Source organism: Streptomyces sp. NPDC007808 (assembly GCF_042868655.1).
Taxonomy (GTDB): Bacteria; Actinomycetota; Actinomycetes; order Streptomycetales; family Streptomycetaceae; genus Streptomyces.
The window spans coordinates 510,658-565,799 of sequence record NZ_JBIAEQ010000008.1; the positions used below are offsets into that span (position 1 = coordinate 510,658).

The 55,142-nt window shown below is 72.0% G+C and carries 56 protein-coding genes (1 of these 56 running past the window's edge); 28 read left to right on the forward strand and 28 right to left on the reverse strand.

Annotation, left to right across the window (positions count from 1 at the left end; all coding sequences use genetic code 11):
* Window positions 1-357: 357 nt before the first annotated feature.
* Window positions 358-1,398, forward strand: a complete 1,041-nt coding sequence (locus ACFYNL_RS30615; RefSeq protein WP_388808856.1) for an alpha/beta hydrolase family protein — start codon at window positions 358-360, stop codon at window positions 1,396-1,398.
* Between the two features lie 119 nt (window positions 1,399-1,517).
* Window positions 1,518-2,267, forward strand: a complete 750-nt coding sequence (locus ACFYNL_RS30620) for a DUF4142 domain-containing protein (protein ID WP_388808858.1) — start codon at window positions 1,518-1,520, stop codon at window positions 2,265-2,267.
* Between the two features lie 59 nt (window positions 2,268-2,326).
* Here the strand turns inward: ACFYNL_RS30620 and ACFYNL_RS30625 are convergent, their stop codons facing one another.
* Window positions 2,327-2,908 carry a hypothetical protein gene (locus tag ACFYNL_RS30625; protein WP_388808861.1) on the reverse strand — a complete coding sequence of 194 codons (582 nt, stop codon included), beginning with the start codon at window positions 2,906-2,908 and terminating at the stop codon, window positions 2,327-2,329.
* Window positions 2,909-3,341: 433 nt separating this feature from the next.
* Between ACFYNL_RS30625 and ACFYNL_RS30630 the strand changes: the two genes are divergently transcribed.
* Window positions 3,342-4,544, forward strand: a complete 1,203-nt coding sequence (locus ACFYNL_RS30630; protein WP_388808864.1) for an MFS transporter — start codon at window positions 3,342-3,344, stop codon at window positions 4,542-4,544.
* A gap of 177 nt (window positions 4,545-4,721) precedes the next feature.
* Window positions 4,722-5,276 (forward strand): TetR/AcrR family transcriptional regulator, encoded by a 555-nt coding sequence (locus ACFYNL_RS30635; protein ID WP_388808865.1) that lies wholly within the window; start codon window positions 4,722-4,724, stop codon window positions 5,274-5,276.
* A gap of 57 nt (window positions 5,277-5,333) precedes the next feature.
* On the opposite strand, the gene ACFYNL_RS30640 is transcribed toward ACFYNL_RS30635, so the two are convergent.
* A complete protein-coding gene (locus ACFYNL_RS30640) occupies window positions 5,334-5,585 on the reverse strand; it encodes a response regulator transcription factor (RefSeq protein ID WP_388808867.1) in 252 nt (83 codons plus the stop codon).
* A 234-nt stretch (window positions 5,586-5,819) separates the two neighbouring features.
* Here ACFYNL_RS30640 and ACFYNL_RS30645 point away from each other — a divergent pair, with 234 nt between their 5' ends.
* Genes ACFYNL_RS30645 through ACFYNL_RS30660 form a run of 4 tightly spaced genes read left to right on the forward strand, consistent with a single transcriptional unit; the run spans window position 5,820 to window position 9,818 of the window.
* A complete protein-coding gene (locus ACFYNL_RS30645) occupies window positions 5,820-6,524 on the forward strand; it encodes a YitT family protein (RefSeq protein WP_388808869.1) in 705 nt (234 codons plus the stop codon).
* Window positions 6,521-7,210 carry an O-methyltransferase gene (locus ACFYNL_RS30650; protein WP_388808870.1) on the forward strand — a complete coding sequence of 230 codons (690 nt, stop codon included), beginning with the start codon at window positions 6,521-6,523 and terminating at the stop codon, window positions 7,208-7,210. The genes ACFYNL_RS30645 and ACFYNL_RS30650 overlap by 4 nt, the downstream gene beginning before the upstream one ends.
* Window positions 7,207-8,769 (forward strand): MFS transporter, encoded by a 1,563-nt coding sequence (locus tag ACFYNL_RS30655; RefSeq protein ID WP_388808872.1) that lies wholly within the window; start codon window positions 7,207-7,209, stop codon window positions 8,767-8,769. The genes ACFYNL_RS30650 and ACFYNL_RS30655 overlap by 4 nt, the downstream gene beginning before the upstream one ends.
* Window positions 8,766-9,818, forward strand: a complete 1,053-nt coding sequence (locus ACFYNL_RS30660) for a LysR family transcriptional regulator (protein ID WP_388808874.1) — start codon at window positions 8,766-8,768, stop codon at window positions 9,816-9,818. Before ACFYNL_RS30655 ends, ACFYNL_RS30660 begins: the two co-directional genes overlap by 4 nt.
* Here the strand turns inward: ACFYNL_RS30660 and ACFYNL_RS30665 are convergent.
* From ACFYNL_RS30665 to ACFYNL_RS30695, 7 genes are all read right to left on the reverse strand, one after another.
* Complete coding sequence (locus tag ACFYNL_RS30665) at window positions 9,759-10,367, reverse strand: TetR family transcriptional regulator (RefSeq protein ID WP_388808876.1); 609 nt, start codon at window positions 10,365-10,367, stop codon at window positions 9,759-9,761. The genes ACFYNL_RS30660 and ACFYNL_RS30665 overlap by 60 nt on opposite strands.
* Window positions 10,364-11,650, reverse strand: coding sequence for a prephenate dehydratase domain-containing protein (locus ACFYNL_RS30670; RefSeq protein ID WP_388808878.1), 1,287 nt, complete (start codon window positions 11,648-11,650; stop codon window positions 10,364-10,366). Before ACFYNL_RS30670 ends, ACFYNL_RS30665 begins: the two co-directional genes overlap by 4 nt.
* A gap of 94 nt (window positions 11,651-11,744) precedes the next feature.
* Complete coding sequence (locus ACFYNL_RS30675; protein WP_388808881.1) at window positions 11,745-12,506, reverse strand: AfsA-related hotdog domain-containing protein; 762 nt, start codon at window positions 12,504-12,506, stop codon at window positions 11,745-11,747.
* 75 nt (window positions 12,507-12,581) lie between these two features.
* Window positions 12,582-13,193, reverse strand: a complete 612-nt coding sequence (locus tag ACFYNL_RS30680) for a transferase hexapeptide repeat family protein (protein ID WP_388808884.1) — start codon at window positions 13,191-13,193, stop codon at window positions 12,582-12,584.
* 51 nt (window positions 13,194-13,244) lie between these two features.
* A complete protein-coding gene (locus ACFYNL_RS30685) occupies window positions 13,245-14,447 on the reverse strand; it encodes an FAD-dependent monooxygenase (protein WP_388808886.1) in 1,203 nt (400 codons plus the stop codon).
* 33 nt (window positions 14,448-14,480) lie between these two features.
* Complete coding sequence (locus ACFYNL_RS30690) at window positions 14,481-14,996, reverse strand: flavin reductase family protein (protein ID WP_388808888.1); 516 nt, start codon at window positions 14,994-14,996, stop codon at window positions 14,481-14,483.
* Window positions 14,993-16,564, reverse strand: a complete 1,572-nt coding sequence (locus ACFYNL_RS30695) for a 4-hydroxyphenylacetate 3-hydroxylase N-terminal domain-containing protein (protein ID WP_388808890.1) — start codon at window positions 16,562-16,564, stop codon at window positions 14,993-14,995. Before ACFYNL_RS30695 ends, ACFYNL_RS30690 begins: the two co-directional genes overlap by 4 nt.
* 305 nt (window positions 16,565-16,869) lie before the next feature.
* Here ACFYNL_RS30695 and ACFYNL_RS30700 point away from each other — a divergent pair, with 305 nt between their 5' ends.
* The 4 genes from ACFYNL_RS30700 to ACFYNL_RS30715 all read left to right on the forward strand — a co-directional run bounded on the left by ACFYNL_RS30700 (window position 16,870) and on the right by ACFYNL_RS30715 (window position 20,446).
* On the forward strand, window positions 16,870-18,345 hold the full coding sequence (locus ACFYNL_RS30700; protein ID WP_388808892.1) for a class II 3-deoxy-7-phosphoheptulonate synthase: 1,476 nt from the start codon (window positions 16,870-16,872) through the stop codon (window positions 18,343-18,345).
* Between the two features lie 50 nt (window positions 18,346-18,395).
* Window positions 18,396-18,875 carry a MaoC family dehydratase gene (locus tag ACFYNL_RS30705; RefSeq protein ID WP_388808894.1) on the forward strand — a complete coding sequence of 160 codons (480 nt, stop codon included), beginning with the start codon at window positions 18,396-18,398 and terminating at the stop codon, window positions 18,873-18,875.
* 187 nt (window positions 18,876-19,062) lie between these two features.
* The gene (locus ACFYNL_RS30710) at window positions 19,063-19,701 is read left to right on the forward strand and encodes a TetR/AcrR family transcriptional regulator (RefSeq protein ID WP_388808897.1); all 639 of its coding nucleotides are present in this window, start codon (window positions 19,063-19,065) and stop codon (window positions 19,699-19,701) included.
* A gap of 13 nt (window positions 19,702-19,714) precedes the next feature.
* Entirely contained in the window at window positions 19,715-20,446 is a 732-nt protein-coding gene (locus ACFYNL_RS30715; protein WP_388808899.1) for a siderophore-interacting protein, read from the forward strand.
* Window positions 20,447-20,504: 58 nt separating this feature from the next.
* Here ACFYNL_RS30715 and ACFYNL_RS30720 read toward each other — a convergent pair whose 3' ends face one another.
* The 5 genes from ACFYNL_RS30720 to ACFYNL_RS30740 all read right to left on the reverse strand — a co-directional run bounded on the left by ACFYNL_RS30720 (window position 20,505) and on the right by ACFYNL_RS30740 (window position 24,760).
* A complete protein-coding gene (locus tag ACFYNL_RS30720) occupies window positions 20,505-21,251 on the reverse strand; it encodes a PP2C family protein-serine/threonine phosphatase (protein WP_388808902.1) in 747 nt (248 codons plus the stop codon).
* A 124-nt stretch (window positions 21,252-21,375) separates the two neighbouring features.
* Window positions 21,376-21,783 carry a peptide-methionine (R)-S-oxide reductase MsrB gene (gene msrB, locus ACFYNL_RS30725; RefSeq protein ID WP_388808905.1) on the reverse strand — a complete coding sequence of 136 codons (408 nt, stop codon included), beginning with the start codon at window positions 21,781-21,783 and terminating at the stop codon, window positions 21,376-21,378.
* A gap of 13 nt (window positions 21,784-21,796) precedes the next feature.
* Complete coding sequence (murC, locus tag ACFYNL_RS30730) at window positions 21,797-23,188, reverse strand: UDP-N-acetylmuramate--L-alanine ligase (protein ID WP_388808908.1); 1,392 nt, start codon at window positions 23,186-23,188, stop codon at window positions 21,797-21,799.
* 89 nt (window positions 23,189-23,277) lie between these two features.
* Window positions 23,278-23,751 (reverse strand): indole-3-glycerol phosphate synthase, encoded by a 474-nt coding sequence (locus ACFYNL_RS30735; RefSeq protein WP_388808911.1) that lies wholly within the window; start codon window positions 23,749-23,751, stop codon window positions 23,278-23,280.
* Window positions 23,752-23,896: 145 nt separating this feature from the next.
* Window positions 23,897-24,760, reverse strand: a complete 864-nt coding sequence (locus ACFYNL_RS30740) for a pyrimidine reductase family protein (protein WP_388808913.1) — start codon at window positions 24,758-24,760, stop codon at window positions 23,897-23,899.
* Window positions 24,761-24,797: 37 nt separating this feature from the next.
* On the opposite strand from ACFYNL_RS30740, the gene zapE reads away from it, so the two are divergent.
* The 8 genes from zapE to ACFYNL_RS30780 all read left to right on the forward strand — a co-directional run bounded on the left by zapE (window position 24,798) and on the right by ACFYNL_RS30780 (window position 33,948).
* Window positions 24,798-25,907: a cell division protein ZapE gene (zapE, locus tag ACFYNL_RS30745; RefSeq protein WP_388808916.1), complete on the forward strand. Its 1,110-nt coding sequence runs from the start codon at window positions 24,798-24,800 to the stop codon at window positions 25,905-25,907.
* A gap of 674 nt (window positions 25,908-26,581) precedes the next feature.
* A complete protein-coding gene (locus ACFYNL_RS30750) occupies window positions 26,582-27,160 on the forward strand; it encodes a carbonic anhydrase (protein ID WP_388808919.1) in 579 nt (192 codons plus the stop codon).
* 8 nt (window positions 27,161-27,168) lie between these two features.
* A complete protein-coding gene (locus tag ACFYNL_RS30755) occupies window positions 27,169-28,653 on the forward strand; it encodes a SulP family inorganic anion transporter (RefSeq protein ID WP_388808921.1) in 1,485 nt (494 codons plus the stop codon).
* A 119-nt stretch (window positions 28,654-28,772) separates the two neighbouring features.
* Entirely contained in the window at window positions 28,773-29,693 is a 921-nt protein-coding gene (locus ACFYNL_RS30760) for a slipin family protein (RefSeq protein WP_388808924.1), read from the forward strand.
* Window positions 29,694-29,783: 90 nt separating this feature from the next.
* Entirely contained in the window at window positions 29,784-31,217 is a 1,434-nt protein-coding gene (locus ACFYNL_RS30765) for a PhoX family protein (RefSeq protein WP_388808927.1), read from the forward strand.
* A gap of 64 nt (window positions 31,218-31,281) precedes the next feature.
* The gene (locus ACFYNL_RS30770; protein ID WP_388808928.1) at window positions 31,282-32,796 is read left to right on the forward strand and encodes a serine/threonine-protein kinase; all 1,515 of its coding nucleotides are present in this window, start codon (window positions 31,282-31,284) and stop codon (window positions 32,794-32,796) included.
* 84 nt (window positions 32,797-32,880) lie between these two features.
* Entirely contained in the window at window positions 32,881-33,753 is an 873-nt protein-coding gene (locus ACFYNL_RS30775; protein WP_388808930.1) for a polysaccharide deacetylase family protein, read from the forward strand.
* A gap of 18 nt (window positions 33,754-33,771) precedes the next feature.
* A complete protein-coding gene (locus tag ACFYNL_RS30780) occupies window positions 33,772-33,948 on the forward strand; it encodes a hypothetical protein (RefSeq protein WP_388808932.1) in 177 nt (58 codons plus the stop codon).
* On the opposite strand, the gene ACFYNL_RS30785 is transcribed toward ACFYNL_RS30780, so the two are convergent.
* The gene (locus ACFYNL_RS30785) at window positions 33,940-34,611 is read right to left on the reverse strand and encodes an ABC transporter (protein ID WP_388808935.1); all 672 of its coding nucleotides are present in this window, start codon (window positions 34,609-34,611) and stop codon (window positions 33,940-33,942) included. The two genes, ACFYNL_RS30780 and ACFYNL_RS30785, sit on opposite strands and share 9 nt — an antisense overlap.
* On the reverse strand, window positions 34,608-35,486 hold the full coding sequence (locus ACFYNL_RS30790; RefSeq protein WP_388808938.1) for an ATP-binding cassette domain-containing protein: 879 nt from the start codon (window positions 35,484-35,486) through the stop codon (window positions 34,608-34,610). Before ACFYNL_RS30790 ends, ACFYNL_RS30785 begins: the two co-directional genes overlap by 4 nt.
* Window positions 35,487-35,593: 107 nt before the next feature.
* Here ACFYNL_RS30790 and ACFYNL_RS30795 point away from each other — a divergent pair, with 107 nt between their 5' ends.
* Together ACFYNL_RS30795 and ACFYNL_RS30800 are read left to right on the forward strand one after the other, a co-directional pair.
* Complete coding sequence (locus tag ACFYNL_RS30795; RefSeq protein ID WP_388808941.1) at window positions 35,594-36,313, forward strand: peptidyl-tRNA hydrolase; 720 nt, start codon at window positions 35,594-35,596, stop codon at window positions 36,311-36,313.
* 227 nt (window positions 36,314-36,540) lie between these two features.
* Window positions 36,541-37,941, forward strand: coding sequence for a DUF692 domain-containing protein (locus ACFYNL_RS30800; protein ID WP_388808944.1), 1,401 nt, complete (start codon window positions 36,541-36,543; stop codon window positions 37,939-37,941).
* A 19-nt stretch (window positions 37,942-37,960) separates the two neighbouring features.
* Here ACFYNL_RS30800 and ACFYNL_RS30805 read toward each other — a convergent pair whose 3' ends face one another.
* Both ACFYNL_RS30805 and ACFYNL_RS30810 read right to left on the reverse strand, forming a co-directional pair.
* Window positions 37,961-38,371: a LysR family substrate-binding domain-containing protein gene (locus ACFYNL_RS30805; protein WP_388808947.1), complete on the reverse strand. Its 411-nt coding sequence runs from the start codon at window positions 38,369-38,371 to the stop codon at window positions 37,961-37,963.
* Between the two features lie 11 nt (window positions 38,372-38,382).
* The gene (locus ACFYNL_RS30810; RefSeq protein ID WP_388809109.1) at window positions 38,383-38,835 is read right to left on the reverse strand and encodes a LysR substrate-binding domain-containing protein; all 453 of its coding nucleotides are present in this window, start codon (window positions 38,833-38,835) and stop codon (window positions 38,383-38,385) included.
* 27 nt (window positions 38,836-38,862) lie between these two features.
* On the opposite strand from ACFYNL_RS30810, the gene ACFYNL_RS30815 reads away from it, so the two are divergent.
* The 4 genes from ACFYNL_RS30815 to ACFYNL_RS30830 all read left to right on the forward strand — a co-directional run bounded on the left by ACFYNL_RS30815 (window position 38,863) and on the right by ACFYNL_RS30830 (window position 42,895).
* On the forward strand, window positions 38,863-39,264 hold the full coding sequence (locus tag ACFYNL_RS30815) for a RidA family protein (RefSeq protein ID WP_388808950.1): 402 nt from the start codon (window positions 38,863-38,865) through the stop codon (window positions 39,262-39,264).
* Window positions 39,265-39,391: 127 nt separating this feature from the next.
* The gene (locus tag ACFYNL_RS30820) at window positions 39,392-40,201 is read left to right on the forward strand and encodes a DUF4142 domain-containing protein (protein WP_388808953.1); all 810 of its coding nucleotides are present in this window, start codon (window positions 39,392-39,394) and stop codon (window positions 40,199-40,201) included.
* A gap of 103 nt (window positions 40,202-40,304) precedes the next feature.
* Window positions 40,305-41,120 carry a TIGR04222 domain-containing membrane protein gene (locus tag ACFYNL_RS30825; RefSeq protein WP_388808956.1) on the forward strand — a complete coding sequence of 272 codons (816 nt, stop codon included), beginning with the start codon at window positions 40,305-40,307 and terminating at the stop codon, window positions 41,118-41,120.
* 104 nt (window positions 41,121-41,224) lie between these two features.
* The gene (locus tag ACFYNL_RS30830; protein ID WP_388808959.1) at window positions 41,225-42,895 is read left to right on the forward strand and encodes an alpha/beta hydrolase; all 1,671 of its coding nucleotides are present in this window, start codon (window positions 41,225-41,227) and stop codon (window positions 42,893-42,895) included.
* 24 nt (window positions 42,896-42,919) lie between these two features.
* Here ACFYNL_RS30830 and hemQ read toward each other — a convergent pair whose 3' ends face one another.
* Complete coding sequence (gene hemQ, locus ACFYNL_RS30835) at window positions 42,920-43,651, reverse strand: hydrogen peroxide-dependent heme synthase (RefSeq protein WP_388808961.1); 732 nt, start codon at window positions 43,649-43,651, stop codon at window positions 42,920-42,922.
* 5 nt (window positions 43,652-43,656) lie between these two features.
* A complete protein-coding gene (gene hemG, locus ACFYNL_RS30840; protein ID WP_388808964.1) occupies window positions 43,657-45,117 on the reverse strand; it encodes a protoporphyrinogen oxidase in 1,461 nt (486 codons plus the stop codon).
* A gap of 161 nt (window positions 45,118-45,278) precedes the next feature.
* Between hemG and ACFYNL_RS30845 the strand changes: the two genes are divergently transcribed.
* Together ACFYNL_RS30845 and ACFYNL_RS30850 are read left to right on the forward strand one after the other, a co-directional pair.
* A complete protein-coding gene (locus ACFYNL_RS30845; RefSeq protein WP_388808967.1) occupies window positions 45,279-46,283 on the forward strand; it encodes a DUF4349 domain-containing protein in 1,005 nt (334 codons plus the stop codon).
* 27 nt (window positions 46,284-46,310) lie between these two features.
* Window positions 46,311-47,711, forward strand: a complete 1,401-nt coding sequence (locus ACFYNL_RS30850; RefSeq protein WP_388808970.1) for an FAD-dependent oxidoreductase — start codon at window positions 46,311-46,313, stop codon at window positions 47,709-47,711.
* Here ACFYNL_RS30850 and ACFYNL_RS30855 read toward each other — a convergent pair.
* The 8 genes in view from ACFYNL_RS30855 to rfbB are tightly spaced (at most 50 nt apart) and all read right to left on the reverse strand, a layout consistent with a single transcriptional unit that may run on beyond the window.
* A complete protein-coding gene (locus tag ACFYNL_RS30855; RefSeq protein ID WP_388808973.1) occupies window positions 47,692-48,954 on the reverse strand; it encodes an MFS transporter in 1,263 nt (420 codons plus the stop codon). The genes ACFYNL_RS30850 and ACFYNL_RS30855 overlap by 20 nt on opposite strands.
* 50 nt (window positions 48,955-49,004) lie before the next feature.
* Complete coding sequence (locus ACFYNL_RS30860; RefSeq protein WP_388808976.1) at window positions 49,005-49,181, reverse strand: hypothetical protein; 177 nt, start codon at window positions 49,179-49,181, stop codon at window positions 49,005-49,007.
* Window positions 49,172-49,699 (reverse strand): nuclear transport factor 2 family protein, encoded by a 528-nt coding sequence (locus ACFYNL_RS30865; RefSeq protein ID WP_388808979.1) that lies wholly within the window; start codon window positions 49,697-49,699, stop codon window positions 49,172-49,174. Before ACFYNL_RS30865 ends, ACFYNL_RS30860 begins: the two co-directional genes overlap by 10 nt.
* Before the next feature lie 15 nt (window positions 49,700-49,714).
* A complete protein-coding gene (locus tag ACFYNL_RS30870) occupies window positions 49,715-50,674 on the reverse strand; it encodes an alpha/beta hydrolase (RefSeq protein WP_388808982.1) in 960 nt (319 codons plus the stop codon).
* A gap of 14 nt (window positions 50,675-50,688) precedes the next feature.
* Complete coding sequence (locus tag ACFYNL_RS30875) at window positions 50,689-51,666, reverse strand: Gfo/Idh/MocA family protein (RefSeq protein WP_388808985.1); 978 nt, start codon at window positions 51,664-51,666, stop codon at window positions 50,689-50,691.
* Entirely contained in the window at window positions 51,666-53,078 is a 1,413-nt protein-coding gene (locus ACFYNL_RS30880) for an NDP-hexose 2,3-dehydratase family protein (RefSeq protein ID WP_388808987.1), read from the reverse strand. The genes ACFYNL_RS30875 and ACFYNL_RS30880 overlap by 1 nt, the downstream gene beginning before the upstream one ends.
* Complete coding sequence (gene rfbH, locus ACFYNL_RS30885; protein ID WP_388808990.1) at window positions 53,075-54,391, reverse strand: lipopolysaccharide biosynthesis protein RfbH; 1,317 nt, start codon at window positions 54,389-54,391, stop codon at window positions 53,075-53,077. Before rfbH ends, ACFYNL_RS30880 begins: the two co-directional genes overlap by 4 nt.
* On the reverse strand, window positions 54,384-55,142 hold the 3' portion of the coding sequence (gene rfbB, locus ACFYNL_RS30890) for a dTDP-glucose 4,6-dehydratase (RefSeq protein WP_388808993.1). The gene runs 240 nt beyond the window's last position; 759 of the gene's 999 nt are visible here — the last part of the coding sequence; the start codon falls outside the window, past its right edge — the gene reads right to left on this strand; its stop codon occupies window positions 54,384-54,386. Before rfbB ends, rfbH begins: the two co-directional genes overlap by 8 nt.

Below are 55,142 nucleotides of genomic sequence, written 5' to 3' on the forward strand. Positions count from 1 at the left end.
TGGGCGTTTCGGCAACGCGGCGAGGCGCGGTGCCAGACCGCGCGACCCGGACGGGCATGGCGAAAGGACCCCTCAGGCCGTGTCCGCACAGTCCCGCCTGCCCCGCGACGCCTGGCACGCACTCTCGCCGCACGGCCCCCTCCGGGCGGACGACGGGACGTTGCGGACACGACCCAGCAGGTTCGGTTCCTGACGTTTGGATCATGCCCGCGTCGCCGGCCCCGGCACGCGTATCTGCCGCGTTGTGTTGTGGCACCTGATCCGAACGGCAATGGCCTGGGCGGGCCCCTCCGCGGCGGGTCGCGACCTCCGCCCGGCCACCCGACGGACCGCGTCCGACGGCGGGATACTGACGGCATGCGCTCACTGCGCGGCATGTCCTGCCTCGCCGCCGGGTTCGTGCTGGTGGTGGCCGTCGGCTGCACCGGGAGCGACGGCGGCCGGGACGCCGCGCGCACCGGCACCCCGGCGGCCTCGGCCCGGACCGCGACCGAACCCCCTGCCTCGACGCCCCCCTCCCCCTCTCCCGCCGATCCGGTCTCGATCCCGGCCCTGATCCAGCGCGAGCACCGCGGCAGCGACCTCCGCCTCGGCGCCGTACGGCTGCGCACGGCGGCCTACACCCAGTACGCCGTCACCTACGAGTCCAACGGCCTGACCATCTCGGGGATCATGAACGTCCCCCGAGGCGACGGCCCGTTCCCGGCACTGGTCCTGGCACACGGCTACATCAACCCGGACGTCTACACCACCGGCCAGGGCATGCCCCGGGAACAGGACCTGCTCGCCCGCAACGGCTACGTGGTCCTGCACACCGACTACCGCAACCACGCGGGATCCGACGACGATCCGGACAACGACGTCAACCTGCGCCTCGGCTACACCGAGGACGTCATCGCAGCCGCGCACGCGCTGCGCTCCGCCGCCCGCCCGCACGTGGACGACGAGCGGATCGGCCTGATGGGACGGTCCATGGGCGGCGGGGTCGTCTACAACACGCTGGTCGTCGCGCCCGGACTGTTCGACGCCGCCGTCGTCTTCGCGCCGGTCAGCTCGCGCCCCGAGGAGAACATCGACCAGTTCCAGCGGCCCGAGGACGATCCGATCGTCGCCGAGATCGAGGCCGCGCACGGCACGCCCGAGCAGAATCCGGAGTTCTGGCGGCAGGTCTCACCGGTCACCTACGTCGACCGGGTCACCGAGCCGCTGCAGATCCACCACGGCACCGCCGACACGAGTTGCCCCCTGGCCTGGTCGAAGCGGACCGCCGCCGCGTTCGAGGCGGCCGGCAAGGACGTGGAGCTGCGGACGTACCCGGGCGAGGGGCACACCTTCGGACCGCGGTGGCCGGACTCCATGGAGGTCACCATGGCCTTCTTCGAACGCCACCTGCACTGAGCCCGCGAGCGTGACGTACGCCACACGGCAGGTCGTCAACTTTTTGCGTGCCGCGGTGATTGTTTCCGGTGTCCCGTACGTACCTCCTGGGGACCAAGTCGTTCACGTCAGGAGGCACGATGCCCGTCTCGCGCCGCATGGTAGGCACCGTCTTCGTGGGAGGCGCCCTCGTCCTCACCCTCTCCGCTCTCGCCTACCCCGCCATGCTCGGCGTGGAGAACACGTCCACCTCGCAGGACCGTGTCATCGCCAACACCCAGTACGGGCCGCTGACCGAGGCCGACCGGGACTTCGTCGTCAAGGTCCGCGCGGCCGGCCTGTGGGAGCACCCGCTCGGCCTGATGGCGATGGAGCGAGGCACGACGCCGGAGATGAAGGAAGCGGGCCAGCACCTGGTCGTCGGACACGCCCGGCTCGACCTCGCGTGCCGCAAGATCGCGACCGAATTGAACATCACGCTGCCGAACCAGGCCAGTCCGCAGCAGGAGCAGTTCGTGGCGACCGTGGACTCCAAGACCGGGAAGGAGTTCGACGCCACCGGTGTCGCCATCATGCGGGTGACCCACGGGCAGATCTTCCCGGCCATCGCCAAGATCCGGGCCAACACGCAGAACACCATGGTCCGCCAGCTGGCCGACCTGGCCAACGACACGGTGCTGGACCACATCACGGTCTTGGAGAAGACCGGCCTGGTGAACTTCGACGCGAACAACTTCCAGCAGACCACTCCGCCGAAGCTGCCGAAGGAGCAGCTCACACCGCCCGCGCCGCAGCCCGGCGCGCCGGTGCTCACGCTCGCCGTTCCGAAGGGCCTGGAGGACCTGAACACCGCGTCCCCGACGGCGCTGCCGAGCGCGGACGTCAAGTGACGCGCGCCGTGGGCCGCGGCTGAGGCGCGGCGCCCTGCCGGCCGGAAGAGGACGCCGGGTCAGCCGGTCTTCCACCCCCAGGGCGTGTCCATCCGCTCCCATTCAGCGGCCCACTGCTCCAGCCGCCGACGCTCCAGACCCAGGCGCACGACCCAAGTGCACCCCAGCACGACGCCCCCGGCGCCGGCCGCGGCCAGGACGCCTCCGGCGATCGAGTGGAGCAGCATCTCGTTCTCGGACAGCGGCTCGTTGACGACGGCGCCGTGGCGGTCCGTCCACACGTCGACCCTGCTGCCCGCCCGGGTGTGGGGCGGCACCCGGGCCTCGTCGGTGCGGGTGGCGCCCTCGGTATCGGTCCAGCGCACGGTCGCCCAGACGAGGTGGTCGGTGGTGACCCGCGAGGCACCCGGATCCTCCGCGTCCTTCACCAGAACGGCCGACACCTCGCGACTCTCGGCCCGTTGCCGCTCCGCGGAGGCCACCACCGCGTCCGCCGCGAGCATGCCTCCCCACACGGCCCCGACCAGCGCGAACAGCCATCCGCACAGCACGACCCAGCCTTCGATGACATCGCTGCGCCGCCTCAGCGGGCTGCTCCGCCACCGCCACAGCCGCACCCTCGTGCACTCCGAGGCAGCCATGCCGACACCCCCTTGAGCACCGACAGCACCACTTCCAGTGTGCGCCAACCTGCCAAGGGCCGCGCAGGATCCGTTCACACTCGATGACCCGCCGCCGCGCCCGGAGGAGGTCGGCGCCGCTCAGGCGGTTCCTCGACGCCCGTTCCGAGCGTCAGCCGCGCGGTGCGAACGGTCGCGTCGCCCGCCCGCCGCTCCCCTTTCGGCTCGCGGACACCGCGGCGTCACGCCGGGCGGGCACGGTGCCGTAGTCCTCCCTTGCCTCGCCTGGCCATGCCCCGCTGCCTCGCCTAGCCACGCCCCATTGAATAGACGCGACGACTAGTCTAGTCTCAGGGTCTAGACGCAACGGTAAGTCTTGTCTCGATACCGCGTCCTACGTCTTCACGACCGCTCATGAGAGGCCACAGCAGTGGGGAACCCGACCGTCCGGGCCATGGACCGGACCAGCACACCAGCGGGGGCGAAAGGCGGTGGGCTCGCCGTGTTCAGCGTGGCCTTCGCCTTATGGATCACCATGGCGGGCACCACGGCGCCCACCCCCCTCTACCCCCTCTACGGCGCGGAGTTCGGCTTCACACCCTTCACCGTGACCGTGGTGTTCGCCGTGTACGCGCTCGGCGTCGTCCTCGGCCTGCTGGTCTTCGGCCGGCTCTCGGACCAGGTGGGCCGCCGCCCCGTCTTGATCGCGGCCACACTGCTGTCCGTGTGCGCCGCGGCCGTGTTCCTCATCGCCGAGAACGTCGGCGCCATGCTGGTCGCCCGAGTCATCTCCGGTTTCTCCGCGGCCCTGGTGACGGGTGCCGCCACCGCCTCACTGGCCGAACGGCTCGGGCCGGACGCCCGGGTGAAGCCCGCCACGATCGCGCTGTTCGCCAACATGGGGGGCCTGGCGTGCGGCACCCTGCTGGCCGGAATCCTGGCCGACCTCGCCCCCTCCCCGCTGCGCACGCCCTGGGTCGTCATGCTCGCCCTGGCCGCCATCGGCATGCTCGGGGTCATGGTGAACGGGGAGAGCTCCGCACACCGGTCCGGCTTCTCGCTTCAGTTCCAGCCGCTGCACGTGCCGAGCGAGATCCGGTCGGACTTCCTGCGCTCCGCGATGGCGGCCGGTTCGGGCTTCGCAGTGCTCGGCGTACTGACCGCCGTGACCGGCCTGTTCCTGGGCACGGTGCTGCACGAGACCAGCCACGCGCTGACCGGCCTCGTGGTCTTCGTCGCCTTCGCCTGCACCGCCTTCGGCCAGCTCCTGGTCCGCACCCTCAAACCGGCCACCGCGCTGCCGGCGTCCTGCCTGGGGCTGATCGTCGCCGCCGCCCTGATCGCCACGTCGATGGCCACCGGCACCCTGGCGCCGCTGCTCGTCGGCGCCGCCGTCAACGGGCTGGCGACGGGCATCGCCGTCGGCCACGGCATCGGCAGCATCACCACCCGCAGCGCCCCCCAGCACCGCGGCGCGTCGGTGTCGACCTTCTTCGCCATCCTGTACTCGATGCTCGCGGTACCCGCGATCGGCGTGGGCGTCCTGATCCGCGAGACCAGCCTGCGCCCCGCCGGGGAGACGTTCAGCGCGGTGGTCGCCGCGCTCTCCCTCGGCGTCCTGCTCAGCCTGGTGCGAACCGGCAGGAAGACCGCCTGAGTCCGGCCCGCCGCACACCGGTGGGCCCCCGGACCTGTGTGCCAGAATCTCCCCACACGCACGACTCGAAAGGTTGACGGGACCATCAGCGCCACGCGGAAGCCACGACCGGCCTGTGAACAGACCGCGGTCATCAGCCGAACCGGCCCACGCCGCAGCGAGAGCGTCCGGCTCGCGGTGCTGCACGCCGCGGACGACCTCCTCGTCGAGCGGGGGTTCACCGGCCTGACCATCGAGGGCATCGCCCAGCGTGCCGGCGTGGCCAAGCAGACGATCTACCGCTGGTGGAAGTCGAAGGTCGACATCCTCCTGGACACCCTCATCGACGACGCCCGCGAAGCCCTCGAATGGCGGACGGACGACGCCGCGAGCACCGAGGAGAACCTCGCGTCCCACCTGCGGCGCGTGGCCGACTTCTTCGACGAGCCGGCGGGTCAGGTGCTGCAGGCGCTGCTCGGCCAGGCCCAACTCGACAGTGAGACGGCCGCCTCGCTGCGGGAGGGCTTCCTGAAGGAGCAACGCGAACGCGACGTGGCCGGCCTGCGCGAACTCCTGGGGCGCGACGACATCACCGTGGACGACCGGACCCTCGACCACCTGGTGGACGTTCTGCTCGGCCCGCTGTACTACCGGGTGCTCGTGTTCGGCGCACCCAGCGACAAGGAACTTCTGGACTCCACGACCCGGCTCGTCGTGGCCCTCGCCCGCGAGTCGTCGTCGACCTCCTCCTGACAGACCGTTGTGCGAGTGGCCCCCGGCGTTCTGCCGGGGGCCACTCGCACACAACGCTCAGTGCAGGCTGATACAACCGTTCCTGATTCCCTCGATGACGGCCTCGGTACGCGAGGCGGCGCCTAGCTTGATGAAGATCGAGTGCAGATGGACCTTGACGGTGCGCTCGGAAATTCCCAGCACCCTCCCCACCATCCGGTTGGAGTATCCCTCCTTGATGCCGTCAAGGACCTGACACTCGCGCGGCGTGAGCACCGAAGCGGACCTCGGCACTAACCCATCGATCCCCGGACGGGATACGCGAGACATGTGTTCCCCCTGTCATGCAATGGTCATCTATCACCAAGGCAACGATTGCGCGTCGCGAAACAATTATATGGCCGGGATTCAATCACGCCATTAAACGTGGCTTACCTCACACATGAAGTTGCGGCTTGAAATTCTTAGCCTCGAAGTGATTTCCACCAGTGAAAGTGTAGGTTGCACGCAACGCACTGGATTAATAACCGCGCGGTCAATAGAGTGAAGCTCGGAGGTGAGCCGATGCTCATTCACCGCGAACGGCGAAACAATCACTCGATTTATCTCGCGGGGTGCCTCGTCTTCTCCGGGGGCGCCTATCTCTTCATCCACTCGCAGCTGGGCACCGATCCCCTCGACGTGTTCGCGCTCGGCCTGCTGGAACACTTACCCGTCACCGTGGGCCTCTCCCAGGCCACGGTCGCCGCGCTCTGCCTGGCCGTCGTGGCGGCCTGGACCGGGACGAGACCCCTGCTCTCCCCCCTGTTCACCTTCTTCTTCTGCGGCAGCGTCATCGACCTGCTCCGCTGGTCGGACCCGGCCCACGGGCTGCCGATCCCCGCTGCCGCGACCCTCGCCTGCGCGGTGCTCCTCTGCGCGTACGGCTCGGCCCTCATCATCATGAGCGGCTTCGGAATCCGGGCGATCGATCTGCTCGCCCTCACCATGACCAGCAGATGGCGTTGGCCGTTCTGGGCCGCCAAAGGACTCATCGAGACCTCTCTCATGACCCTCGGATTCCTTATGGGAGGCCCCCTGGGAATCGGCACCATCTGCTTCCTGGTGGGCGTCGATCTACTTATCCAGCCCTTTATGAAGATTCATTCGAAGACGCTCGGGAATCCGGCCGGCGGACTTCTCCAGAATTCTGCTCGGCCCGCTCGTCGATCAGCCGGAGCCATTGCTCCGCACACCATCGGGGCCCATTCAAGGAAGTGTGAAGATTGACCTCATCTCTTTTCTCCCCGCAGATTCAGGACGTACTGAACCGCATCGCTTCCGAACAACAGCGGGTGGACGAGACCGAGCAGCCGAAACTGCTCGAACAGATAAGGCGGCGCGAAGCCGCATGGACCCCCGAGGAACTCGTCGCCGCGTGCGCCGGCGGCTACTACGCCGCGCCTGCGGCCATCGGCCGGATGCTGTACGCCTGTGTCCGCGCCGTACGCCCGCGCACCGTCTTCGAGTTCGGCACCGCGTACGGATTCACCGCCATCCATATCGCGGCCGCCCTGCGGGACAACGGATCGGGAAAGCTCTACACGGTGGACCTGCACTCCGGAAAGTGCCTGGCGGCCCGGGACAATCTCAAGGCCGCCGGACTCGGCGAATACGCCGAAGTCATCACCGGTGAGGCGGTGGCCGTGGCGTCCTCGTTCTCCCGTCCGATCGACTTCCTGTATCTGGACGGCTGGGTGGATTTCTATCTCGACGTCGTCCGCGCCGCCGAACCCCACCTCCGCGAAGGTGCCCTGGTACACGCGGACGACACCGGGAAGTTCGCGGCCGGCGCCCGCCCCTATCTCGACCACGTCCGCGATCCCGCCAACGGCTTCGTCTCCCTCGGTGTCAGCGACGGGCAGGGCTTCGAACTCTCGGCGTACACGGGCCCGTCCGTGCAGGTCGTCTCATGACCGCCGCCCCGTCGGCCGGCCCCGCGCGGTCCACGGCCGCGCGGGGCGGTGCCCGTCCCGGTTCACGCACGGCCTCCGCCACCCTCGGGATGTGCGTCATGCTGGTGTTCGGCCTGGGGGCGAGTGTGAACCTGGCCGTCGGCCGGCTGGCCACCAGCGCGCTCCAGCCGACCCCGACCCAGGTCCTGTGGATCGTCGACAGCTATCTCATCGTCTTCGGCTGTCTGCTGATCCCGAGCGGCGCTCTGGGAGACCGCTTCGGTCGCAAGGGGGCCCTGCTGGCCGGTCTGGCCCTGATGGCCGTGGGATCCCTCGCGTCCGCCGTCTCCCCCACCGTCGCCCTGCTGCTCGCGGCACGAGCGGTGACCGGTGCCGGTGCCGCGCTGATCCTGCCCAACAGCCTCCCGCTGCTGATCGGTTGCCACCCACCGGAAAGGCGCGGCCATGCCGTCGCGCTGTGGACCGCGTGGGGCGGAGGCGGCGGCGTGGCGGGCAACGTCGTCGGCGGTGCCGTGCTCCAGTACTTCGACTGGCAGGCCCTGTTCGCCGTCGCCGCCCCGGTGGCCGCGTTCGGTCTGGTCGTGGCCGCGCGGTCCCTGCCCCGGGTCGAACGCCATCACCACACCGTGGACACCGGAGGGGTCCTCCTCCTCGTCGTCACGGTCTTCTGCGTGCTGTTCGGCATCATCGAGGGCGCCGAACTCGGCTGGGCCTCGCCGCCCGTGCTCCTGGCCTTCGCCGCGGGAGCGGTGCTCCTGATGGTCTTCTGCCGCTACGAAGTCCGCCGCCCCGCACCGCTGCTGGACCCCAGGTCGTTCCGCCGTCCCGGCATGCGTGCCGGCGCCCTGGGCATCGTCGTGTCGTTCCTCGCGATGTACTCGGTGTTCTGTCTCAACGGCCAGTACCTGATGGACGTGAAGGACTACCCGACCGTGCTGGCGGGTCTGGGAACGGCACCGCTGGCCGTGGTGATCTTCCTCGTCTCACCGCGTGCCGCCCGGCTCGCCGACCGGTACGGCTCCCGGCCCGTGGTCGCCTGCGGACTGCTGCTCGTGGTCGCCGGACTGGGGCTGTTCTCCCTGTGCGGACCGGACACTCCCTACGTGCTGTACGCCGGGTGCGTGGTCGTGGTCGGCATCGGCTCGGGGCTGTCGAACCCGCCTCTGTCCCACGCCGTCCTGACCTCCGTGCCGGCGCATCAGGCCGGGGTCGGCTCGGGTGTCAACAGCTTCAGCCGGGAGATCGGCGGTGCGCTCGGGTTCGCCGTCTTCGGCACGCTGCTCAACCTCCGGTTCGCCGACGCACTCCCCGCCGGACTGCGGCACCTCAAGGACGACTCGGCCGGCGGCCAGGCCCTGGGCACCGCGCTGCGCGCAGCCGGGCACCTCGGCTCCGGCGACGGTGCGCGGCTCGCCGCTGAGGTGCGCGAGGCGTTCAGCACCGGCATGGCCGAGTCGCTGCGGGTGATCGGCGTCCTGCTGCTGCTGGCGGCACTGCTGGTCATCACGTGGCTGCGACCGTACGACGCCCACCGGAACACCTCTCGGGAGAAGCATTGACCGCCACCGGTGCCGAAGACCCCGGTAACGACCGGGACTGGACCGACGCACTGTCGGGCCCCTGTTCGCCGGCCGTGGACATGCGTCTGCTGCCGGCCCTGGACGCCCTGCTCCAGGAGGGCAGCGTGACCGGAGCGGCCGAGCGACTGGCGCTGTCCCCGCCCGCCATGAGCCGTGCCCTGTCCAAGATCCGCCGGGCCCTCGGGGACCCCGTCCTCGTCCGTGCCGGACGCGGTCTGGTGCCCACCCCGAGGGCGCTGGAACTCCAGCCGAAGGTCCGCGCCCTGATGCGGGAGGCCGAGATGCTGCTCGCGCCGAGCAGACAGGAGGACCTCACCCGGGTCGACAGGACGCTGACCGTCGTCGCCGACGAGGCGTACGCGGCGGTCCTGGCGCCGGTGCTGCTGAACCGGGCGAGCACGGAGGTGCCGCTCGCCCGGTTCACCTTCACCGTGGAGAGCTCGCATGGCAGCGCGCCGCTGCGGGAGGGCGCGGTCGACCTGGAGGTGGGCATCATCGACGAGCCCAGTCCCGAGCTGTGCATCGAGCCGCTCTTCGACGACCGGTTCGTGGGAGTGGCGCGGGCCGGTCATCCCCTCCTCGACGGCACGGTGACGGCGCAGGCGTTCGCGTCGGTGCGGCACGTCAGCGTCTCCCGCAAGGGCCGTATGACAGGTCCGATCGACGTCGCCCTGCGCGCCCGGGGGCTGAGCCGGGACGTCGTCGCCGCCGTGCCGAGCTACGGCGAGGCGCTGTTGATGATCCCCGCCGGCGACTTCGTGACGGCGATGCCCCGTTCACTGGCCGGCAGCGCCCGCGGGGCCCTGGGCATCGAGGTGTTCGACCTCCCGGTCGAGACCGAACCCATCAGCATCTGTCAGGCATGGCATCCGCGCCACGACACCGAGCCGGTGCACCTGTGGCTCAGGGACGCCGTACGCACGGCGCTCGACCGGCCCATACCCCGGGGTCCCGCCTGCCGGGACGTCTCAGGAGGCCCGGGCGAGCGTGACCCGGACCGGTCCGTCGAGCAGGAGGCCGATGACTGAGGGCGGTGGCGGCGCCCCCGGCCCGTCCGCCGGGCCACCGAGCCCGATGACGGCACCGAGGAGCAGCCGGGCCGCGAGCCCCGGTTCGATGTCGGCGCGTACGTCGCCCTGTGCGGCGGCCAGGTGCAGCAGTTCCGTCAGCCGTCGGACCACGGCCTGACGGCAGAGCGCGTCGGGGCCGTCCTGGCCCGTCCCACCGCGCGTTCCCCAGAAGAGGGCGTGTCGCGCCGGGTCGCCCGCCGCCGCTTCGGCCAGCCGGTGCAGCAGCGCGGCGAGGGTCTCCACCGGCCGGCCGTGCGAGGGGGTGCTCGCGGAGAGCAGCTCCGGCACGGTCCGTCTCACCGGTGCGGTCACCGCGTGCAGCAGCTCCTCCTTGCTCCTCACATGGCGGTACAGCGCGGCCTTGGTGACGCCGAGGCGGTCGGCGAGGTCGCTCATGCTGGTCGCGTCGTAGCCACGCTCGTGGAACAGCGCCGTCGCGGCCGCGAGGACGAACTCACGACCGCGACGACGGGGAGCGGGCGGCGCCGCCCTGCGGGGTGCGCTCACCGTGCCGACCGCCCCCGGCACAACTGGAGCAGCGCCTCGGCCAGTCCGGCGCCGCCTTCACCCAGTTCCTCGGCGTACCGGCCCCGTATGGTGTGCTCGCGCCCCGAGTCCGTCGGCGCGCCGCCCCCGCCCGTGCGCAGGCGCTGGATCTCCCGGGACGTGCGCAGCCGCTCCTTGAGCGTGCCGATGATGAAGCCGTCCAGCTCGTCGATCTGCTCCCGCAGGCCTTCGATGACCTCGGGTGCGGGTTCCGCGGAGCCGCCGGCCCCGGTGGTGGGTTCGGCAGTTGCCTCGGTGTTCATCGTCCTGCTCCCTTCGCAGAAGTCGTACGGATGACACAAGTCGTGGGCGTGGAAGAGGTCTTGGGGGTCACAAAGGTCGGTGGGCTGACAGAGGTCGGTGGGGTGACAGAGGTCGGTGGGGTGACAAAGGTCCTGGGGGCGGCCCGGCCGGTGGGCCGCGGTGTACGACCCCAGGGATCTCAGCCCTGGGACGCGCAGCCGCAGCAGGCCGACGGCACGTGCCGTGGACTGCTGGTCCGGCCGGCCCGGGCAGTCGGCCAGCAGCAGCCCGCTCCTCGGGCCGTCGGGTACCAGGTGCAGGGACACGGCCCGCAGAAACGGGTGCCGCCGCAGCTCCGCCAGCAGCCCGCCGACGTCCTCCGGCCGTCCGTGGAGCCGCCCGATCAGCGAGGTGCGGTCGGCGGGCGCGCCGGCGGGCAGGCCGGGGCCGCCGGCGCGGGCGCACAGCAGGAACCGGGTGGTGGCACCGGCGGTGTCCTGTATCCCGGAGGCGGCGACCCGCAGGCCGTACAGGGGTGCGGTGAACTCACCGGCCACCGCCGCGTCGCACTCCCCGTCGCGGACCCGGCGCGCCGCCTCGGCGTTGGACGCCGCGGGCATCCGGTGCGCCCGGGGGACGCGACGGCCGAGCCAGCCGCCGACCTGCCGCAGCGCGTGCGGGTGCCCGCTCACGGTACGAACGCGCGGGAGTTCGGTGCCGGGACGCACCAGCACGGCGAACTCGATACCGAGGACGACCTCGCGCAGCACGGTCAGCGCGGGCGACTGAGCCATGGCCCGCAAGGTGTCCGGGACCATCCCCGCGACGGTGTTGTGCACGGGGAGCATGGCGGCGTCGACGTCCCCCCGCACCGCCAGCGTCAGGGCTTGCGCGGCCGTGCCGACCGGCGTCGTCCGGGCGCCCGCGGCCTCGGGAAGCGAGCGCAGCGCCCGCTCGGTGAAGGTGCCTCGCGGTCCCAGATAGGCGAACCGCCGCTCCACAAGCGGGAGTCGGGCGGGGCCGGGGAGCGGGCCCGGGTGCTGGAGTGGGCCCGTCGCGGGCCGTGCCCGTGGGTCCTGCACCGGCGGTGTCACGTCAGACGGCCGCGAGAGCCGCGTCCACCGTGCTCGCCACGGCGCTCTTGGCCCGCCGCAGCTCCTTCTCCTCCAGCAGGCCCGGTGCGAAGGCGGCTGCGTCGATGGTCACGGCGGCGGCGACCCGCCCGGCTTGCTCCACCTGAACCGTCGTACGGACCGTGAGCCTGCTGGGCTCGGACAGGTCGGACTCGTCCACGGTCAGGCGCAGGGTGGCGCCGACGGGGAAGAGGAAGTTGGAGAACGACGTGTTCATGGAGTTGAGCACGATGTAGTAGCGCTGCTGCGGCCAGCGCGAGGTGAAGTAGTGCTCGATCACCGCGAGGAACATCTGGCGTGCGGCCTCGATGGCCACCATGCCCTGCACATGGACGCGGTCCTGCACGTCGGCGAGGAGTTCGTTGTGGTCGTGCAGCCGCAGTTCGGCCTCGTAGGTGCTGTCGTCGACCCGGGTGAGGCCGGCGACGAGCACGTTGTCCTCGCGGGCCTTGTGCAGCTCCTGGCGGCGGGCCGGCCGCCCGGCAGAGTGCACCAGGACGATCCGGTCGTCCAGCTGCCGGCGGGTGATCGCGTCCCTGAGGTAGGACAGCTCGAACTCGCCTATCCCCTGGCCGGTGACCACGTGCACCGGCCCCTCCACGGTGTCCAGGTCACCGGAGTCGAGCGCATGGGTGAGGGCCGAGAGGGTGTCGGCCCCGACGGCGTCGGCGAAGTCGCGGAACCGGTCGCCGACGACGAGGCGGGAGGTGGCTGTGCTGGTCATGGACTGCCTCCAGACTGGGTGGGAACCGCGGCCGCCGGCCGCGGGAGTGGGTGCGGGTGAGGTCGGGGACGCGCCTCAGCGGGTCCGGTACTCGTGCAGGGTCACGTGCTCGGGTTCGCCGGAGCGGGCAAGGGGCGTGTCGGTGGCCGGCTCGGTGGCGGGCTCGGCCGGATGCAGGCCGGTGAGGCAGCGCTGGGCCAGCTTCTGGTACTGGAGCGTCCCGTTGCCCTTCCAGGCGATCTCGTCGGCCGTCAGTTCCCGGACCACCGTGGCAGGGCTGCCGGCCACGAGGTGCCGTTCCGGTACCTGGAAGCGGGACTTGACGAAGCTGCCGGCGCCGACGAACGCCTGCCGGCCCACGACCACCCCGTCCATCAGGACGGACTTCATGCCGATGAGGCTGTCGCGCCCCACCCGGCAGCCGTGCAGCACGCTGCCGTGGCCGACGTGGCCGTCCTCCTCGACGACCGTGTCGGCGCCGGGGAAGCAGTGCAGGACGCAGCCGTCCTGCACATTGGAGCCCGCGCGCAGCTCGATACGGCCGAAGTCGCCGCGCAGGCTGGCCAGCGGGCCGACGTAGCACCCGGGTCCGACGTCGACCGAGCCGATCAGTACGGCGTCGGGGTGGACGTATGCCGTGGGGTGCACGACGGGGACGTTGCCTTCGAAGGAGTAGGTCCTTGCCATGGTCTGCTCTCACCGTTCGTCGAGTCGGGCGGGTCGGCGCGGCCGCCGGGATCAGACGGGCGCGGTCTGCTCCCGCAGCGCGCCGAGGGCGTCGTGTCCGTGGATCCAGGCGAGGTCGTCGGGCAGCCGGGTCAGTCGCTCGTCGCGGGCCCGCGCCTCGGGGCCGTCCGGCAGCTGGAAGCAGGCGGCGTTCTTGCGGGAGCCCGCCTGGAGCAGACGGGTGCGCGGGCGGCGCGCCCGCTCGTAGGACCGCAGTGCCTGCGCGACCCCGTCGGCTCCGGCGCTGCCGAGCAGGTGCGCCAGCACCACCGCGTCCTCCAGCGACTGGTTCGCGCCCTGCCCGTGGTGCGGCAGCATCGCGTGTGCCGCGTCGCCGAGCAGGGTGACCCGGTCCGTGCTCCACACGCGCCGCGGTTCGCGGTCGTACAGCGCCCAGCGGCCGGGCCGTTCGCAGGCGGCGAGGATCTCGGTGACGAACGGGTGCCAGCCCTCGAAGGCGGCGAGCAGTTCGGCGCTCTCGCCCTCGGTGGACCAGGACTCGACCGTCCACTGGGCGTCGGGGACGACGGCGAGGAAGTTCAGCGCCGCGCCGTCGGCCACCGGGTAGGCGATGAAGTGCCGGCCGGGGCCGAGCCACAGCCACAGCACCCGTTCGGCGAGTTCGGGGATGTGCCCGAGCCGGTCCATGGGGACGAGGGCGCGGTAGCCGCTGGTGCCGGAGAACACGGCCTCGTCCGGCCCGAACACGCTGTGGCGTACGGCGGAGTGGATGCCGTCCGCCCCGATGACCGCGTCGGCCTCGGTCTCGGCGCCGTCGGCGAAGCGGATGACGGCGCCGGCGCCGGTCTGCGTCACCTCGGTGCAGCGCGCGCCGAGCCGGACCGCGCCGGGCCCCAGCTCGGCGAGCAGCGCCTGCTGCACGGCCGCCCGCTCCACGGTCCAGAAGGGCGCCCCGAACCTGTCCGCGTACCCGCCGGCCAGCGCGTGCGTCACCGTGGACCGCCCGGTGCGCCAGTGCCGGAAGTCGGCACGCACCGGCTCGACGGCCGCCCCGGCCAGTCGGTCCGCGACACCGAGGTGGCGCAGGGCGCGATGACCGTTGGCGCCGATGGCGATCCCGGCGCCCTGGTGGTCCAGTTCACGGGCCTGTTCGTGGACGACGGCCTCGATGCCCTGCTTCCGCAGTCCGATGGCGACGGCCAGTCCGCCGATGCCACCGCCGACGACGGCCACGTACGGGCGCTTGGGCGCCATGGCGCCTCCTCCTGTTCGGTGTGCGGGGCGCGATCAGTGCGCCGGTGTGATTCCGGTGAAGGTGCCCCGGTGGAAGACCAGGGGTTCGTGGTCTCGGGCCACGGCGCCCAGCACCCGCCCCACGACGAGCACGTGGTCGCCGAGGGGCTGGGTCAGGTGCAGGGCGCATTCGAGCGTTCCGGGCCCGTCCGACAGGACCAGGCAGCCGGTGTGCGGTCCGACGGTCCAGTCGGCGGCGTCCTCCACGGCGGGGCGCCGGGCGGCGGGTGCGGTGAGGACGCCGACCAGGGCACGCGCCCGGTCGCCGAGGAACGACACGGCCCACTGGCCCGACGTGCGCACCCGGGCCAGGAAGGTGGAGTCGTCCCGCAGGTACATGGACACCAGCGGCGGGTCGAGGGAGACGGAGGTGAACGAGTTCACCGCGATGGCGTCGTGCCGCACTCCGGACGGGGTGTCGAACCGGGTCGACACCGCGCACACGCCGGTCACGAACTGTCCGAGCACGCTTCGCAGCTGGGTCTGCTCCGACAGGGCGCGGCTGCTCACCGCGCGGCCTCGGTGGGTGTCCCGCCGCCGATGACGGTCGTGTCCTTGGGGTTGATCAGGTCGGGGACCGTCCAGCCGTTCTCGTCGTACTCCGACAGGCAGCGGTCGACGAGTTGCTTGTAGTCCTCGAACTTCCCCGACGCCTGCTGGGCGTGCAGCGCCTCGAAGCGGATCTGCTCGTGGTTGCCGGCGTAGTTCATCTCGTACAGCTCCCAGCGGGCGCCGAACTCGGTGCCGACCGCGTCCCAGGCGAGCTTCATCAGCTTGACCCGGTCGACCGCCTCCACGCCGAGGCCCCGGACGTACTTGTCGAGATGGGGCCGGACCTCGGGGTCGGACCAGTCGAGCGCGTGGGAGTTGTTGTAGATCAGGGCGCTGCCGAGGTCGCGCAGGAAGATCTCGCGGACCTTGGGGAAGATCGAGGAGGACAGGACCCGGAAGGCCAGCGCGGTCTCGCCGTTGGGGGTGACCGTGCCGTCGGGCCACCTGGTCGGGTTCTCGGCCATGGAGTCCACGAGGGCCCAGAACATGTTGCGGTAGGCGAGCACCTCACCGAGCCGGCTCTGCACCCCGCGGAACTCGGACGTGCCCGTCGTCTCCAGGCACTTGGCCAGCAGGCCGGTCAGGAAGTCCATCTTCACGGAGAAGCGGACACAGGCGTGGAACATGGCCCGGTAGAAGAATCCGGAGCCGTAGAAGAAGTTGTTGGCCTTGTCGACGTCGTAGCAGAAGACGTTTTCCCAGGGAATCAGCACCTGGTCGAAGACGAGAATTCCGTCGTTCTCGTCCAGGCGGCTGCTCAGCGGTTGGTCGAAGGGGCTGCTGACGGTGGCCGCCGCGAATTCGTACGAGGGCCGGGAGATGACCTTCAGGCCGGGGCTGTTCGTCGGCACGATGAAGTAGGCGGAGAATTCCTTCGCGCCCTTCGGTATCACGCCGTAGCTGCCGATGAAGATGTGCTGGGTCAGCGCGGCGCCGGTGCCGACGACCTTGGCCCCGGACACGACGAGGCCGGCGTCGGTCTCCCGGTCGACGGTCAGCATCACGTCCTTGAGCTCGGTGAGGCCCCGGTTGCGGTCGATCGGCGGGTTGACGATGCCGTGGCCGATGAACAGCACGTTCTCCTGGGCCTTGCGGTACCAGGTGGCGGCGTTGTCCTCGAACGGCGCGTAGTGCTCCCGGTTCGATCCCAGCGTGGACAGGAAAGCGGCCTTGAAGTCGGGTGTGCGGCCCATCCAGCCGTACGTCATGCGGGCCCACTCCGTCATGGCCCGCGCGGCGGCGCGCAGGTCGCCGGTGGTGTGAGGGGCCTTGAAGTAGGGGTGGGTGAAGCCGCCGTTGCCGGTGTCGGTGGGGACGACCAGCGCGCTGTTGCGCTCGGGGTCGTGCAGCGCGTCGTACAGCCGGGCCACCATCCGGGCGTTGTTGCGGAAGGCCGGGTGGCCGGTGACGTCCTGCACCCGCTCGCCGTTGATCCGCACCTCGCGGCCGTCGCGGAGGCTCTCCAGGTATTCGTCCCCGGTCTGTGGGCGGGACACGGATCCGGACGGGTTGACGGTGTGGCTCATACGGGATCACCTTTCGAGCGGACGTTTGCGCCTGCCGAAATGCTCCAGGAGTGCGACTTCCGCCGACAGTCGGCCACTGGGGCTAGTACTCGGGTAGTAGATCCGCCCTTCTAGCCCCAATGACGCACTGCACACGCCGGCTCGGCGCATGACAGGCTGCGCCCACCATCTGCCCCCACCTGCCGTCGTCGGCGGAAGGCGTTGAGGTTGTCGCCGTGAATTCTGTGGAAGTCAGAGAGAATCCCGTCGCACATCCCTGTGCGGCTCCCGCAGCGCATCCCGCGGTGGATGCGCCGGCGAATCCCGTGCCGTATGCGCCGGCGAATCCCGTTCCGTATGCGGACGCCGGGAACGCAGGCCCCGACCCCGCTCCGGAAGCGTGGCGCGCCCTCCCCGCGGCGCAGCAGCCGGACTGGCCCGACCCCGCCGCGCTGCGTGCCACCGTCGATGCCCTGTCCTGCGCACCGCCCCTGGTGTTCGCGCGCGAGTGCGACGTCCTGCTCGACCGGCTCGGCGAGGTGGCCCTCGGCAGGGCCTTCCTGCTCCAGGGCGGCGACTGCGCGGAGACCCTGGACTCGGTGAGCGCCGAGTCCGTGCGGGGCAAGCTGGAGGTCCTGCTCCAGATGGCAGCCGTCCTGACGTACGCGGCCGGTGTGCCCGTGGTCAAGGTCGGCCGTATCGCCGGCCAGTACGCCAAGCCCCGTTCGCGTGCCACCGAGACCCGGGACGGCGTGACCCTGCCCTCGTACCGGGGCGACGCCGTCAACGGGCTGGAGTTCACCGCCGAGGCCCGCACCCCCGATCCGGCGCGGTTGCGGCGCGTGTACGAGGCGTCGGCCACGACGCTGAACCTGCTGCGGGCCCTGACCGCGGGAGGGCACGCGGATCTCGCCCGGGTGCACGAGTGGAACCGTGACTTCGTGGCCCTGTCCGGCGCGGGACGCCGGTACGAGCGGCTGGCGGACGAGATCGACGCCGCGCTCGCCTTCATCCGGGCCTGCGGGATGAGCGCCTCGACGCTGCGCACCACGGAGGTGTTCGCCAGCCACGAGGCCCTGCTGCTCGACTACGAGTCCGCCCTGGTGCGCACCGACCCCGACACCGGACGGCGTTACGCCCTGTCCGGGCACATGCTCTGGATCGGCGAGCGCACCCGCCAACTCGACGGCGCGCACATCGCGTTCGCCGCCGGTGTCCACAACCCCCTCGGCGTCAAGCTCGGTCCGCACGCCCAGGTCGACGATGTGCTGCGCCTGCTGGACCGGCTCGATCCGCGGCGCACGCCCGGCCGGCTGACGTTGGTGGCCCGCATGGGGCGGAGCCTGGTGCGCGACCGGCTGCCCGCCCTGGTCGAGGCCGTACGCGCGGAGGGCGCCCGGGTGGTCTGGGCCTGCGATCCCATGCACGGCAACACCTGCACCGCGCCGAGCGGACACAAGACGCGGCGCTTCGACGACGTCCTCGACGAGGTCACCGGATTCTTCGAGGTGCACCGGGCACTGGGCACGCATCCCGGCGGTGTCCATGTGGAGCTGACGGGCGAGGATGTCACCGAGTGCCTGGGCGGCAGCAGGGAGGTCCTCTCCGACGACCTGCACCTGCGGTACGAGACGGCCTGCGATCCCCGGCTGAACCGGGCGCAGTCGATGGACCTCGCCTTCCGGATCGCCGAGTGGTACGGCGCCGAGAAGAGCCGTCTGCGCGGCCCCGGACCCCGGCCCGTCCCCGCCCGCCCGGCGGACGCGTCCCGACCCGCGGACTACGCGGCGACCGCCGGGTGAGCACCACCACCCCTGCCCCTGCCCCGGGTTCATCTACGGAGGACAGTCACGTGCGGCATTTCGAGCACTTCCCCCCAGGCACCGCCTACGAGCTGGGCGCCACCCTGCTGACCGGCGACGACATCATCGAGTACGCGCGCGCCTGGGACCCCATGCCCTTCCATCTGGACCCGGAGGCGGCCCGCCGCTCCGCGTTCGGGGGGCTGGTGGCCAGCGGCTGGCACACCGGTGCCGTGGTGATGGGGCAGTTCGTGCGCGCACTGCTCGCGGACTCCGCCTGCCAGGGCTCGTACGGCATGGACGAGGTCCGCTTCCTCGCTCCGGTACGCCCCGGCGACGAACTGCGCGGGCGGGCCACGGTGGAGGAGGCCGCGCCGCATCCTCGGCGTCCTGGCACGGGGACGGTCCGCTTCCTCGTCGAGGCGGTCAACCAGGAGGGCACGGCGGTGTACCGGATGCGTACACGGCTGCTGTTCGCCTGTGCCCGGCCGGTCGACGCCGCGCACCGGGCGGCGTCCGAGCCGAGCTGAGCCGGCGCCGCGGACGGACTCCCGTTCCTCCTCGGGCCTCCCCCTGCCCGAGGAGGAACGGGTGGAGCGGGTGGAGCGGGTGGAGCGGGTGGAGCGGGTGGCACGTCCGCCCCCTCGACCCCCTTTGACTACACGCACCGTTGCGTCTAGTCTGACGCGGGCGATCGAGGATCGAGGAGGGCCCGCCATGGACGCGCCACGACGTATCAGGAACGGCCCGAGGCGCAGTGAGGCGGCCCGTGTCGCCGTCCTGCGAGCCGCGGACGGCCTGCTGGCCGAGACCGGGTTCCAGGCCGTGACGGTCGGTTCGATCGCCGAGCGGGCCGGGGTCTCCAAGCAGACGATCTACCGCTGGTGGAGATCGAAGATCGACATCCTTCTCGACGTTCTGGAGGAGGACCTGCGCGACATGGCCTCCTGGCCGCCCCGGGCGGGATGCGCGCAGGAGGCTCTGACCGGGCACGTGACGCATCTGGACCGGGTCTTCACCCGGTCCGACACGGGCCGGGTCCTGTTCGCGCTCATCGGTCATGCCCTCCAGGACGCCACGACCGCGGCCCCGCTGCGGGAACAGGTGCTCAAGCGGCGGCGCGACCACTCCCGGGCACGCCTGCTGGACGCCCTGGCCTGCGGCTCCCCCGGCGCCCTGCCGCGGGACGAGGCCGACCGGCTTCTCGATCTGCTGGCCGGCCCCGTCTTCCACCGCGCCTTCATGACGGGGCGGCCGATCGACCCGCGGATCGCCGCGCGCCTGGTCTCCACCCTCCTGACCTGCCGACAGGACGCCCCCGCCGACGGGGCTCCGACCGCCGGCCCCACCCCCTGAAAGGTCGTCCCCCATGTTCCGCGCACGCCGAACCCGTTACACCGCCACGGTGGAGGCGGTCACCCGCATCGCCCCACGGATGGCGCGCATCACCCTGGGAGGGCCGGGGATGTCGGCCTTCCGCTGCGACGAACCGACGCAGTGGGTGAAGCTGTTCGTCACCGACCCGCTCGACGGTCGCGCGGCCGGCCGCGCCTACACCGTCCGCCACCAGTCCGCGTCCCGGCCGTGCATCGACATCGACGTCGTCCTGCACGGAAAGGGCCCGGCCGCGCGCTGGGCCGAGACCGCTCGTCCGGGACAGGAGGTCTCCTTCGGCGGCCCCAAGGGGTCCTTCCAACCGGTCCCCGGCGCCGACTTCTACCTCCTCGCGGGCGACGAGAGCGCCCAGCCCGCCGTGCTCACCATCGCCGAGCACCTGCCGCCCGCGACGCGCGGCGCCGTCTATCTGGAGGTCGCCGGCCCCGAGGCCGAGATCCCGGTGCCCCGGCAGGCCGGCCTGGACGTCATATGGGTCCACCGGGAGGCCGGCCGGCCCAAGGGCCAGGCACTGCGGGACGCCGTGCTCGCGGCGGACGTTCCCCGGCACGGGGTCGCGGCCTGGGCGGCCGGCGAGTCCGGCGCCGTGCGGGACATCCGCCGCCACCTCACGGAGAACCTCGGTCTGGACCGTCGGCACGCCTACGCGAAGGGCTACTGGAAACTCGACGAAGCGGACCACCGCGATCCCCTGGCGTCGGACTGACGCACCGGGAGCCCCGCCCCTACCGGCGAGGACGCCCGGCGGCCCCCTGCCCGCGCCCCTACTCCTGCGCGACCCGTACCACCGCCACCGTGATGTTGTCGGGCCCGCCCGCCTCGATGGCCGCCTTCCAGCACTCGAAGGCCGCCCTGCCGTCGTCGTGCTCCTGGAGGATCTCCGCCAGGACGTCCGTCGGCACCGGGTCCGTCAGTCCGTCCGAGCAGATGAGCCAGCGCTCACCCGGCACCACGGCCTCGGCCGTGACATGCGGCTCGACGGCCCGGAAGGCGAGCGAACCGCCCAGGCACTGGGTGACGAGCGACGTGGTGCGCCAGGCCGGATGCGGCGGGCTGTCGTCGACGCTGAGCTGGCGCAGCCCTTCGGCGGAGACCGCGAAGACCTGGCTGTCGCCCACGTTGAACACCAGCAGCGAGTCGGGCCGCACGACGACACCGGCGACCGTCGTCCCCATGCCGGCGAGCTCGCCCCCCTCGTCACCGCCGGCCGCCCGGTGGACGGCCCGGTTGCAGACGTTCAGGGCGTCACGGACGGCGACCTCGCTGCTCAGGGCCGGACCGAGCGAGGCGATCCTGCGGGCGACCAGGGCACTGGCCACATCCCCGCCGGGATGCCCGCCGAGCCCGTCGGCGACGGCCACGACGAGGGGCGTGCCGAGCGGGAAGATCAGGGTCTGCGGGTTCTCGGTGACGGTCGCGCACAGCGTCCAGGGACCGACGACGAGGCTGTCCTCGTTGCGCTCGCGCAGCAGTCCGGGATGGCTGATCGCGCTCACAGCGACGTACGACATGCAGCGCCACCGCCTTCCCGCACCGGACGTGCCGCCGGGCCGGATCTCCCCTACGAGTCTAGGAACGGCGGCGTCCGGCGTGCCAGCGCGGCCGGGCTCCTCGCCGGCCGCGCCGCCTCCCGTGTCAGCCCTCGTCCGGCGTCAGCCGCAGCGAGATGCTGTTGATGCAGTACCGCTGATCCGTCGGTGTCGGATACCCCTCGCCCTCGAAGACATGCCCGAGATGCGACCCGCACCGGGCGCACCGCACCTCGGTGCGCACCATCCCGTGGGAGCGGTCCTCGATGAGCTCGACGGCGTCGCTGTCCTTCGGGTCGTAGAAGGACGGCCAACCGCAGTGCGACTCGAACTTCGTGGTGGAGGTGAACAGTTCGGCCCCGCAGGCGCGGCAGGAGTAGACGCCCGTCGTCTTGGTGTCGGTGTACTCACCGGTGAAGGCGGGCTCCGTGCCAGCCTGGCGCAGAACGGCGTACTCGGCCGGGGTCAGCTCCGCGCGCCACTGCTCGTCCGGCTTTTCGACGTCGTACGACATGAGTCCTTGCCCCTCACTTCGACAGGCGGTCCAGGATGGCCGGGCCGAGGTCGGTGACATCGCCCGCGCCCATGGTGAGAACGAGATCACCGGGCTTCGCCATTCCCGCGACCAGCGAGGGCACCTCGCCCTTGTCGTGCACGGCCGTCACCTCGGCGCCGGCCGCCCGGGCCGCGTCGAGGACCAGCTCGCTGGTGACGCCCGGGATCGGGTCCTCACGGGCCGGGTAGACGTCCAGGACGAGCGAGGCGTCCGCCAGGGCGAGGGCCTCGCCCATCTCCTTGCCCAGCTCCTGGGTGCGCGAGAACAGGTGGGGCTGGTAGACGACCAGGATCCGGGCGTCGGCGGCGGCCGCCCGCATGGCCTGAAGGTCCGCCGTCATCTCGGTCGGGTGGTGGGCGTAGGAGTCGATCACCTGGACGCCCGCGGCCTCACCCTTCAGCTGGAGGCGCCGCTTCACGCCGGTGTAGGCCGCGATCGCCGGGGCCAGCTCGCCGGCCGGGACGCCCAGGGCGACGCCGGCGGTCAGCGCGGCCACGGCGTTGAGCGCGTAGTGGCGGCCGGGGACGGACACCGTGAAGGTGCGCTCCTCGCCGTCGAGAAGGACGGTCACCTCGCTCCTGAGGCCCTGCGCCACCACCGACAGCACGCGTACGTCGGCGTCTTCCGCCTCGCCGTACGTCACCACCCGCACATCGCGGGCCGCGACGAGCCGGGTCAGCTCCCGCGCCCCGTCCTGGTCGGCCGAGATCACCAGGGTGCCGCCCTCGGTGATGCGGTCGGCGAACGTCACGAAGGACTCGTAGATCTCGTCCATCGAGGCGTAGTTGGCGTGGTGGTCGAGCTCGACGTTGAGGACGATGGCGACCTCGGGCGCGTACTTGTGGAAGCTGCGGTCCGATTCGTCCGCCTCGGCCACGAAGATGTCGCCGTCGCCGTGCAGGGCGTTGGAGCCGGGGGCGTCCAGGTCGCCGCCGATGGCGTACGAGGGCTGAAGGCCCAGCTCGGACAGGGAGACCGCCAGCATCGACGTGGTCGTCGTCTTGCCGTGCGTGCCGGCCACGGCGATCGGGCGCAGCCCCGTCATCAGCGAGGCGAGCGCGTCGGAGCGGTGCACCACGGGGATGCCCAGCTCGGCCGCGCGGGCCAGCTCGGGGTTGTCCTGCCGGATCGCCGACGACACCACGACACAGCTGGCGTCGTCGGCGAGGTGCTCCGCCGCGTGCCCGATGTGCACGGTCGCACCGAGCGCCCGCAGCGCCTCGGCGGTCCCGGACTCCTTGGCGTCGCTGCCGGCCACCTTGGCCCCACGCTGCGCGAGGATCTTCGCGATCCCCGACATCCCGGCCCCGCCGATGCCGATGAAGTGCGGTCGGTCCATGGCGGTGGGAATGCCGGGTGCCATGCGTGTTCTCCCAGGAGTGCGATACGACGGTGAGGCCCCAGCCTATGGGGTACGGGACCGGGCCGGCCCGAGGGGCGCGGGAACGGGCCCTACGCCTTGCTGTGCGAGAACAGTTTCAGCACCGGCACCCCCACCTTGTGCCGGGCCCTCGACGCCCAGTCGCGGTGGAAGAACTCCTCCACGTAGTGCGGGTCGGTGAGCACGATCACCTCGTCCGCGCCCACCTCGTCCACCACGGCCTTCAACGCGTCGAGCGGATGGTCCTCCAGCAGCCGCCCCTCGGCCTGCGCCCCGGCCGCGCGCAACGCGGTCAGCGACACCTCCAGCGCCCGCTCCCCGGTGCTCATCGCCTCCTCGCCCTCCGGGGTCTTGCCCTCCCGGACGGCCTCGTCCAGTTCACCGAGGGCGATGTCGTCGATGGCGCGCAACAGTCTGTCGGCCTGCTCACCGCGCGGCTGGAGCAGCACGTGGAAGGAGACCCGCTCCTCCCCGTGCAAGGTGGTGACGAACTCCACGTCTGCGGACGTCAGGGCCTTCTCGATCATCAAAACGCTTGTGAACACCGGGCGCCCCTTCTGCGGAAACCATCCTGCCCCGCTCTCGCACGGGGACTGCGAGTTTCAGTGTGCCCGGCGAGAGCTAAACGGAACGGTAGATTCCGCCGTTTCCGGGGGCACAGCTCTCAGAGAACCCATTTCCGGGCCGATCTCACCTCCGCCGGTACCGCCCGAACAGGAAGCCCTCCTCCTCCAGCAGGGAGGCCAGCTCGAACCGTTCGGGGACGGCCACCGCCGGCCCCCCGGCGATGCGCTGGGCGTCCCCGGCGGTGAGCATCGGGGAGATCGTGAGGCACAGTTCGTCGAGCACCCCGGCGGCCACCAGCTGCCCGAGCAGCCGGGGTCCGCCCTCGGTCAGCAGGCGGGTGTGCCCGAGTTCGGCGAGGGCCTGGACGGCGCGTACCGGGTCCACCCCGACGCCGTCACCGGCGATCACCACCCGGGCACCGGCCTTCTCGGCGGTCGCGACCCGGTCCGGGGCCGCGGCGGCGCCGGTGAGGACCAGGGTGGGTACGACGGGCGAGGTGAACAGCGGCAGGCCGTAGTCCAGGTCCAGGCTCGCGCTGACCACCGCGATCGCCGGCGCGGGCGCCTGCCCGGCCGCCTCGCGCGCCTCGGCGAGCTCCGCACGCGCGCGTGCCGGGCGGTACCCCTCCCGACGGACCGTTTCGGCACCGACGACCACGACGTCCGCCAGCCCCCGCAGCGTGCCGAAGATCCGCATGTCGGCCGCGCTGGAGATGGGCTGGGAGCGGCCGTCGTGCTGGGCCGCCCCGTCCAGTGTGGACACCATGTTCCCGCGCAGCCAGGCCTGCGGTCCGCCGGGGCCGAGCTCGGGGTAGGCGTAGGCGGCGGAGAGCTCGGCGAGAGTCCACTCCCGGCCGGCCGGATCACGCACACCGGCGGACACCCCGGCCACACCCCCCTCACCGGCACCTTCGACCGCGTCGTCCCCGGCGGCACCGCCGGCGGCCCTCGATGTTGTCTCGTCGGTCACAGGGAACAGGCGTCGCATGTCATGGAGTGTGGCACGGCGCTTAGCATGGTGAACCGTGTCGTCCTCCTCCGCAGCCTCCGGTGTGCACCCGATAGCCGAAACGAGCCCGCTGTCCCTGTGCGCCCGTGAGCCGCGCGTCCCCGCGGACCGGCTGGTCGCCGAGATGGTGCCGCCGCCGCGGTTCGACGCGGTCCGCTTCAGCACCTACATCCCGGACCCGAACCAGCCCAGCCAGACCGAGGCGGTCCGGGTGCTGGAGGACTTCGCGGGCGGACTCGGCGGGGCGCACGCGAGCGGCGCCGGGAAGGCCCGGCGCGGTTTCCTCGGGTTCGGCAGGCCCAAGGCACCCAAGGCCCCGGCAGGACCGCGCGGCGTCTACCTCGACGGCGGCTACGGCGTCGGCAAGACCCATCTGCTCGCCTCCCTGTGGCACGCCACCCCGGCCGAGCCGTCCCTCAAGGCGTTCGGCACCTTCGTGGAGCTGACGAACCTGGTCGGTGCCCTCGGCTTCCAGCAGACCGTGCAGACCCTCTCCGGGCACCGCCTGCTGTGCATCGACGAGTTCGAGCTGGACGACCCGGGCGACACCGTCCTCGTCTCCACCCTGCTCGGCAAGCTCGTCGACGCGGGCGTCGCGCTGGCCGCGACCTCCAACACCCTCCCGGGCAAGCTCGGCGAGGGCCGCTTCGCGGCGGCCGACTTCCTCCGGGAGATCCAGGGCCTGTCGGCCCACTTCCGCGCGTTGCGCATCGACGGCGAGGACTACCGTCACCGCGGCCTGCCCGAGGCCCCGGCGCCGTTCTCCGACGAGCAGGTGACGAAGGCGGCGTACGCCACCGCCGGCGCCTCGCTCGACGACTTCCCGCACCTGCTGGACCACCTCGCCCGCGTCCACCCCAGCCGCTACGGCGCGCTCACCGACGGACTCACGGCGGTCTGCCTGACCGACGTGCAGCCGGTGCCGGACCAGTCGACCGCCCTGCGCCTGGTGGTGCTCGCCGACCGGCTCTACGACCGTGAAGTCCCGGTCCTGGCCTCCGGTCTGCCCTTCGACCGGCTCTTCAGCGAGGAGATGCTGAAGGGCGGCTACCGCAAGAAGTACTTCCGCGCCATCTCGCGCCTCACCGCCCTGGCCCGCGACGCCAAGGGCCTCGTGTCGCACTGACGCGCGCTACCCGACCCAACCTTCTTGGGTCAAGGGCCAGTTCAAGCCACCCCACCCTCGGGTTTCAGGCTCTCTTCAGCTCGAAACGTTAAGTTAACCCTGCAAACAACTTTGCCGGGCTAATGTGTTTCTTGACCAACGGTTGACCAAGTGTTGGTGCGCGCTAGATGCGTGAACGGGCTGGAGGGAGGCGTATGTTCCGAGGTAAGACGGCTCACGCGGCGGTTTCCGCGTTGACCGCCCTCCTCATCGCCCTCCAGTTCTTCGCGCTCACCGCGTCCTTCGCACACGCGCATACGGTCAGTCAGGCAGAGGCCAAAGCCCATCCCGGAAGCACGATCTCCGGGCAGGCGTTGCGCGACGAGGCCTTCACGTCCCGCCACTGCGTTCCGTCGGGCCATGGGGACCCGACCGGACCGCTCGGCAACCGTGATCGTCCGCGCCCCGCCGACTCCGCGCCTCAGGCGCCCGACCGACCGCTGCCGACCCGGGACCCCGCGTCCTCGCACGAGCCGGCCAGACCCGGCGCCGCGCAGAGCGGGTCGAGATCGTGGACGTCCCACACCCCGGCCGCACTTCAGGTCTTCCGCTGCTGAGAGAGCAGAGCAGTCCCCCCACCTCTGTCATGTAAACCCCGACGCGCCAGTGCGGCGCGCCAGGAGGAGTCACCACATATGCAGCCCCTCATCGACAACGCCCGCATGTTCGGACAGCGCCCTGAGGAGTTCGCCAAGCTGGCCGACGGGCAGTCCCCACAGGTCCTGTTCATCACCTGCTCCGACTCCCGGGTCGTACCGGCCCTGATCACGGGCGCCCGCCCCGGCGAGCTCTTCGAGCTGCGCACCGCGGGCAACATCGTCCCGCCGTACGTCTCCGAGCACCCCACCAGCGAGGCGGCCACCATCGAGTACGCCGTGGAGGTCCTCGGCGTCAGTGACATCGTGGTCTGCGGCCACTCGCACTGCGGCGCCGTCGGCGCACTGGTGCGCGGCGACGACCTCGACGCCGTACCGGCCGTGCGTGACTGGCTCTCGCACGCCACCCCCCGCCCGACCGGAGCCGCCGAGGATCCGGAGGTCGCCGAGGGTGTCCAGGCGCATGTGCTCACCCAGGTGCTGCGCCTGCGCTCGTACCCGTTCATCGAGAAGAAGCTGAAGGACCGTCAGCTGTCCCTGCACGCCTGGTACTACGAGGTGCACAAGGGCGCCGTGCGCGTCCACGACGCCGAGACCGACGCGTTCGAGGCGCTGTGATCGCCGTGATGACCAAGTTCCCCCACCTGCGGCAGGACTTCGCCGCCTCGTTGGTCGTCTTCCTCGTCGCGCTGCCGCTGTGTGTCGGTGTGGCCGTCGCCTCCGGAGTCCCGGCCGAGGTCGGTCTCGTCACCGGCATCGTGGGCGGCATCGTCACCGGCATGATGCGCGGCAGCAGTCTTCAGGTCTCCGGCCCCGCCGCCGGTCTGACGGTGCTGGTCTTCGAGGCCGTCCAGGAGTTCGGGCTGCCCGTGCTCGGTGTGATCGTGCTCGCCACCGGGCTGCTCCAGCTCCTCATGGGCGCCCTGAGGATGGGGCGCTGGTTCCGGGCCATCTCGGTCTCGGTCGTCGAGGGCATGCTGGCCGGAATCGGCCTTGTCCTCATCGCCGGGCAGCTCTACGCGGTCGCCGACGCCAAGGCGCCCGCCTCGGGCCTGGAGAAAATAGCCGGACTGCCCGGCGCGCTCGCCCAGGCCGTCGGGAACACCGAGGCGCTGGCCTCGATCGGACTCGGCGCGGGCACCATCGCCGTTCTCCTGCTGTGGCAGCGGATGCCGCGCAGGGTGCGCACGGTTCCCGGTCCGCTCGCCGCGGTCGGTCTGGCGACGGCGGTGACCGCCGTGTTCTCCCTGCCGGTGGCCACGGTCGAGGTCAAGGGCCTGCTGGGATCCATCCAGCTGCCGTCCATGGACGCCTTCGGTGAACTCGCGAGCGTCGGCGTGCTCACCACGGTCGTCGCCTTCACGCTCATAGCGTCGGCCGAGTCGCTGTTCAGCGCCGCGGCCGTGGACCGGCTGCACGACGGGCCGCGCACCGAGTACGACAAGGAGCTGATGGCGCAGGGCGCGGGCAACACGGTGTGCGGTGTGCTCGGCGCGCTGCCGATGACCGCGGTCATCGTGCGCAGCTCCGCCAACGTCCAGGCGGGCGCGAAGACCAAGGCGTCCCGTGTCATGCACGGCGTGTGGCTGCTGCTGTTCGCGGCGCTGCTTCCCGCCGCGCTGGCACTGATCCCGCTTCCCGCGCTGGCGGGCATCCTGGTCCACGCGGGCTTCAAGCTGATCCCGTTCCGGGGCGTCGTCTCGATGTGGCGCAGCCACCGGGGCGAGGCGCTGATCCTCGTCGTCACCGCCGTCTCCATCGTCGCGGTGAACATGTTCGAGGGCGTGCTGATCGGTCTGGCCCTGTCGGTCGTCAAGACCGCCTGGGAGGCCTCGCACGTGAAGCTGGAGATCATAGACAAGGGCGCCGGCCCGATCCAGGCGTACCTGTCGGGCAACGCGACCTTCCTCAGGCTGCCGAAGATCCTCGACAGCCTGGAGAACCTGCCGCAGGACCGCCCGGTGGAGGTGGACCTGTCCGGGCTGCACCACCTCGACCACGCCTGTCGTACGGCGCTGGAGAACTGGGCCGAGCGGCACAGCGCGGTGGGCACGGAGCCGGTGCGGGTCACCGAGCCCGAGCCCGAGCCGGAGCGGGTCACGGCGCCCTGACCGGGCCCGGCACACGCGGATGAGCGGTCCGGCCCGGGGCCTCACCATGGCCCCGGGCCGGACCTCGGGCATATCGTTGCAGGAGCAGACGTAAGGGACCTCTGGCAGAGGAGGTCGTCATGCTCGAGGCCTTGCTGACCGCGCTCGTCGCCGCGGGTTCCGCGGGCGCCGTCTACCTGGTCGCGGCGGCCCGCGTCGTCAAGCAGTACGAGCGCGGGGTGGTTCTGAGGCTCGGGCGGCTGACGGGAGACGTACGACCGCCCGGGTTCACGTTGATCGTTCCGGTCGTGGACCGGTTGCACAAGGTCAACATGCAGATCGTGACGATGCCGGTCCCGGCCCAGGAGGGCATCACCCGGGACAACGTGACGGTGCGGGTGGACGCGGTCGTGTACTTCAAGGTGATCGACGCGGCGAGCGCGCTCATCACGGTGGAGGACTACAAGTACGCCGTCTCGCAGATGGCGCAGACGTCCCTGCGCTCGATCATCGGCAAGAGCGACCTGGACGACCTGCTGTCCAACCGCGAGAAGCTCAACCAGGGCCTGGAGCTGATGATCGACAGTCCCGCCGTCGGCTGGGGCGTCCAGGTGGACCGCGTCGAGATCAAGGACGTGTCGCTGCCGGACACGATGAAGCGCTCCATGGCACGGCAGGCGGAGGCGGACCGGGAGCGGCGGGCCCGGATCATCAACGCGGACGCCGAACTGCAGGCCTCCAAGAAGCTGGCCGAGGCCGCCCACCAGATGGCCGACGCGCCCTCGGCGCTCCAACTGCGGCTGCTGCAGACGGTGATGGCGGTGGCGGCCGAGAAGAACTCCACGCTGGTCCTGCCCATCCCGGTGGAACTGCTCCGCTTCCTGGAACGGGGCCAGGACACGCCTTCGGAACCGGGTGAGGAGGACACCCGGCGGCAACTGGCGGATCGCGGCCCGAAGGGCTCGGACGACCTGAACGCCGAGCGGGCCGTCGTACCGCGGGCCGAGCGTGAGGTCGAGCGGACGATCGAGGACATCATCGACGACGCCGACCAGAAGTGACACGTGCTACGCGCGTGGTTCCCGCGGCTCGTCACAGGTGATAGACACGGCGGGGTCACAGTTCCTGTCCGCCAGCAGGAAGGTTTCCCCATGTCCGACACCCCGTCCGACACCGCGTCCGACACCGCCCCGGCATCCGGTGGCGGCTCGACGCGCCGTCAGGTCCTGGCCCGTACCGGCGCCCTGGGCGTCTCGATCGCCTTCGCCGGCGATCTCACCCAGCTCTTCACGGGCACCGCCGCCGCGCAGAACCTGGGCCACTTCGGGTACGGCCCGCTGGTCCCCGACCCGAACGGCCTGCTCGACCTGCCGAGGGGCTTCTCCTACCGGGTCCTGTCCCGCGAGGGCGACCAACTGCGCTCCGGGGAGGGGCCGGTCCCCTCCAACCACGACGGCATGGCCGCCTTTGCCGGGCGCCCCTCCCCCGGCCGCGGCCGCCGCGTCCACCTGGTGCGCAACCACGAGAACCGCGCCACCGCCACACGTCCCGTCCCGGCCGTCCCCGGTCTCACCTACGACCCGGCGGGCAAGGGCGGCTGCACGGCGCTGACGCTGGACTCCCGCAACCGCGTGCTGTCCGAGCGTGTCGCCATCGCGGGTACCGCCGTCAACTGCGCGGGCGGGCCGACCCCTTGGGGGACCTGGCTGACCTGCGAGGAGACCGAGGACAAGGCGGGCACCAACGGCTACACCAAGGACCACGGCTTCATCTTCGAGGTCGACCCCGACGACCCGCACCGTTCCGGCGCGGTCCCGCTGACCGCGATGGGCCGCTTCCAGCACGAGGCGATCGCGGTGGACCCGCGCAGCGGCATCGTCTACGAGACCGAGGACGCCTTTCAGAAGCCGTTCGGCCTCTTCTACCGCTTCCTGCCGGAGCGGCCGCGCGGGGGCCTGGGCTCCCTGCGCGCGGGCGGCCAGCTCCAGGCCATGCGGGTTCCGGGCGTCCCCGACCTGTCCTCGATCCAGGAGACGGGCGCGAGCTTCGACAAGATCGAGTGGGTCGACGTGCCGGACCCCCTCGCCGTGCGGACCCCCATCCGTCTGCAGGACTTCGGGGCGAAGGGCATCACGCACGCGCAGAAACTGGAGGGCTGCTACTGGGGCGGTCGCTGCGTCTACTTCGTCTCCTCCTTCGCCCGCAGCGCGGAGGGCTCCGCGGCGGACCACTACGGGCAGATCTGGCGCTACGACCCCGCCGCCCGCCGCCTCACGCTGGTGATCGTCTTCGGTCCGGACACGGACGTGCAACTGCCCGGCGAGTCACCGGACAACATCTGCCTCGCCCCCAGCGGCGGCCTGATGGTGTGCGAGGACGGCAACGGCGCCCAGCACGTCTACGGCGTGACGCGAAGCGGCAAGGTATACGCGATGGCGCGCAACGCCCAGAACATCGGCACCCCCGAGGAGCCGGAGTGGGGCGAGTTCGCGGGGGTCGCCTTCTCGCCCGACGGCGAGACGATGTACGTCAACTGCTACACGCCGGGTACGACTTTCGCGGTAACCGGGCCCTGGCGCAGGTGACGCCCGCCGTCCCGGGCCCGCGAGCGGAAGCCCCCTGTCCGGCGCGTCCTCTAACCTGTGCGGCATGAACGCACCGGGGGACCTCGTCGACGGCCGGTTCGAGCTGGTCGAACGGCTCGGCAGCGGAGGAATGGGCACCGTGTGGCGGGCCCGGGACACGGTGCTGCAGCGCGAGGTCGCGCTCAAGGCGGTCCGGTCCGACGCGGACACCGTCGGGGTGGTGCGCGAGCGGGTCATGCGCGAGGCGCGGGCGCTGGCCCGGCTCAGCCATCCGCACGTGGTCACGGTCCATCAGATCGTGGACGCCGACCCCCATCCATGGATCGTGATGGAGCTCGTCCCGGGCATCTCACTGCAACGACGGCTGGACGAGGGCCCGTTGGCCCCGGCGGCGGCGGCCCGGACCGGCCGTCAGGTGCTCGCCGCGCTGCGGGCCGCGCACGCGGCGGGCATCCACCACCGGGACGTCAAACCCGCCAACATCCTCCTGCGCCCCGACGGCGACGCCGTCCTCACCGACTTCGGCATCGCGGCGCTCCAGGGCACGACGGCCCTCACGGCGACCGGCGAGCTGGTCGGCTCGCCCGAGTACATGGCCCCTGAGCGGATCCGGGGTCGCGCCGACGACCCGGCCGCCGACCTGTGGTCCCTGGGTGTGGTGCTGTACGTGTGCGTCGAGGGCGTCAGCCCGCTGCGCCGCCCCACCACCCTCGCCACCCTGGCCGCCGTACTCGACGACCCGCTGCCGCCCCCGGCCCGCTCCGGCCCGCTGACGCCGGTGCTCGACGCCCTGCTGGTCCGGGACCCGGCGGCGCGCCCGGACGCCGAGCGGCTGGACGCGATGCTGGCGCAGGTGGAGGCGGGGACCACACCGTACTGGGCGCGGCCGACGCAGACCGCGCCGGTACCGCACCCGTTGCCGGCGCCGCCGCCGTTCCCCACCCAACGGGACACTCCCCGCCCGACGGCTCCGCAGCAGATGCCCGGGGGCCGGCGCCGTACACCGCTCGTGGCGGCGGCGACCGCGGTGCTGGTCGTCGCGGCGGCGACGGCTCTGGCACTCGCGCTGCGCCCCGGCGGCGGCGACGGCCGGGACACCGGCGGGCGTGCCGACAAGGCCGGTGCCGCGACGAGCCCGGCGGCCACCACGGCCGGCTCCGACCCGGCGAAGCAGCGACCGGACCCCTCGCCGACTCCGACCCCGAAGACCTCGGCACCGACGAGTGCGCCGCCGACCGTACCGGAGGCCGGCCGGTGGATCGCCCAGCTGCACTCGGAGCCGGTCGGGACCGGCGCCGCGGCCCGGGACCGGCGCCTCGCGACGATCCGGCGGTCGGTGCCGCAGGCCGCGGTCCTGCACAGCGGTGACTACGCGTCCCTGCGCCCCGGCTACTGGGTCTTCTACGCCCCCGGCCCGTTCGCCGACGGCCGCGCCGCGCTGGCCTTCTGCGCCGATCACGGCCGGACGACGGCGACCGCCTGCATCGGCCGCTATCTGAGCACCGACGCCGCCGACTTCCCCCTCCAGTGCCGCCCGCCGGCCGCCGCGCCGACGGGCCGCTGCACCCGGGAGGACTGAGGAGGCACCGCCGGGCGGGTGACACCGGTCCAGCACGCCCCCCACCAGGGGGAAATGACCGTATGACCCCCATATCGTCGGTCGGTGATCACTCTTGCCCGCCGTGCCACCGCCGTCTGCGCCGTGGTGGCGGCGCTCAGCGCTCTCGCCGCGTGCGCGGCGACCGAGGAAGCCGGTGCGCCCCGGGCGCCCCACCCCGCGCCGAGCGCCTCCGTCGCCTCCCCCTTCTCCCCCGCCGCCGGGCCGCCGACCCTCGCTCCCGGGCCCGGCGGCCTGACCCCCGTCTTCGCGCACGGCCCCCGCACCCGGGACAAGGCCGTCGCGCTCACCTTCGACGCCGACATGACCGCCGGCCAGGGGCCTCGGGCGGATCGCGGCGAGCGGTTCGACAATCCGCGGCTCGTCGCCGCGCTGCGGAAGCTGCGGGTGCCGGCGACCGTGTTCATGACCGGCCGGTGGGCCGAGGAGTATCCCGCGCAGGCCCGGGCCATCGGGCGAAACCCGCTCTTCGAGGTCGCCAACCACTCCTACAGCCACTACGCCTTCACCGACGACTGCTACGGCCTGCCGAACCTCTCCGAGCACCGGATGCGGTCGGACGTGGAGCGGGCGTACGCCGCGTTCCGCAAGGTGGGGGTGCGCGACGCCATGCCGTACTTCCGGTTTCCGGGCGGCTGCTACGACCGCCGCGCCCTGAAGGCTCTCACCCCGGTCGGCGTCACGGCCGTGCAGTGGGACGTGGTGAGCGGGGACGCGTTCGCGACGGACGCCGGCGCGGTCGCCCGGCAGGTGCTGCGCGGGGTGCGGCCGGGGTCCGTGGTCGTCATGCACTGCACGCTCAGCGCCGCTCCGACGACCGAGCGGGCGGTCCGCAGCATCGTGCCCGAGCTGCGCCGCAAGGGCTTCCGGTTCGTGAAGGTGTCCGAGCTGATCGGGGCCGCGGCCCGCCGCGCCTGAACGTCCTACGCTGGAGTCATGAGCGAGGACTACTGCCTGATCGACGCGACCAGGCCGCCGAAGGCCGACGGGCCGCCGTACGCCGAGTGCGTGCTGTGCCGGGAACCGACGGAGTACCCGGACTCGTACAAGGGGATCACGCTCTGCCCGGTGTGCGAGTGGCAGGAGGCGCAGCGCACCGCCTGCTCAGGGTGATCTGCGGGACGTCAGCGCACAGGCCCCGGCGATCGCCGCCGCCGCGAGCAGTGCCGCCGCCACCAGGGGCAGCAGCGGCAGGGCGACCGTGCCCGAGCGGGAGCCGCTGACCAGGTCGCTGACCGCCGCCTGGGCCGGGGAGCCGGTCGCCACCACGGACACCAGTGCCGCGAGCAGCATCGTGGGGACCGCGCGGCCGGTCGAGCGCAGCAGCGGCCAGTTGGTGAGCGCGCCGACGGCGGTGCCGAGCAGCGCACAGACCAGCGCGGCGAGCAGCCCGGCGGCGCCCGCGGGCAGCCGAGCCACCCGGATCTGGTGGTCGGCACTGACCGGGTCGCTGATCAGGGTCACGACGACGATCGCGGCCGTGCCGAGTGCCGCCGCCGCGGTCAGCGCCACCAGCAGCGTGGCGAGGTGTGCCCGCCCCGGGCCGACCGCCGCGGCGACGCAGTTGCGGGCGGCGGGCGGTTCGTTGGTGACGCAGATACGCACCAGCCAGGCGGCGACGGGCAGCAGGGCCGCGGCGGCGTAGCCGAGGGAGTCGAGCACCGGCTGGCCGACCTGTACGCCGACGGCGAGGAAGACGGCGTACAGGATGAACGGCGGCAGCCAGCGCTGCGAGCGTGCGAGGAGCGCGGCCTGGTAACGGAAGAGGGCGGTCATCGGCGGCTCTCGGCTTCGTCGGGGGTGGACGCCTCCTGGCGCACGCTCAGCACGTGCCAGGGCGGACGGGCGGTCAGCAGGGCACGCAGCAGGACGTCAGAGTGTGAGGCGGGGACGGTGAGGCGGTGGGTGCCGGGGTCGGGCTCGTCCACGCTCGTGACGACACGGCTCGCCTCGGCGGGCAGGTCCGCGCCGGCCGGGCCTTGGACGACGACGGTCGTGCGCGGGCCGGCGGCGGACGCGGTCGTGGGGGCGGTGCGGCGGTCGAGGCCGCCGTCGCGCACGGTGTACGTGGCGTCGGGCGCATCGGCGAGGCGGTGCGGGTCGTGGTCGACGAAGACCACCGCGGTGCCGGCCGCGGTCCGTTCGGCCACGGCACGCTCCAACTCCGTGCGCGCGGCGGCGTCCAGTCCGGTCCATGCCTCGTCCAGCACGAGCAGTTCCGGGTCGGCGAGCAGCGCCTGCGCGACGGCGACCTTCTGGCTGCTGCCCTTGGAGAGCTGTGCCATGGGCGTACGGGCGTGGGCGGCGGCACCGAAGCGGTCCAGGCATTCGCCCGCGGCGCGTATCGCGGCCGGCCGGGACAGGCCGTGGACCGTGCCGAGGTGGGTGAGGTAGCCGAGGGCGGTGAACGGCAGGGCGGTGGGGAAGCGCTCGGGGACGTAGGCCGTGCGCGGGCGGCCGGTGACGCGGCCTTCCGTGGGGGCGTCCAAGCGGGCGAGGAGGCGCAGGAGGGTCGACTTCCCGGTGCCGTTCGGTCCCTCGACACGGATCAGGGTGCCGGGGCGCACGGTGAGGTGGATGCCTCGTAAGACCCAGGGACCGCGCAGGCCGTAGCGACGGCCCACGTCGTCCAGGTGGAGATCACTTCGCATGGGCGACATCTTGTCCTACCGCGGTCAGGGGCCGGCGGGGCCGGGGGTGCCCGCCGGGCGCGGGAGCCGCGGAACCGACACGGAGCCGCGCCCTTTAGGGTGCTGTCGTGAGCCATGATGCGACGTCCAGCGGTGACAGCCCCTTCCGGTCCGAGCTCGGCGCTCGCGACGCGGCGCCCCAGTTCGTGCTGCCGCTCGTCGTGCGGATCGAGCGGTCCGCTCCCCCGGCCCGCACCGACGCCCTGGAGACCGCCGCCCGGGCGGTGCTCGTGATGCTGAGCGACGAGCGGTCCGTCGGCGACGGGGAGTGGGCGCAGGCGGTACGGGACTGGCAGGACGCCCGGATCCGGAAGGTCGTGCGACGGGCTCGTGGAGCCGAGTGGCGACGTGCGGAGGGGCTGCCGGGCGTCACCGTCACCGGCAAGTCGGCCGAGGTGCGGGTGTTCGTGCCCGTGCCGTTGGACGGGTGGCCCAAGGAGCTGGCGAAGCTCCAGGTGTCCGGTACCGACCTCGACGACCCGGAGCCGCCGGTGGCGGCGGATCCGTCGGCGCCGGTGCTCTGGATGAACCCCGAACTCGGCATGTCCGCGGGCAAGGCGATGGCACAGGCGGGACACGCGGCCCAACTCGCCTGGTGGGAGCTGTCGGACGCGGAGCGGGACACCTGGCGGGAGGCGGGGTTCCCGCTCGCCGTGCGGACCGCGGACGCGGGACGCTGGCCGGAACTGACGAGCAGTGGGCTGCCGTTGGTGCGGGACGCGGGGTTCACGGAGATCGCACCCGGGTCCTGCACCGTGGTGGCCGACCATCCCGCGCTGCGCGTGTGAACATCCCCGGCGTCCCGTGCGTACGACCTGGCGGTGACCGTTTCACGGTGTGCGGAGCGTGGTCGGGCGTGCGGGGCGCGGGGCGGGAGCGCGGGCCCCAACCTCAAATGTTGCTCTGAAGGTTCTCGCCCGGGGGTTCGGGCGGAGCCCGCGGGGCCATACCCCCGTCACGTCCGACACGTCCGCGGAGACGCGACAGCGGGTACGGAAGAGGCCGGGAGGGGACGATGCAGCCACTGGGCACGGGGATCGGATGGCGTCCGGAGATCGCGGACGCCGTGGAGCGCATGCCGGGCATCGACTGGGTCGAGACGGTCGCCGAGAACGTCTGCCCCGGACACCTTCCTAAGTCCTTGGTACGGCTGCGGGAGCGCGGTGTCACCGTGATCCCGCACGGCGTCTCGCTCGGGCTGGGCGGCGCCGACCGGCCCGACGCCGGACGGCTGGCCGCGCTCGCCGAGCGGGTGGAGGCGCTGGGGGCGCCGCTGGTCACCGAGCACATCGCCTTCGTACGGGCGGGCGGGCCGCTCACCGCGTCACCGCGTCTGGAGGCGGGGCATCTGCTGCCCGTCCCGCGCACCCGGGACGCCCTGGGCGTGCTGTGCGAGAACGTCCGTATCGCCCAGGACGCGCTGCCCGTGCCGCTCGCCGTGGAGAACATCGCCGCGCTCATCTCCTGGCCCGGCGAGGAGATGACCGAGGGGCAGTTCCTGTACGAGCTGGCCGACCGGACGGGGGTACGGCTGCTCATCGACGTGGCCAACCTGCACACCAACCACGTCAACCGGGGCGAGGACCCGGCCAAGGCGCTCGCCGAGCTGCCGCTGGAGGCCATCGCGTACGTCCATGTCGCGGGCGGCTTCGAGCGGGACGGCGTCTGGCACGACAGCCACGCCCACCCCGTCCCGCAGCCGGTCCTCGACGTCCTGACCGACCTCGCCTCCCGTGTCCGCCCGCCCGGTGTCCTGCTGGAACGGGACGAGAACTTCCCCGAACCGGCTGAGCTGGAGCGGGAGTTGGGGGCGATCCGGGAAGCGTTGGAGAAGGGGGCGGTGGAGCGGGCGGCCGGGGAGCCGCCGAAGACCGGGGCGGCCGCTGGGGCTTCGTCGGCCACGGGGTCCTCGGAGGTCTCGGAGCCGGCGGGTCCGGGCTCGCCGCGGAGGCGGCCGGCGCAGGGCGACGCCGAGCGGTCGACCGTCCATCCGGCCACCGAGCCCGCCCGCCAGCGCCTCGCGCTCGCCCAGGCCGCCCTGCTGTCCGCGCTGGTCGCCGGGACGCCGGTGCCGGAGGGCTTCGACCGGGTGCGAGTGGGAGTGCAGGCACGGGCGCTCGCGGGGAAGCGGGCGGACGTCGTGGCGAAGGTCGCGCCCGAGCTGCCGGTCATCCTCGGGGACGGGTACCGCCGGGCCTTCCTCGCCTACGGTCACGGGCACCCGATGACCGACGGCTACCGGCGCGACGCGTTGGACTTCGCGGGGTACCTGCTGGCCGAGGGGCGGCTGGAGGACGCCCGGGTGCGGGCGCAGGTGCGGGAGTGGTGGCTGGAGCGGTCGGGGCCGACGCCGCGCTCGCGGCGGCCGGGGGTACGGCTGGCCCGGGCCACCCGCCGGGTGCTGCTGCGCCGGTGAGCGGGCGGCGGGCGCGTCGTCAGCCGCCGCCCGGGTGGGGGCCGTCCGACGGGTCCTGATCGACGGCCGCCGACAGCTGGGCGACCAGGGGGTTTCGATCGTCCCTGTGCCAGGCGACGGCGACACGGGTGCGGGCGGCAGCGGGCTCGATCCCGCGGAAGGCGACGCCCTTCAGGCGGACGCGTCGGATGCTCGCCGGGGCCGGGGAAACGCCGAGACCGGTCTCCGCCAGGGCGCACACGGTCTGCCACTCCACGGTGTGCTGGGTCGCCCGGGGCGTGAATCCCGCCGCGGCGCACAGCGCGGTGATCCTGTCGTGAAGCTGCGGGCCCTCCGCGCGCGGCAACAGCACGAAAGGGGAGCCCGCCGGCTGTTCCGGTCGTACCACCCGTTGCGCGGCCGGAGGGTGGGTGGACGGCAGCACGGCCACGAACGGCTCGCTCAGCGCCGTGCGGAAGCCCAGGTCCGTCTCCTTCTCCTCGGCGGGGGTTCGCGCAGCAGGCCGATGTCGATCGTCCGGTCACGCAGGGCGGCCAGTTGCGGCGCCTTGGTCATCTCGCGGATGTCCAGACGCCCGCGGGGGAACCGTTCCCGGAAGGTGCGCAGCAGGCCCGGCAGGACGGTCGGTGCCAGGGAGGCGGCGAAGCCGATCCGCAGACGTCCTGCCCGGCAACCGCCGACGGCCCGGGCCGCGGCCAGGCCGTCGGCCGGATCGGTGAGGGCACGTCGCGCGGCGGGCAGCAGCCCCAGCCCCGCCGGAGTGAGGGGACCCGTCCCGGTGCGCGGCTGAAGAGAGCGTGGCCGACCCTGTCGCGTGCAGCTGCGGCAGGGGGAGTTCGGGGCGCTCCATACGCTCAGAAAATCAGAGCCTCCCTCATTTCGTATTAGACGTATCGATGCTGGTCACTTAGCGTTCCACGCATGACGGAGCGACGCGCGATCCTCAGCGGTTCGACCTTCGAGGAACAGATCGGCTACGCCCGCGCCGTGGTCGACGGTGACTGGGTGCACGTGTCGGGGACCACCGGGTTCGACTACACCACCATGACGATCTCGGACGACGTGGTGGAGCAGGCCGAGCAGTGTCTGCGCAACATCGGGGCCGCGCTGGCCGAGGCGGGGTGCGCCTTCGCCGACGTGGTGCGGGTGCGTTACCTGCTGCCCGACCGCGACGACTTCGAGCCCTGCTGGCCCGTCCTGCGGCGCTGCTTCGGCGAGGTCCGGCCGGCCGCCACGATGCTCATGTGCGGCCTCGCCGACCCGCGTATGAAGATAGAGATCGAGGTGTACGCGCGACGGCCGGCACGCCCCTCCCGGGATTGACACCTCGGCCGCACAGCACGCGTCGGCCCGGGTACGGCAGTTGCTGCAGGCGTCGGAGTACCCCGAAGTAATATGCCAACCCGACCCACGAAGCGCACTGACGTGCGGTGCCGTGACAGGAGGCACCATGCGACCGAGACCCCCGGTCGACGGCCGAGGCATCTTCAGCGGCACCGGACTCATCATCACGGGTCTGACCGCGACGCTGCTGGCCATGATCTTCCCGATCTGGTCGTACGCCGACCGCTCCGGGACCGGCTACGACGTGCTCAGCGCCGGGACCGTGTCGACCGGATACGGCCCGCTGTCCGGTCTCGACCGTGACTTCCTCACCAAGGTCCGGCTGGCCGGTCTGTGGGAACTGCCGGCCGGGCGGCAGGCGCAGCAGAAGGGCACGACGCCGGCCGTGCGGACCGCGGGACAGCACCTCGTCGAGGGGCACGCGTTCCTCGACGAGCGGGTGCGCGACGTGGCGGCCAAGCTCAGTCTCGAACTGCCCAACGAGCCGACCGAGCAGCAGCAGGAGTGGCTGGCGGCCCTGGACGCCGCCCAGGGCGTCGAGTTCGACCGGCAGTTCGCCAACATCGCGCGGCTCGCGCACGGCAAGGTGTTCTCCGTCGTGGCCCAGGTGCGGGCCGGCACCCGCAACTCCCTGGTCCGCGCACTCGCCGACGACGCCAACACCACCGTGCTGGACCACATCACGGTCCTGGAGGCCACCGGCTACGTCGACTACGAGGCCCTGGCACGGGACTTGGCCGCCGACAGCACGCCGCCGCTCACGCCCGCCCCCGCGCCGCCCGGTCCGACCGCCGATCCGGCTCCGGCGGTGCCCATGACCCCGCCCCCGTCGCCCACCTACACGCTGCCGCCGGCCGCCTCCAGCCCGCGCCCCGAGGACGACGCCACCGCCGCCGATCGGTCGACGGCCTCCTGACACCGTGCGCATACCCATCCGGAACGTCACGTCCCGGCAACGCTCCGTCCGGATCGTGAACGAGGCATGGCGTTTCCGGGAGCCATTGGCATAGAAACGCGGCATGTTCTGGGTGCTTCTTCTGCTGCTGGCATGGGCCGTCGCCGGCACGGCGTGCACGCGGCTGTGCCTGGCCGCCGTCCGCGCCGCGGCCGTGGACACGAGAGCGGCGATGGCAGGCCAAGGACGTGATCTGACGCTGTACGAAGCGGCGTTCCTCTCCGGCGGCCCTCGACGGGTCGCCGATCTGACCCTGGTCTCCATGGCACGGCAGCGACGGCTGCTGCTCGCGCACACCGGGTGGGCGACGGTCGTCGATCCGCGTGGCCGCGACGAGATGGAGCGCTCGGTGATAGGGGCCATCGGGCCGGAGGGCCAGTCCCGGATCGAGCCGGTGCGCGACGCCGCGGCCGCCGCCGACGCGGTCGGCACGCTCGCCGACCGGCTGGTCAGCGCGGGGCTCGCCGTACCGGACGGAGCACGCAGTGGTGTCACCGCGGCGATCCGGCGGGTGCGGCTCGCCGGGGCGGTCGTCCTGGCGCTGGGGGCGGTCGCCCTGCTGACACCCGTTCAGTCGGACCTGCCGGCGCACCTGGTCGCCCTCTGGTTCGCGCTCCCCTTCGTCCTCACCCTGAGCTGCCTCGCCATCGCCCGTATCGAGGTCCATCCCTATGCGCGGTGGGCCTCCCCGGCCGGGCAGCGGATGCTCGGCGCCCTGGTCCGGCACTCCGGGGGCGAGGGCGACCGCAGATACCTGACGTCCGTCGCCGTACGGGGCGTACGCGCGATCGGTGAACCGGAGCTACGCGCGGCCTTCGGGCACCGCGAGCCGCACCACCAGGCGTCCCGCGGACAGGACCGACCGCCCCGGAGTCGGTGACGCATAGGGGGCATTGACGCCGACACCGGCAGGCGGTGCTTGCCTTCATCAACAGACGAACCAAATATCCCTTTTGTTGCTGCCGTGCACTGAAGGGACACGCGATGAGAGCCGCCGCCTACTCGGTCGCCGGGGCCATGCTCCTGACCACCCTCTCCGCCGCCCCGGCGGGCAGTGCCGTCGCCGCGCCCGTCGCGGACGAGAGACACGGCACGGCGGTGGCCGCCGAACGCGCCGCGGCGACCGGCCTCACCTTCGCCCCTTGTCCCAAGAGGCTGCAACTGCCGGCGACCGTGCAGTGCGGCACGGTGTCCGTCCCGCTCGACTACGCGTATCCCGAAGGCAAGCAGATCCGGCTCACCGTCAGCAGGGTGCGCGCCACGCACAAGGACCCGGACAACAGCAAGCGCCGGGTGCCGCGCCAGGGCGCCCTGGTCTACAACCCGGGCGGACCGGGCGCCTCCAGCCTGCACTTCCCGCTGATCGGCCTGCTGCCCGCGTGGAAGCGGCTCGCGGGGGCGTACGACCTCGTCGGCTACGCCCCGCGCGGAGTCGGGCCGTCCGCGCCGCTGTCCTGCGAGGACCCCAAGCAGTTCGCCACGGGTCCCTCCCTGGCGCCGACGCATCCCTCGGAGGCGTACAAGAAGGAGCGCGTCGCCCGGGCGAAGGCCTACGCGCGCGGCTGCGCCGAGCGCACCGGCAGCGCGCTGCGGCACTACAACTCCCTGAACAACGCCCGCGACCTGGACGTGCTGCGCGCTGCCCTGGGCGAGCAGCGGCTGACGTTCATGGGGGCGTCGTACGGCACCTACTTCGGCGCGCTGTACGCGACCCTCTTCCCCACGCACGTACGGCGGATGGTGTTCGACTCTGCCGTGAACCCGGATCCGGAGCAGATCTGGTACCGCAACAACCTCACCCAGTCGGCCGCGTTCGAGGGGCGGTGGGCGGACTTCCGGGAGTGGGTCGCCAAGCACCACGAGGTGTACCGGCTCGGCACCACCCCCGAGGAGGTGCTGCGCGGCTACGAGAAGGCACGCGAGCGGCTGGCCGTGGAGCCTGCGGGCGGGAAGGTCGGGCCCGGGCAGTTGCAGGAGGCGTTCCTGCAGGCCGGCTACTACGACGACTACTGGCCCGCGCGGGCGAAGGCGCTGTCGGCGTATCTGAGGGGCGACTCCAAGCCGCTGGTCGAGCTGGCCGCGCCGGTAAAGGAAGCGGCGGCCGAGGACGAGAACTCGCGTGCCGTCTACACGGCCGTGGAGTGCAACGACGCTCCGTGGCCGACGGACTGGGCGGTGTGGGACCGGGACAACACACGGCTCGCGCGCGTGGCGCCCTTCGAGACCTGGGACAACGTGTGGATGAACCTGCCGTGCGCCTACTGGACGGCGCCCCGGCAGCGGCCCCTCGACGTGCGGACCGGGCCGGGAGAGGTGCCGCCGATCCTGATCCTGGCCGCCGAGCGGGATGCCGCCACTCCGTACGAAGGGGCGCTGGAGATGCACCGGCGGCTGTCGGGGTCGGTCCTGGTGACCGAGCGGGACGCGGGCACCCACGGCATCGCGTACGGCCCGAACGCCTGCGTCAACGGCCACATCGACGCGTATCTGCTGGAGGGCCGCCTCCCGGCCCGGCACACGGCGTGCGAGGGACACCCCGAGCCGAAGCCGGAGCGTCCGGACGAGCGCGCGGCGAAGCAGAAGCTGGGTGCCGCGGCGGCGACGAAGCCGGGCGGCCGGCCGCAGGGGGCCACGACCGCCCGGCTGCCGCGCTGATCAGCCGGTCAGCCGGTCAGCCGGTCAGGCGAGTCCGGCGACCAGTTCCGCCACGGTCTTGCGGCGGCCCGTGAAGAACGGCACCTCTTCGCGGACGTGCATCCGGGCCTCCGAGGCACGCAGGTGACGCATGAGGTCGACGATGCGGTACAGCTCGTCGGCCTCGAAGGCCAGGAGCCACTCGTAGTCACCGAGTGAGAACGAGGCGACGGTGTTGGCGCGGACGTCCGGGTAACCGCGAGCCATCTTGCCGTGGTCGGCGAGCATGCGGCGGCGGTCCTCGTCGGGCAGCAGGTACCAGTCGTAGGACCGCACGAAGGGGTAGACGCTGACGTAGTTGCGCGGCGTCTCGTCGGCGAGGAACGCCGGGATGTGCGAGCGGTTGAACTCGGCCGGGCGGTGCAGCGCCATGTTCGACCAGACCGGCGTGAGCGCGCGGCCCAGTTTCGTGCGGCGGAAGAGGTTGTACGCCTCCTGCAGCTGGTCGCTGGTCTCGGCGTGCCACCAGATCATGAGATCGGCGTCGGCGCGCAGCCCGGACACGTCGTAGGTGCCGCGGATCTTCACGTCCTTGGCGGTGAGCTGGTCGAACAGCTCCTGGACCTCGTCGGCGTAGCCCGCGCGGTCCTCGGGGAGCACGTCCTTCAGCTTGAAGACGGACCAGAGGGTGTAGCGGATGACCTCGTTGAGGTCCTTGGCCAGCTTGCCCTTGTTCGGGATCCTGCCGGGCTCGGTGGTGGAGGCGTCGTCACTCATGTCCCTCATTCTCCCGCTCCGCCGTGCAGGCTCTGCACCGGGTTGGCGGTGAGCTCCTCCACACCGCGCAGGTCACCCTGGATCTGGTCCACCGCCGCATGGGCGCTCGCGATGCAGGCGGGGATGCCGACGCCGTCGTAGAGCGCCCCGCAGACGGCCAGCCCGGGGAGCTCGGCGACGTGCTCGCGGACGCGGGCCACGCGCGCGTGGTGGCCGACCGGGTACTGGGGCAGGCCGTCGGTCCAGCGGGTCACGCGGGTCTCCAGCGGGGTGGCGTCGAGGCCGGTCGCCGCCCGCAGATCGCGGCGGGAGACGTCGACGAGGTGGTCGTCGTCGTGCTGGAGGATCTCCGTCTCGCCGTACCGCCCGACGGAGGTGCGCAGGACGACCACGTCCGGGTTCTCCCCGGCGATCCAGCCCCACTTCTGGGAGGCGAAGGTGGACGCCTTGATGGTGTGCCCGTCGACCGGCGGCACGAGGAAGCCGCTGCCCGCGGGCAGTACGGCCTCCGAGCGGCGGTAGGCGAGGGTGACCAGGGCCATGGAGGCGTACTCGACGCCGTCCAGCTCGGCGGCGGCCGCGGGGGCCTCGGCGCGCAGGAGGGCGGCGGCGGCCGGGGCGGGTACGGCGACCACGACCGCGTCGGCGTGCCGCACACGGTCGGCGGCGACGACACGCCAGCCGCCCGACGCCTCGCGCCGCAGCTCCGTCACCGGCGTACCGGTGAGGATCTCGCCGCCCCGGGCCCGCACCGACTCCGCCACGGCGAGCGGCAGCCGGCCCACGCCGCCCTCGATGCCCATGAACACCGGCCCGGTCTGCTGGTTGGCGGCGGCCTTGGCCTGGATCTCGCGGACCGCCTCCGTGAGCGAGTCGTGGGTCCGTGCGGCCTGATAGAGCTGCGGGACCGCCGAGCGCATCGAGATGCGGTACGCGTCGCCCGCGTAGACGCCGCCCAGCAGGGGCTCCACCAGGCGGTCGACGACCTCGCGGCCGAGCCGCGCCGCCACGTACTCCCCCACCGCCACATCCTCCCCGACCTCGGTGCGGGGCAGGTCGGCGTCGCGCTCGATACGGGCCAGGCCCTCGTCGGACAGGACGCCGACGAGGGCGGAGGCGGTGCCGGGGACGCCCATGACGTGGCCCTTGGGCATGGGGCAAAGGGCGCCGCGGGTCCAGATCGAGGCCGCCGCGGTGGCGGGCGGCTGGAGATGCTCGGCGAGGCCCACCTCGCGGGCCAGGGCGACGGCCTCGGGGCGGCGGGCCAGCATGGACTCGGCACCGAGGTCCACGCGGGCGCCCGCCAACTCGCCGGGCAGGAGTTTGCCGCCGACCCGGTCCGACGCCTCCAGGACGGTCACCCGCCGGCCGGCGTCCAGCAGCCGGTGGGCCGCGGCGAGCCCGGCGATCCCGCCGCCGATGACGACGACCCCACCCGGGCCCGTACGACTGTGAGCTTCGCGCATGTCCACAGCCTCTCAGATCCCGTCGGCCGTCCGCCCGCGCCCCGGTGTCCTTCACGAGTCCCGACCGTGACCGCATCGGGACCGTTCTCCGCCAACGTCCCGCCCCCTCCGGGCGTCGAAGAGACAGCAGTCGACACGACGACCCTCGGGGGTAGGCACCTATGCGCGCACCACGCACCGCACGATCCGTACGACCGGTTCCGGCCCTCGCCGGCCTCCTGCTGGCCACCGCGCTGACGCTCACCGGCTGCAGCGGCTCGGCAGACTCCGATTCCGGGTCCGGCTCCAGCAAGGCCGACGCGGGAGAGGCCGCGCAGGCCGACTCCCGGGCCGGCGCGGATCAGGGCGCACCCGGCGGTGGCTCCGGCGCCGGCCGGGCCACCGCGCCGCCCAAGGTCTCCGCGAGCCACATCATCCGTACCGCCTCGCTGACCGTTCAGGTCAAGGACGTGCCGAAGGCCCTGGACGAGGCCCGCGCCGCCGTCGAGAACGCGGGCGGCTACGTCGGCGACGAGACCACCACGCGCGACGAGGGGGGCCATGAGCGCACCCGTGTCGTCCTGCGCGTGCCCGTCGCCGAGTACGCGGACGTCCTCGCGGACCTGGAGGGCGCGGGCAAGCTGCTCGAACGCAACGCCAAGGCGCAGGACGTCAGCGACCAGGTCGTCGACGTGGAGAGCCGCATCAAGTCGCAGCGGGCCAGCGTCGCCCGGATCCGCGAGCTGATGGACCAGGCGACCAAGCTCAGCGACGTGGTCACGCTGGAGGGCGAGCTGAGCAGCCGCCAGGCGGACCTGGAGGCGCTGCTCGCCCGGCAGGCGTCCTTGGAGGACCGCACGAGCCTGGCCACCATCACCCTGTCCCTCGCGGAGACGCCGGTGAAGAAGGCGGCGGCGAAGGACGACGACCCCGGCTTCCTGGACGCGCTCGCGGGCGGCTGGGGCGCGTTCGTGACGATGCTGCGCTGGCTCGCGGTGGTGCTCGGCGCCGTGCTGCCGTTCGCCGCGGTCGGGGCGCTGATCGTGCTGGTGTGGCTGAAGGTGGTCCGGCCGAGGCTGCCGCGCCGCCCGGAGCCCGTGCCCGCCACGACGGCCCTGGGGCCGCTGCCGTCCGCACGGCCCGCCCCGCGGCCCGAGCACTCGGGGGAGCCCGGTGAGCGGGACTGAAATGCCCTGCTCTCGTAGCGTGTTCGCATGAACATGAGTGCTGTGCGAGGTACCGGGGAACGACTGGTCGTGATCGGCGCCGACGCCGCGGGCATGTCCGCGGCGTCGCAGGCCCGCCGCCTCAAGGGGCCCGAGGAGCTGGAGATCGTGGCGTTCGAACGGGGCCACTTCACCTCCTTCTCGGCCTGCGGCATCCCGTACTGGGTGGGCGGCGACGTGCCCGACCGCGACCGGTTGATCGCCCGTACGGCCGAGGAGCACCGGGCCCGCGGCATCGACCTGCGCATGCGGACGGAGGTGACGGAGATCGACGTGCCCGGCGGCCGGGTACGCGCCCGTGACGTCGACTCCGGAGCCGAGTCCTGGACGTCGTACGACAAACTCGTGATCGCGACCGGCGCCCGCCCGATCCGCCCCGACCTGCCGGGCGTCGACGCGCCCGGGGTGCACGGTGTGCAGACCCTCGACGACGGGCAGGCGCTCATCGACACGCTGTCACGCACGCGTGGCCGCCGCGCCGTCGTGGTCGGCGCCGGCTACATCGGCGTGGAGATGGCCGAGGCGCTGATCAACCGCGGCTACGAGGTGACGGTCGTCAACCGGGGCAGCGAGCCCATGTCGACGCTCGACCCGGACATGGGTCGCCTGGTGCACGAGGCCATGGAGGGCCTGGGCATCACGATGGTCGACGACGCCGAGGTGACCAAAATCCTCACCGGTGAGGACGGCCGGGTGCGGGCGGTGGCCACGCAGGACGCCGAGTACCCCGCCGACGTGGTCGTCCTCGGCATCGGTGTCCGCCCGGAGACGACGCTCGCGCGGGCCGCCGGCCTCCCCCTCGGCGGCCACGGCGGTCTGCTCACCGACCTCGCGATGCGGGTACGCGGCCACGAGAACATCTGGGCGGGCGGTGACTGCGTGGAGGTCCTCGATCTGGTCTCCGGGCAGGAACGCCACATCGCCCTCGGCACCCACGCCAACAAGCACGGCCAGGTCATCGGCACGAACGCCGCGGGCGGCTACGCCACGTTCCCCGGTGTGGTCGGCACGGCCGTCAGCAAGGTCTGCGACCTGGAGATCGCCCGGACCGGGCTGCGTGAGAAGGACGCCCGCAGGGCGGGTCTGCAGTACGTCACGGCCACGATCGAATCGACCAGCCGTGCCGGCTATTACCCCGGCTCCTCCCCCATGACCGTCAAGATGCTCGCCGAACGCCGCACGGGCCGGCTGCTGGGCGTGCAGATCGTGGGCCGGGAGGGCGCGGGCAAACGCGTGGACATCGCGGCGGTGGCCCTGACGGCGGGGATGACGGTGGAACAGATGGTGTCCCTGGACCTGGGATACGCGCCGCCGTTCTCCCCGGTGTGGGACCCGGTGCTGGTGGCGGCCCGCAAGGCGGCGAAGGCGGTCAACGCCGAACGCTCCTGAACGCTGCCGGCCGGGGTGAGGGCGGCGGGGCGCCCGTGGTGCCACCCAGGTGCAGGGCCAGCACCACGAGGGCCGCCACAACGGATGCCGTACCGCCGAGGACCAGTCCGGAGCGGGCTCCCAGCAGGTCGCTGAGCCATCCGACGAGGAGCGCGCCGAAGGGGGTCGTGCCCTGGAAGACCAAGGTGTAGAGGGCCATGATCCGGCCGCGGTAGGCGGGGGCCGCGCCGAGCTGGATCCGGTGATTGGCCGCCTGGGCGAAGCAGACGGAGCCGAAGCCGGTGCCGAACAGCAGCACCACGGCGACGGCGTGTGTGGGTGCCAGCCCCGCCAGGGCCTGCATGATTCCGAACCCCAGCGCCGCCGCGACGACCAGGCCCAGCGGCGGTCTGCCCCGCCGCAGGGTCGTGGCGAACGCTGCAACGAGGGATCCGGCCGCGAGGGCGGTCGTGAGCAGCCCGAACTCTGCGGCATCGGCGTGGAAGACGGTCTTGGCGAGCAGCGGCAGGATGAGCTGGAAGTTGAAACCCAGCATGCCGATCACCGCGACGAGCACCATCGGAAGAAGCAGGTCACGGCGGGACATCACCAGGCGGATTCCGTCCATGACCCGGACGCGGTCGGGGCGACGGCCACTGCGGTGGAGTTCGCCGGGGCGCATCATCCGCAGTCCCCCCACGGTCGCCAGATAACTCGCGGCGTTCACCAGCATCACGGCCGCGGTGCCGGACCAGCTGATCATCAGTCCCGCCAGAGCCGGGCCGACCACCCGTGCGCAGTTGAAGTACGCCGCGCTCAGCGCGGACGCGTTGGGCAGCAGCTCGGCCCCGACGAGCTCGCTGACGAAGGCCATCCGGGTGGGCACTTCGACGGCGTTGACCGTGCCGAGCCCGAGGGCGAAGAGAAAGACGTGCCACAGCTCCACCCGTCCGGCCAGGACGAGCAGGGCGAGCGACAGCGCGAGCGCAGCCGAGACGAGGTTCACGGCCATCAGCAGGCGGCGCTTGTCGTGCCGGTCGGCGAGCCCGCCGGCGTAGAGGGTGAGCAGCAGCAGCGGCGCGAACTGCAGCGCCGTCACCACTCCGAGGGCCGTACCCGAGTCGCCGGTCAGTGCCAGCACGAGCCAGTCCTGGGCGACGACCATCATCCAGGTGCCCGCGACGGAGACCAGCTGGCCCGCCGCGAAGAGCCGGAAGTTACGGATGGTCAGGGACTGGTAGGTGCCGGCGAGGATGCGTTTCATCAGGTCCTTCATACGACTGTCTGCAGCGGCGCTGCGGCATTCCGCGCGCGTCAGCGCTGCTTTCCGCGGGTACAGCGGATGGTGGACAGGTTGCGGTCCACCGCCGCCGCCCTGCCGCCCCACCGGGACGGCTGCGGGCGGGGCCGGCGGATCAACGGCGAGGCGCGCAGCAGCAGAAGGCCCCGCGGCCACGGCAGGGTGCTGCCATGGCGCCAGATCAGGGGCATGGTGGGACTCCACGTCGTCCTGGGGCAGCGAGGGGTACGCCAGGGAGTCGGCGCGGGCCGCCGGTGGTCCACCGGACCGTCACGGTGAGCCGCGACAGCCGCCAGCCGTCGGCCGTGCGGACGGCCTCGACGTCGTACAGCGCGCCGCCGACGAAGGTCGGGACGGTACCGTCGCCGTGCCGCACATGGGTCGCACGCACGTTCGCCCGTGCTGTGGCTCGATCCCCGCCCAGTTCGACCAGGCAGTTCGTGACGAGGTGATGGGTGTGCGCGAACTGCCGTCGGGAACGGCTCTGGAACTGCGGCAGCCCCACGATGCCGTGATGGGTGCCGTTGGGCAGGACGAGCGCGACGTCCTCGGCACACAGCGCGCGGTACCACGTCTCGTCGCACCCCTGCGCGTCGGGGTGGTCGAGGCCGGTGACGAACCGGCTGACGAGCTGGGTGAGTTCGGCGCGGTCCGCGAGCCCGAGCAGCCGCTCGTCCGGCCCTGGGACCCTCTCGTCGGGCGGAGCCATGCGAGGCATCCCTTCTCACCCGTGCGTGCGGGCGTGGTGAGCAGCTGAACGGCGGACGTCCGGTGCTTGCGCGGGCGGCTGCGGGTGGCCGGCGGGTGGCCGCCGAGGCGGTGCCGCGTCCCGCGCCAGGAGGCATTCCTCCAGGAATCCCAGCGCCTTGAGGTGGTAGGTGCGGGCCGCCCAGCCGAGGCTGATGTTGTGTCCGGCGTACGGCTGATGGTCGACCGTCACCTTTGTGCCGGACAGCGGTGCTGTGAGCGCCTCGACGGCCTCTTCGTCGAAGCGCCACCACAGTTCCCGCTCGGCGAACGTGAACCGGACCGGGATCGTGACCAGAGCGGCGATGCCCGGATACAGGCGGGGCCACAAGGGCCCTTCTGCCGCCTCCATGCCTGGTACCGGCCTCACCAGCGCCCGGCCGAGCCGGAACGCGTCCGGCGGATACAGCCGCAGCGGCCCCCAGTGGCGACGCCAGTCACCGTGGCTGTCCGGGCCGGGCAGTCGGTGCGGGTCGACGGCCAGGGCGCTGCCCAGTCCGGAGATGTCCAGGCCGATCAGCCGACCGTCGGACGGTCCGGCCGCGGCGGCCAGCGCGAGCTTGCCGCCGTTGGAGTGTGCCACCAGGAAGAAGCCGGCTCCGGTGTCGTGGCCGCCCGCGAAGTCGTCCAGCGCGGCGTGCAGCGTGGTCGCCTGGCCGTCGAGCGTCTGTCCCTCGGGCAGATGGGGGGCGGACGCGCCGTAGCCGGGACGGTCCACGGCCAGGACGGAGTATCCGAGCCGCACGCCGAGGTCGAGCAGGGAGAGACCGGGCCTGGCGCGGCTGTGGAAGTAGCCGGCGCTCATGCCGCCCCCGTGGATGGCCACCACCACGGCACGCGGAGGGCCGGCCGGTTCGGCGAGCAGTGCGGAGATCGGGACGCCCGCGGCGTCGAGCGTGATGCTGTGGATCTCCGGGGCATCGGCCATGTCTGCCATCGGGTAGGTCTCCATCAGGGCCGGTCCAGGTCGGCCGTGGTGGCGCGCCGACGCACAGCGTGCAGGAGAGCCGCCTGATGCAGCGAAGCCTCGTTCGGTGCCGCGCCGGCGTGCACGGCGTCGACGAACGCCCGTACGGTACGGGCCACTTGGTCGTCCGGCGCCAGCTGGATGTCCTCGGTTCGCGTGCCCCGCTCGATGCGGATGCGCGGCGCGTGGTCGGCGGCGGGAGTGAAGGCGCGTTCCACGCTGATACGCCCTTCGCTCCCCCAGAGTTCGTAGGCCGACCGATAGCCGTGATCGATGCCGAAGGAGAGCTGGGCGGCTACGCCTCGCGGTGTGCTCAGGAGCGCCGTGCCCGCCGTGTCCACCGCTTCGCCGGCACCCTTGACGAGGGACGCGCCCTCGACGCGGAGTTCCTGTCCCAGGAAGTACAGCGCCGCCCGTACCGGGTAGACGCCGGTGTCCCAAAGGGCTCCGCCGCCCAGCTCCGGGTCGTGCCGGATGTCGTCGTCGGGCAGCCGGGGAATCGCGAACGCCGAGATCAGCAGCCGGAGTTCGCCGATCGTCCCGTCCGCCAGCAGGCGTCGTACCGCCGCGTGCTGCGGATGATGGACGAACATGACGTTCTCCATCAGCGCGAGCCGGGCCGCCGCGGCCCGGGCGATCAGCCCCTCGGTGACGGCGTGATCAGTGGTGAGCGGTTTCTCCGCGAGGACGTGCTTGCCCGCGTCCAGCGCCGCCCGCACCCACGTCGCGTGCAGCGCGGCGGGCAAGGGCACGTAGACGGCGTCGACGTCCTCGCGAGCGAGCAGTTCGGCGTAGCCGTGCACCGCCCGGCAACGGAATCGGGCCGCGGTGGCCCGGGCCTTGGCCGCGTCCCGGCTGGCGACCGCGACGAGCTCCACCGCCGGGTCGGCCGACATCGCGGGGAGCATGCGGCGTTGTGCGATTCCGGCACAGCCCAGCACTCCCATGCGCACGGGATCCATCAGAGCCGTACCGCCCGTGAGCTCAGGCAGGACAGGAGGGTCCGGGCCTGGACGTTGACGTAGTGGTTGTGCCGCAGCAGTCTCGCGAACTGCTCCGGGGTGACCCACACATAGCCGGGCGGCGGTTCGAGCGGCGCCTGGTGCTCGTCGGCATCGATGAAGAGATAACGGCTCTCCGCGTTCAGGAACCGGCCGCCCTCCTCCGAGTGCACCGCCTCGTAGCGGATGCGGGACGGGTCCGCATTGAGCACCGCGTCGAGGAAGAGCGGGCGGTCGGCCCCCGTCAGGTGGGAGTAGTTCTCCGGGGTGTACTGGACCGTCGGTCCCAGTTCCACGGTGTCGGCGAAGCCGCCCTCGACCCGTGCGTGCGCCAGCAGGTGCGGGATTCCCCCGAACTTACGGGTCAGGAAGGCCGTGACGCCCAGGCCGCGCGGCTCGAAGAGCGGCTGGGTCCAGCGGGCCACCTCGCGGTTGCCCGCCTGGACGGCGACCGCCACCACGCTGAAGTACCGTCCTGCCTCGTGGTCGATGGTGGCGTGGCCGCGCTTCCAGCCGGTGATCCCCCTGAGCGGGACACGCTCGGCACGGACGTCGTGCCGGGCCCGTTCGGCGGTGAACCAGGACAGCAGCTCGGTGTCCGAGTGCAGGGCGTGCCCGCCCGGCTCGGGGAACATCGCACAGGACAGGACCGTACGCGCGTCCATGTTGACGACGTTGTCCCGGCGCAGCAGCTCGCCGATCTGGCCGAGGGTGAGCCAGCAGAAGTCGTCGTCGAGCGGCACCTCCTCCAGGGCCTCGACGAGCATGTTGCGGTTGCTCTTGCGCAGGAACCAGGACCCGTGCTCGGACTGCAGCGAGTCGGCGAGGATCCGGCCGCGGCCGGCCTGCGTGAAGTGGTCGATGTACTTCACGTCCGCGCCCTTGTGGGCCTTGGTGTAGTTGCTGCGGGTGGCCTGAACCGTCGGCGACAGCTGCAGGAGGTTGGGGTTGCCGGGCTCCATCTTGGCCTGCATGAGGAAGTGCAGGACCCCGTCGAACTCCTTCACCAGGATGCCCAGGATGCCCACTTCGGGCTGCTTGATGATGGGCTGTTGCCAGGCGCGGTACGGGCCGTCGCCGACGGTGACGCGCAGCCCCTCCACGGAGAAGAATCGCCCGCTGTGGTGCACCAGGTTGCCGGTGTCCTCCTGGAAGGACCAGCCCTCCAGCTCGCTGAACGGGATCCGGTCGACCCGGGACGCGTGGGCACGGCGGCGTGCGTCGAGCCAGTGCGCGAAGTCCTCGGTGCGCAGTCCCGCCCCGTCGGTGGCGAGGGCGGACCGGGCCATGCGCTCGGGCAGCCGGGGATCCTCGTGCGGGCGCAGCGCGGTGCGGTCGGTGCCGCGGGCGCTGCCGACGGTGGTGGCGGTCATCCGTTGGCCCCCACGAACTCCTTCACGCTGGAGGCGACGTAGTCGATCATCTCGTCGGTGAGGCCCGGGTAGACGCCGACCCAGAAGGTGTGCTCGGTGATGATGTCGCTGTTGCGCAGGTCCCCGACGATGCGGTGCGGCTGGTCGACATAGGCGGGCTGGCGGGTGAGGTTGCCGGCGAACAGCCGGCGGGTGCCGATCTTGCGGCTCTCCAAGAAGTCGACCAGGGCGGCCCGGGTGAAGGGCGCGTCCGGGTCCACGGTGAGGACGAAGCCGAACCAGCTCGGGTCGCTTCCGGCGGTGGCCTCGGGCAGCATCAGGTGGGGCACTCCGTCGAGGCTCTCGCGCAGCCTGCGCCAGTTGTGCCTGCGCGCCTCGATGAACCCGTCGACCTTCTTCAGCTGCGTCAGGCCCAGCGCCGCCTGGAGGTCGGTGGCCTTCAGGTTGTAGCCCACGTGGGAGAAGATGTACTTGTGGTCGTACCCCTTGGGAAGCTTGCCCATCTGGTACTCGAAGCGCTTGAAGCACGTGTTGTTCTTGCCCGGCTCGCACCAGCAGTCGCGGCCCCAGTCGCGCAGTGACTCCACCACTCGGGCGAGCTTGAGGTCGGAGGTCACGACGACGCCGCCCTCCCCCATCGTGATGTGGTGTGCCGGGTAGAAGCTGACGGTGGCGAGGTCACCGAATGTGCCGGTCTGCCTGCCGCCGTAGGTGGAGCCGACCGCGTCGCAGTTGTCCTCGACGAAGAACAGGTCGTGGGCCTGGGCGAGTTGGGCGATCTCGGCGACCTCGAACGGGTTGCCGAGCGCATGGGCGATCATGATGGCCCGGGTCCTGGGGCCGATCGCCTGCGCCACCCGCTCCGCGGTGGTGTTGTACGTGCCCAGTTCCACGTCGATGAAGACGGGGACGAGCCCGTTCTGCACGATGGGGTTGACCGTGGTCGGGAAGCCGGCCGCGACGGTGATCACCTCGTCCCCCGGGCGCAGCCGCCGGTCGCCGAGGGTGTGCGAGGTCAGCGCGGTCAGCGCCAGGAGGTTGGCCGAGGAGCCCGAGTTGGTCAGGTGGGCCTTGCGCCGTCCGAGCCGGCGGGCGAAGGCGGACTCGAACTTCTGTGAGCTGGGTCCGGCGGCTATGCGCATGTCCAGCGCGGCCTCGACCAGGGCGGCCCGGTCGTCCGCGTCGAGGACGGCGCCCGACGGCCAGATCTCGGTGACGCCCGGTACGAACGCGTTCTTGGCGCGCTGCAGTTCCTCGTGGTAGGCACGGGTCGCGTTCAGGACGTTCGCCTTGTGGGCACTGGTCTCAGCCATGCTTGAGGCCTTCCATGTGTGCGGGGCGGTGCTTGACCGCCTTCCACCAGTTGGGGTTGTCCCGGTACCAGGCGACGGTGTCGGCGAGGCCCCGGTCGAAGTCGACGCGCGGGGCGTACCCGAGCTCTTCGCGGATCTTGCTGTCGTCGAGGGAGTAGCGCAGGTCGTGTCCCTTGCGGTCGGCGACCCTGCGCACCATGGACCAGTCGCTGTCGCAGAGGTGGAGGAGCGCCTCGGTGATGTCGAGGTTGCTGCGTTCGTTGCCGCCGCCGACGTTGTAGATCTCGCCGCTCGCCCCCTTGGTCAGGACCAGCTGGACGGCGCGGCAGTGGTCGTCCACGTGCAGCCACTCGCGGACGTTGCGTCCGTCGCCGTACAGCGGCACCTGCGCGCCTTCGAGCAGGTTGGTGACGAAAAGGGGGATCAGCTTTTCGGGATGCTGGTGGGGGCCGTAGTTGTTGGAGCAGCGGGTGATCGACAGGTCGAGACCGTGCGTACGCCAGTAGGAGCGGGCCAGCAGGTCCGAGGCGGCCTTGCTGGCCGCGTACGGCGAGTTGGGGGCCAGGGGCCGGCTCTCCGTCCAGGAGCCCTCGGTGATGGAGCCGTACACCTCGTCCGTGGAGACATGGACGACCCGCTCGATGCCGCTGGTCAGACAGGCGTCGAGGAGGGTCTGGGTGCCGCCCACGTTGGTCCGGACGAACTCGGCCGCGGAGGTCAGGGAGCGGTCCACGTGCGACTCGGCGGCGAA

Coding starts and splice junctions, on each gene's coding strand:
- ACFYNL_RS30615 (WP_388808856.1), top strand. CDS start 358: ATGCGCTCACTGCGCGGCATGTCCTGCCTCGCCGCCGGGTTCGTGCTG.
- ACFYNL_RS30830 (WP_388808959.1), top strand. CDS start 41,225: ATGAGAGCCGCCGCCTACTCGGTCGCCGGGGCCATGCTCCTGACCACC.
- ACFYNL_RS30855 (WP_388808973.1), bottom strand. CDS start 48,954: ATGAAACGCATCCTCGCCGGCACCTACCAGTCCCTGACCATCCGTAAC.
- rfbH (WP_388808990.1), bottom strand. CDS start 54,391: ATGGCTGAGACCAGTGCCCACAAGGCGAACGTCCTGAACGCGACCCGT.
- murC (WP_388808908.1), bottom strand. CDS start 23,188: ATGGCACCCGGCATTCCCACCGCCATGGACCGACCGCACTTCATCGGC.
- ACFYNL_RS30825 (WP_388808956.1), top strand. CDS start 40,305: ATGTTCTGGGTGCTTCTTCTGCTGCTGGCATGGGCCGTCGCCGGCACG.
- hemQ (WP_388808961.1), bottom strand. CDS start 43,651: ATGAGTGACGACGCCTCCACCACCGAGCCCGGCAGGATCCCGAACAAG.
- ACFYNL_RS30820 (WP_388808953.1), top strand. CDS start 39,392: ATGCGACCGAGACCCCCGGTCGACGGCCGAGGCATCTTCAGCGGCACC.
- ACFYNL_RS30710 (WP_388808897.1), top strand. CDS start 19,063: ATGGACGCGCCACGACGTATCAGGAACGGCCCGAGGCGCAGTGAGGCG.
- ACFYNL_RS30750 (WP_388808919.1), top strand. CDS start 26,582: ATGCAGCCCCTCATCGACAACGCCCGCATGTTCGGACAGCGCCCTGAG.
- msrB (WP_388808905.1), bottom strand. CDS start 21,783: ATGTCGTACGACGTCGAAAAGCCGGACGAGCAGTGGCGCGCGGAGCTG.
- ACFYNL_RS30880 (WP_388808987.1), bottom strand. CDS start 53,078: ATGACCGCCACCACCGTCGGCAGCGCCCGCGGCACCGACCGCACCGCG.
- ACFYNL_RS30800 (WP_388808944.1), top strand. CDS start 36,541: ATGCAGCCACTGGGCACGGGGATCGGATGGCGTCCGGAGATCGCGGAC.
- ACFYNL_RS30720 (WP_388808902.1), bottom strand. CDS start 21,251: ATGTCGTACGTCGCTGTGAGCGCGATCAGCCATCCCGGACTGCTGCGC.
- ACFYNL_RS30770 (WP_388808928.1), top strand. CDS start 31,282: ATGAACGCACCGGGGGACCTCGTCGACGGCCGGTTCGAGCTGGTCGAA.
- ACFYNL_RS30850 (WP_388808970.1), top strand. CDS start 46,311: ATGAACATGAGTGCTGTGCGAGGTACCGGGGAACGACTGGTCGTGATC.
- ACFYNL_RS30740 (WP_388808913.1), bottom strand. CDS start 24,760: ATGCGACGCCTGTTCCCTGTGACCGACGAGACAACATCGAGGGCCGCC.
- ACFYNL_RS30860 (WP_388808976.1), bottom strand. CDS start 49,181: ATGCCCCTGATCTGGCGCCATGGCAGCACCCTGCCGTGGCCGCGGGGC.
- ACFYNL_RS30715 (WP_388808899.1), top strand. CDS start 19,715: ATGTTCCGCGCACGCCGAACCCGTTACACCGCCACGGTGGAGGCGGTC.
- ACFYNL_RS30785 (WP_388808935.1), bottom strand. CDS start 34,611: ATGACCGCCCTCTTCCGTTACCAGGCCGCGCTCCTCGCACGCTCGCAG.
- ACFYNL_RS30620 (WP_388808858.1), top strand. CDS start 1,518: ATGCCCGTCTCGCGCCGCATGGTAGGCACCGTCTTCGTGGGAGGCGCC.
- ACFYNL_RS30625 (WP_388808861.1), bottom strand. CDS start 2,908: ATGGCTGCCTCGGAGTGCACGAGGGTGCGGCTGTGGCGGTGGCGGAGC.
- ACFYNL_RS30685 (WP_388808886.1), bottom strand. CDS start 14,447: ATGGCGCCCAAGCGCCCGTACGTGGCCGTCGTCGGCGGTGGCATCGGC.
- ACFYNL_RS30645 (WP_388808869.1), top strand. CDS start 5,820: ATGCTCATTCACCGCGAACGGCGAAACAATCACTCGATTTATCTCGCG.
- ACFYNL_RS30675 (WP_388808881.1), bottom strand. CDS start 12,506: ATGACCAGCACAGCCACCTCCCGCCTCGTCGTCGGCGACCGGTTCCGC.
- ACFYNL_RS30640 (WP_388808867.1), bottom strand. CDS start 5,585: ATGTCTCGCGTATCCCGTCCGGGGATCGATGGGTTAGTGCCGAGGTCC.
- ACFYNL_RS30695 (WP_388808890.1), bottom strand. CDS start 16,564: ATGAGCCACACCGTCAACCCGTCCGGATCCGTGTCCCGCCCACAGACC.
- ACFYNL_RS30765 (WP_388808927.1), top strand. CDS start 29,784: ATGTCCGACACCCCGTCCGACACCGCGTCCGACACCGCCCCGGCATCC.
- ACFYNL_RS30680 (WP_388808884.1), bottom strand. CDS start 13,193: ATGGCAAGGACCTACTCCTTCGAAGGCAACGTCCCCGTCGTGCACCCC.
- ACFYNL_RS30865 (WP_388808979.1), bottom strand. CDS start 49,699: ATGGCTCCGCCCGACGAGAGGGTCCCAGGGCCGGACGAGCGGCTGCTC.
- ACFYNL_RS30630 (WP_388808864.1), top strand. CDS start 3,342: ATGGACCGGACCAGCACACCAGCGGGGGCGAAAGGCGGTGGGCTCGCC.
- ACFYNL_RS30755 (WP_388808921.1), top strand. CDS start 27,169: ATGACCAAGTTCCCCCACCTGCGGCAGGACTTCGCCGCCTCGTTGGTC.
- ACFYNL_RS30875 (WP_388808985.1), bottom strand. CDS start 51,666: ATGGATCCCGTGCGCATGGGAGTGCTGGGCTGTGCCGGAATCGCACAA.
- hemG (WP_388808964.1), bottom strand. CDS start 45,117: ATGCGCGAAGCTCACAGTCGTACGGGCCCGGGTGGGGTCGTCGTCATC.
- ACFYNL_RS30815 (WP_388808950.1), top strand. CDS start 38,863: ATGACGGAGCGACGCGCGATCCTCAGCGGTTCGACCTTCGAGGAACAG.
- ACFYNL_RS30760 (WP_388808924.1), top strand. CDS start 28,773: ATGCTCGAGGCCTTGCTGACCGCGCTCGTCGCCGCGGGTTCCGCGGGC.
- ACFYNL_RS30655 (WP_388808872.1), top strand. CDS start 7,207: ATGACCGCCGCCCCGTCGGCCGGCCCCGCGCGGTCCACGGCCGCGCGG.
- ACFYNL_RS30790 (WP_388808938.1), bottom strand. CDS start 35,486: ATGCGAAGTGATCTCCACCTGGACGACGTGGGCCGTCGCTACGGCCTG.
- ACFYNL_RS30845 (WP_388808967.1), top strand. CDS start 45,279: ATGCGCGCACCACGCACCGCACGATCCGTACGACCGGTTCCGGCCCTC.
- ACFYNL_RS30870 (WP_388808982.1), bottom strand. CDS start 50,674: ATGGCAGACATGGCCGATGCCCCGGAGATCCACAGCATCACGCTCGAC.
- ACFYNL_RS30780 (WP_388808932.1), top strand. CDS start 33,772: ATGAGCGAGGACTACTGCCTGATCGACGCGACCAGGCCGCCGAAGGCC.